This window comes from Psychrobacter coccoides (assembly GCF_017498085.1).
Classification (GTDB): Bacteria; Pseudomonadota; Gammaproteobacteria; order Pseudomonadales; family Moraxellaceae; genus Psychrobacter; species Psychrobacter coccoides.
Window position 1 is genome coordinate 1 of the sequence record NZ_JAGBKM010000015.1, and the last position, 57,671, is coordinate 57,671.

The 57,671-nt window shown below is 45.3% G+C and carries 53 protein-coding genes and 1 pseudogene (1 of these 54 running past the window's edge); 22 read left to right on the forward strand and 32 right to left on the reverse strand.

Features of this window, described 5'->3' with window-relative positions; genetic code table 11:
- Positions 1 to 73 precede the first annotated feature (73 nt).
- The 5 genes from tuf to J3492_RS08715 form a co-directional block, all read right to left on the reverse strand.
- Positions 74 to 1,264 (reverse strand): elongation factor Tu, encoded by a 1,191-nt coding sequence (gene tuf, locus J3492_RS08695; protein WP_207991668.1) that lies wholly within the window; start codon positions 1,262 to 1,264, stop codon positions 74 to 76.
- A 220-nt stretch (positions 1,265 to 1,484) separates the two neighbouring features.
- Positions 1,485 to 3,611: an elongation factor G gene (gene fusA, locus J3492_RS08700; RefSeq protein ID WP_207991669.1), complete on the reverse strand. Its 2,127-nt coding sequence runs from the start codon at positions 3,609 to 3,611 to the stop codon at positions 1,485 to 1,487.
- Between the two features lie 357 nt (positions 3,612 to 3,968).
- Positions 3,969 to 4,442 carry a 30S ribosomal protein S7 gene (rpsG, locus tag J3492_RS08705; protein ID WP_207991670.1) on the reverse strand — a complete coding sequence of 158 codons (474 nt, stop codon included), beginning with the start codon at positions 4,440 to 4,442 and terminating at the stop codon, positions 3,969 to 3,971.
- A gap of 171 nt (positions 4,443 to 4,613) precedes the next feature.
- The gene (gene rpsL, locus J3492_RS08710; protein ID WP_207991671.1) at positions 4,614 to 4,988 is read right to left on the reverse strand and encodes a 30S ribosomal protein S12; all 375 of its coding nucleotides are present in this window, start codon (positions 4,986 to 4,988) and stop codon (positions 4,614 to 4,616) included.
- A gap of 354 nt (positions 4,989 to 5,342) precedes the next feature.
- The gene (locus tag J3492_RS08715) at positions 5,343 to 6,536 is read right to left on the reverse strand and encodes an EcsC family protein (protein ID WP_207991672.1); all 1,194 of its coding nucleotides are present in this window, start codon (positions 6,534 to 6,536) and stop codon (positions 5,343 to 5,345) included.
- Positions 6,537 to 7,126: 590 nt separating this feature from the next.
- On the opposite strand from J3492_RS08715, the gene J3492_RS08720 reads away from it, so the two are divergent.
- On the forward strand, positions 7,127 to 8,377 hold the full coding sequence (locus J3492_RS08720; protein WP_207991673.1) for a beta-ketoacyl synthase N-terminal-like domain-containing protein: 1,251 nt from the start codon (positions 7,127 to 7,129) through the stop codon (positions 8,375 to 8,377).
- Positions 8,378 to 8,380: 3 nt separating this feature from the next.
- Positions 8,381 to 9,988 carry an anthranilate synthase component I family protein gene (locus J3492_RS08725; protein WP_207991674.1) on the forward strand — a complete coding sequence of 536 codons (1,608 nt, stop codon included), beginning with the start codon at positions 8,381 to 8,383 and terminating at the stop codon, positions 9,986 to 9,988.
- Here J3492_RS08725 and J3492_RS08730 read toward each other — a convergent pair.
- From J3492_RS08730 to J3492_RS08770, 9 genes are all read right to left on the reverse strand, one after another.
- Positions 9,934 to 10,521, reverse strand: a complete 588-nt coding sequence (locus J3492_RS08730) for a 2-thiouracil desulfurase family protein (RefSeq protein WP_207991675.1) — start codon at positions 10,519 to 10,521, stop codon at positions 9,934 to 9,936. The two genes, J3492_RS08725 and J3492_RS08730, sit on opposite strands and share 55 nt — an antisense overlap.
- An 8-nt stretch (positions 10,522 to 10,529) precedes the next feature.
- Positions 10,530 to 11,642: a histidinol-phosphate transaminase gene (hisC, locus tag J3492_RS08735; protein WP_207991676.1), complete on the reverse strand. Its 1,113-nt coding sequence runs from the start codon at positions 11,640 to 11,642 to the stop codon at positions 10,530 to 10,532.
- A gap of 94 nt (positions 11,643 to 11,736) precedes the next feature.
- Positions 11,737 to 13,032 carry a histidinol dehydrogenase gene (gene hisD / locus J3492_RS08740; RefSeq protein ID WP_207991677.1) on the reverse strand — a complete coding sequence of 432 codons (1,296 nt, stop codon included), beginning with the start codon at positions 13,030 to 13,032 and terminating at the stop codon, positions 11,737 to 11,739.
- Positions 13,033 to 13,187: 155 nt separating this feature from the next.
- Positions 13,188 to 13,883 (reverse strand): ATP phosphoribosyltransferase, encoded by a 696-nt coding sequence (gene hisG, locus J3492_RS08745; protein ID WP_207991678.1) that lies wholly within the window; start codon positions 13,881 to 13,883, stop codon positions 13,188 to 13,190.
- Positions 13,884 to 14,011: 128 nt separating this feature from the next.
- Positions 14,012 to 15,280, reverse strand: a complete 1,269-nt coding sequence (murA, locus tag J3492_RS08750; RefSeq protein WP_207991679.1) for a UDP-N-acetylglucosamine 1-carboxyvinyltransferase — start codon at positions 15,278 to 15,280, stop codon at positions 14,012 to 14,014.
- A 93-nt stretch (positions 15,281 to 15,373) separates the two neighbouring features.
- Positions 15,374 to 15,625: a BolA family protein gene (locus J3492_RS08755; RefSeq protein WP_279381162.1), complete on the reverse strand. Its 252-nt coding sequence runs from the start codon at positions 15,623 to 15,625 to the stop codon at positions 15,374 to 15,376.
- Between the two features lie 225 nt (positions 15,626 to 15,850).
- Positions 15,851 to 16,816 carry an alpha/beta hydrolase gene (locus J3492_RS08760; RefSeq protein WP_207991680.1) on the reverse strand — a complete coding sequence of 322 codons (966 nt, stop codon included), beginning with the start codon at positions 16,814 to 16,816 and terminating at the stop codon, positions 15,851 to 15,853.
- A 53-nt stretch (positions 16,817 to 16,869) separates the two neighbouring features.
- The gene (locus tag J3492_RS08765; RefSeq protein ID WP_207991681.1) at positions 16,870 to 17,712 is read right to left on the reverse strand and encodes a BON domain-containing protein; all 843 of its coding nucleotides are present in this window, start codon (positions 17,710 to 17,712) and stop codon (positions 16,870 to 16,872) included.
- A gap of 163 nt (positions 17,713 to 17,875) precedes the next feature.
- A complete protein-coding gene (locus J3492_RS08770) occupies positions 17,876 to 18,283 on the reverse strand; it encodes a YraN family protein (RefSeq protein ID WP_207991682.1) in 408 nt (135 codons plus the stop codon).
- Between the two features lie 145 nt (positions 18,284 to 18,428).
- Here J3492_RS08770 and rsmI point away from each other — a divergent pair, with 145 nt between their 5' ends.
- Both rsmI and J3492_RS08780 read left to right on the forward strand, forming a co-directional pair.
- Positions 18,429 to 19,340 (forward strand): 16S rRNA (cytidine(1402)-2'-O)-methyltransferase, encoded by a 912-nt coding sequence (rsmI, locus tag J3492_RS08775; RefSeq protein ID WP_207991683.1) that lies wholly within the window; start codon positions 18,429 to 18,431, stop codon positions 19,338 to 19,340.
- Between the two features lie 71 nt (positions 19,341 to 19,411).
- Positions 19,412 to 20,431: an adenosine kinase gene (locus tag J3492_RS08780; protein WP_207991684.1), complete on the forward strand. Its 1,020-nt coding sequence runs from the start codon at positions 19,412 to 19,414 to the stop codon at positions 20,429 to 20,431.
- A gap of 101 nt (positions 20,432 to 20,532) precedes the next feature.
- Here J3492_RS08780 and J3492_RS08785 read toward each other — a convergent pair whose 3' ends face one another.
- Together J3492_RS08785 and nfuA are read right to left on the reverse strand one after the other, a co-directional pair.
- The gene (locus J3492_RS08785) at positions 20,533 to 21,828 is read right to left on the reverse strand and encodes an O-acetylhomoserine aminocarboxypropyltransferase/cysteine synthase family protein (protein WP_207991685.1); all 1,296 of its coding nucleotides are present in this window, start codon (positions 21,826 to 21,828) and stop codon (positions 20,533 to 20,535) included.
- A 191-nt stretch (positions 21,829 to 22,019) separates the two neighbouring features.
- The gene (gene nfuA, locus J3492_RS08790) at positions 22,020 to 22,703 is read right to left on the reverse strand and encodes a Fe-S biogenesis protein NfuA (protein ID WP_207991686.1); all 684 of its coding nucleotides are present in this window, start codon (positions 22,701 to 22,703) and stop codon (positions 22,020 to 22,022) included.
- 354 nt (positions 22,704 to 23,057) lie between these two features.
- On the opposite strand from nfuA, the gene J3492_RS08795 reads away from it, so the two are divergent.
- A complete protein-coding gene (locus J3492_RS08795) occupies positions 23,058 to 23,360 on the forward strand; it encodes a carboxymuconolactone decarboxylase family protein (protein WP_424108394.1) in 303 nt (100 codons plus the stop codon).
- Positions 23,361 to 23,458: 98 nt separating this feature from the next.
- On the opposite strand, the gene J3492_RS08800 is transcribed toward J3492_RS08795, so the two are convergent.
- Positions 23,459 to 23,926 carry a CinA family protein gene (locus J3492_RS08800; RefSeq protein WP_207991688.1) on the reverse strand — a complete coding sequence of 156 codons (468 nt, stop codon included), beginning with the start codon at positions 23,924 to 23,926 and terminating at the stop codon, positions 23,459 to 23,461.
- A 173-nt stretch (positions 23,927 to 24,099) separates the two neighbouring features.
- Here J3492_RS08800 and J3492_RS08805 point away from each other — a divergent pair, with 173 nt between their 5' ends.
- From J3492_RS08805 to J3492_RS08820, 4 genes are all read left to right on the forward strand, one after another.
- Positions 24,100 to 25,059, forward strand: a complete 960-nt coding sequence (locus J3492_RS08805) for an alpha/beta fold hydrolase (RefSeq protein WP_207991689.1) — start codon at positions 24,100 to 24,102, stop codon at positions 25,057 to 25,059.
- 124 nt (positions 25,060 to 25,183) lie between these two features.
- Positions 25,184 to 26,221, forward strand: coding sequence for a bifunctional nicotinamide-nucleotide adenylyltransferase/Nudix hydroxylase (locus J3492_RS08810; protein WP_207991690.1), 1,038 nt, complete (start codon positions 25,184 to 25,186; stop codon positions 26,219 to 26,221).
- 34 nt (positions 26,222 to 26,255) lie between these two features.
- Complete coding sequence (locus J3492_RS08815; RefSeq protein ID WP_207991691.1) at positions 26,256 to 27,653, forward strand: nicotinate phosphoribosyltransferase; 1,398 nt, start codon at positions 26,256 to 26,258, stop codon at positions 27,651 to 27,653.
- On the forward strand, positions 27,647 to 28,477 hold the full coding sequence (locus J3492_RS08820; RefSeq protein WP_207991692.1) for an SGNH/GDSL hydrolase family protein: 831 nt from the start codon (positions 27,647 to 27,649) through the stop codon (positions 28,475 to 28,477). Before J3492_RS08815 ends, J3492_RS08820 begins: the two co-directional genes overlap by 7 nt.
- Positions 28,478 to 28,599: 122 nt before the next feature.
- Here the strand turns inward: J3492_RS08820 and J3492_RS08825 are convergent, their stop codons facing one another.
- Positions 28,600 to 28,869 carry a type B 50S ribosomal protein L31 gene (locus J3492_RS08825; RefSeq protein WP_207991693.1) on the reverse strand — a complete coding sequence of 90 codons (270 nt, stop codon included), beginning with the start codon at positions 28,867 to 28,869 and terminating at the stop codon, positions 28,600 to 28,602.
- 555 nt (positions 28,870 to 29,424) lie between these two features.
- Here J3492_RS08825 and J3492_RS08830 point away from each other — a divergent pair.
- Both J3492_RS08830 and J3492_RS08835 read left to right on the forward strand, forming a co-directional pair.
- Positions 29,425 to 30,492 carry a GNAT family N-acetyltransferase gene (locus tag J3492_RS08830; protein ID WP_207991694.1) on the forward strand — a complete coding sequence of 356 codons (1,068 nt, stop codon included), beginning with the start codon at positions 29,425 to 29,427 and terminating at the stop codon, positions 30,490 to 30,492.
- 95 nt (positions 30,493 to 30,587) lie between these two features.
- Positions 30,588 to 32,183: an FAD-dependent oxidoreductase gene (locus tag J3492_RS08835; RefSeq protein ID WP_243453188.1), complete on the forward strand. Its 1,596-nt coding sequence runs from the start codon at positions 30,588 to 30,590 to the stop codon at positions 32,181 to 32,183.
- 58 nt (positions 32,184 to 32,241) lie between these two features.
- Here the strand turns inward: J3492_RS08835 and J3492_RS08840 are convergent, their stop codons facing one another.
- The 3 genes and pseudogenes from J3492_RS08840 to J3492_RS13440 form a co-directional block, all read right to left on the reverse strand.
- Positions 32,242 to 32,919, reverse strand: a complete 678-nt coding sequence (locus tag J3492_RS08840; RefSeq protein WP_207991695.1) for an LOG family protein — start codon at positions 32,917 to 32,919, stop codon at positions 32,242 to 32,244.
- Positions 32,920 to 33,216: 297 nt separating this feature from the next.
- A complete protein-coding gene (locus J3492_RS13435) occupies positions 33,217 to 33,477 on the reverse strand; it encodes a putative quorum-sensing-regulated virulence factor (RefSeq protein ID WP_341534104.1) in 261 nt (86 codons plus the stop codon).
- Between the two features lie 212 nt (positions 33,478 to 33,689).
- Positions 33,690 to 33,893, reverse strand: a pseudogene (locus J3492_RS13440) (putative quorum-sensing-regulated virulence factor); the annotation flags it as partial.
- Positions 33,894 to 34,145: 252 nt separating this feature from the next.
- On the opposite strand from J3492_RS13440, the gene J3492_RS08850 reads away from it, so the two are divergent.
- Positions 34,146 to 34,736, forward strand: a complete 591-nt coding sequence (locus J3492_RS08850; RefSeq protein ID WP_243453190.1) for a M23 family metallopeptidase — start codon at positions 34,146 to 34,148, stop codon at positions 34,734 to 34,736.
- A 3-nt stretch (positions 34,737 to 34,739) separates the two neighbouring features.
- Here J3492_RS08850 and phoR read toward each other — a convergent pair whose 3' ends face one another.
- From phoR to dtd, 3 genes are all read right to left on the reverse strand, one after another.
- Positions 34,740 to 35,822, reverse strand: a complete 1,083-nt coding sequence (gene phoR, locus J3492_RS08855) for a phosphate regulon sensor histidine kinase PhoR (protein WP_207991696.1) — start codon at positions 35,820 to 35,822, stop codon at positions 34,740 to 34,742.
- Between the two features lie 377 nt (positions 35,823 to 36,199).
- On the reverse strand, positions 36,200 to 36,904 hold the full coding sequence (gene phoB / locus J3492_RS08860; protein WP_207991697.1) for a phosphate regulon transcriptional regulator PhoB: 705 nt from the start codon (positions 36,902 to 36,904) through the stop codon (positions 36,200 to 36,202).
- Positions 36,905 to 37,132: 228 nt separating this feature from the next.
- Positions 37,133 to 37,588 carry a D-aminoacyl-tRNA deacylase gene (gene dtd / locus J3492_RS08865; RefSeq protein WP_207991698.1) on the reverse strand — a complete coding sequence of 152 codons (456 nt, stop codon included), beginning with the start codon at positions 37,586 to 37,588 and terminating at the stop codon, positions 37,133 to 37,135.
- Positions 37,589 to 37,706: 118 nt separating this feature from the next.
- On the opposite strand from dtd, the gene asd reads away from it, so the two are divergent.
- Positions 37,707 to 38,546 carry an archaetidylserine decarboxylase gene (asd, locus tag J3492_RS08870; protein WP_207991699.1) on the forward strand — a complete coding sequence of 280 codons (840 nt, stop codon included), beginning with the start codon at positions 37,707 to 37,709 and terminating at the stop codon, positions 38,544 to 38,546.
- A 144-nt stretch (positions 38,547 to 38,690) separates the two neighbouring features.
- Here asd and J3492_RS08875 read toward each other — a convergent pair whose 3' ends face one another.
- The 3 genes from J3492_RS08875 to fadB all read right to left on the reverse strand — a co-directional run bounded on the left by J3492_RS08875 (position 38,691) and on the right by fadB (position 42,989).
- Positions 38,691 to 39,269 (reverse strand): hydrolase, encoded by a 579-nt coding sequence (locus tag J3492_RS08875; RefSeq protein ID WP_207991700.1) that lies wholly within the window; start codon positions 39,267 to 39,269, stop codon positions 38,691 to 38,693.
- 271 nt (positions 39,270 to 39,540) lie between these two features.
- Positions 39,541 to 40,713 carry an acetyl-CoA C-acyltransferase FadA gene (fadA, locus tag J3492_RS08880; protein ID WP_207991701.1) on the reverse strand — a complete coding sequence of 391 codons (1,173 nt, stop codon included), beginning with the start codon at positions 40,711 to 40,713 and terminating at the stop codon, positions 39,541 to 39,543.
- A 116-nt stretch (positions 40,714 to 40,829) separates the two neighbouring features.
- A complete protein-coding gene (fadB, locus tag J3492_RS08885) occupies positions 40,830 to 42,989 on the reverse strand; it encodes a fatty acid oxidation complex subunit alpha FadB (RefSeq protein ID WP_207991702.1) in 2,160 nt (719 codons plus the stop codon).
- Positions 42,990 to 43,437: 448 nt separating this feature from the next.
- Between fadB and J3492_RS08890 the strand changes: the two genes are divergently transcribed.
- From J3492_RS08890 to J3492_RS08900, 3 genes are all read left to right on the forward strand, one after another.
- The gene (locus J3492_RS08890) at positions 43,438 to 44,484 is read left to right on the forward strand and encodes a polyprenyl synthetase family protein (protein ID WP_207991703.1); all 1,047 of its coding nucleotides are present in this window, start codon (positions 43,438 to 43,440) and stop codon (positions 44,482 to 44,484) included.
- Between the two features lie 30 nt (positions 44,485 to 44,514).
- A complete protein-coding gene (locus tag J3492_RS08895) occupies positions 44,515 to 45,333 on the forward strand; it encodes a DUF72 domain-containing protein (RefSeq protein WP_207991704.1) in 819 nt (272 codons plus the stop codon).
- Positions 45,334 to 45,498: 165 nt separating this feature from the next.
- A complete protein-coding gene (locus J3492_RS08900) occupies positions 45,499 to 46,287 on the forward strand; it encodes a tetratricopeptide repeat protein (protein ID WP_207991705.1) in 789 nt (262 codons plus the stop codon).
- Positions 46,288 to 46,324: 37 nt separating this feature from the next.
- Here the strand turns inward: J3492_RS08900 and J3492_RS08905 are convergent, their stop codons facing one another.
- Both J3492_RS08905 and J3492_RS08910 read right to left on the reverse strand, forming a co-directional pair.
- Complete coding sequence (locus tag J3492_RS08905) at positions 46,325 to 46,816, reverse strand: hypothetical protein (RefSeq protein WP_207991706.1); 492 nt, start codon at positions 46,814 to 46,816, stop codon at positions 46,325 to 46,327.
- A 143-nt stretch (positions 46,817 to 46,959) separates the two neighbouring features.
- Entirely contained in the window at positions 46,960 to 47,589 is a 630-nt protein-coding gene (locus J3492_RS08910) for a superoxide dismutase (protein WP_207991707.1), read from the reverse strand.
- Positions 47,590 to 48,126: 537 nt separating this feature from the next.
- Between J3492_RS08910 and rdgB the strand changes: the two genes are divergently transcribed.
- The 6 genes from rdgB to J3492_RS08940 all read left to right on the forward strand — a co-directional run bounded on the left by rdgB (position 48,127) and on the right by J3492_RS08940 (position 55,302).
- The gene (rdgB, locus tag J3492_RS08915; RefSeq protein ID WP_207991708.1) at positions 48,127 to 48,768 is read left to right on the forward strand and encodes an RdgB/HAM1 family non-canonical purine NTP pyrophosphatase; all 642 of its coding nucleotides are present in this window, start codon (positions 48,127 to 48,129) and stop codon (positions 48,766 to 48,768) included.
- 297 nt (positions 48,769 to 49,065) lie between these two features.
- Positions 49,066 to 50,409 carry a trigger factor gene (gene tig / locus J3492_RS08920; RefSeq protein ID WP_207991709.1) on the forward strand — a complete coding sequence of 448 codons (1,344 nt, stop codon included), beginning with the start codon at positions 49,066 to 49,068 and terminating at the stop codon, positions 50,407 to 50,409.
- 335 nt (positions 50,410 to 50,744) lie between these two features.
- A complete protein-coding gene (gene clpP, locus J3492_RS08925; RefSeq protein ID WP_207991741.1) occupies positions 50,745 to 51,368 on the forward strand; it encodes an ATP-dependent Clp endopeptidase proteolytic subunit ClpP in 624 nt (207 codons plus the stop codon).
- Positions 51,369 to 51,505: 137 nt separating this feature from the next.
- Positions 51,506 to 52,780, forward strand: a complete 1,275-nt coding sequence (gene clpX, locus J3492_RS08930; RefSeq protein WP_207991710.1) for an ATP-dependent protease ATP-binding subunit ClpX — start codon at positions 51,506 to 51,508, stop codon at positions 52,778 to 52,780.
- A 240-nt stretch (positions 52,781 to 53,020) separates the two neighbouring features.
- On the forward strand, positions 53,021 to 54,052 hold the full coding sequence (locus J3492_RS08935; protein ID WP_207991711.1) for an SDR family NAD(P)-dependent oxidoreductase: 1,032 nt from the start codon (positions 53,021 to 53,023) through the stop codon (positions 54,050 to 54,052).
- Positions 54,053 to 54,351: 299 nt separating this feature from the next.
- The gene (locus J3492_RS08940; protein WP_207991712.1) at positions 54,352 to 55,302 is read left to right on the forward strand and encodes a c-type cytochrome; all 951 of its coding nucleotides are present in this window, start codon (positions 54,352 to 54,354) and stop codon (positions 55,300 to 55,302) included.
- Between the two features lie 142 nt (positions 55,303 to 55,444).
- On the opposite strand, the gene J3492_RS08945 is transcribed toward J3492_RS08940, so the two are convergent.
- From J3492_RS08945 to argS, 3 genes are all read right to left on the reverse strand, one after another.
- On the reverse strand, positions 55,445 to 56,539 hold the full coding sequence (locus tag J3492_RS08945) for a PTS sugar transporter subunit IIC (RefSeq protein WP_207991713.1): 1,095 nt from the start codon (positions 56,537 to 56,539) through the stop codon (positions 55,445 to 55,447).
- Positions 56,540 to 56,626: 87 nt separating this feature from the next.
- Positions 56,627 to 57,430 (reverse strand): SPOR domain-containing protein, encoded by an 804-nt coding sequence (locus J3492_RS08950; protein WP_207991714.1) that lies wholly within the window; start codon positions 57,428 to 57,430, stop codon positions 56,627 to 56,629.
- A gap of 39 nt (positions 57,431 to 57,469) precedes the next feature.
- Positions 57,470 to 57,671, reverse strand: partial view of an arginine--tRNA ligase gene (argS, locus tag J3492_RS08955; protein ID WP_207991715.1) — the final stretch only. It continues 1,628 nt past the right edge of the window; the window shows 202 of its 1,830 coding nt (coding positions 1,629-1,830); its start codon lies beyond the right edge, outside the window; its stop codon occupies positions 57,470 to 57,472.

A 57,671-nucleotide genomic window follows, 5' to 3' on the forward strand; every position in this document is an offset into this window, starting at 1 on the left:
CCAAAAAAAAGCCACCCTATAAAGGATGGCTTTTCACTAATCAATACCTTCATCAGCTTACGCTGAGTATCATTTAGTTTTTAACGTTAGCTACCACACCAGCACCTACAGTACGGCCACCTTCACGGATAGCGAAACGTAGGCCTTTATCCATAGCGATTGGGTGGATAAGCTCTACGCTCATCTCAACGTTGTCGCCTGGCATAACCATTTCAGTACCGTCTTGTAGCTGGATTGCGCCAGTCACGTCAGTGGTACGGAAGTAGAACTGTGGACGATAGCCGTTTAGGAATGGCGTGTGACGACCACCTTCTTCTTTCGATAGTACGTATACTTCGGCGTCGAAGTTGGTGTGCGGGGTGATTGAACCTGGCTTCGCTAGTACTTGGCCACGTTGGACGTCTTCACGCTTGGTACCACGTAGTAGTACGCCACAGTTTTCACCAGCACGACCTTCGTCTAGAAGCTTACGGAACATCTCAACACCAGTACAGGTGGTTTTTTGGGTGTCACGGATACCGACGATTTCGATTTCGTCGCCAACGCGTACGATACCTGATTCAACACGGCCGGTAACAACGGTACCACGACCTGAGATTGAGAAGACGTCTTCGATTGGCATTAGGAATGCTTTGTCGACGTCACGCTCTGGCTCTGGGATGTAGGTGTCTAGGGTTTCTAGTAGTTCTAGAACTGCTGGTTCGCCGTATTTGCCGTCGTCGCCTTTTAGGGCTTGGGTGGCACTACCTTTCATGATTGGGGTGTCGTCACCTGGGAAGTCGTAGTCGTTTAGAAGTTCACGTACTTCCATTTCTACGAGCTCTAGCAACTCTTCGTCGTCTACTAGGTCACATTTGTTCATGAAGACGATGATGTAGGGTACGCCAACCTGACGTGATAGCAGGATGTGCTCACGGGTTTGTGGCATTGGGCCGTCAGTGGCTGATACGACTAAGATTGCGCCGTCCATCTGAGCGGCACCAGTGATCATGTTTTTGACGTAGTCGGCGTGACCTGGGCAGTCAACGTGGGCGTAGTGACGGGTTTCGGTGTCATACTCTACGTGTGAGGTGTTGATGGTGATGCCACGTGCTTTTTCTTCAGGCGCTGAGTCAATGGCTGCGTAGTCTTTGGCTTCGCCGCCTGAGGCTTTGGCTGCTACGGTTGCGATAGCGGCTGTTAGGGTGGTTTTACCGTGGTCAACGTGTCCGATGGTGCCGACGTTGACGTGGGGCTTGTTGCGTTCAAACTTGGCCTTTGCCATGGGTATTTCCTCTTTATTTGGATCAGTGCTTGGATTATATAGTGACAACAACCAAGACAACTCTGACCACTTTAAGATAATTGTTAAAAGGTTGCACATGCAGTGTGCAGATATTATAAGAAATTCATGACCAATAACAAGTCTTTTAACACGTTATTGGCCATTCAGTGAAGGCAGTACAAGAATAACCCTTGCCTCGCCCTCACCGATCAACTTCTATTTACTCTTCTTCATCTGTACCAGTGAATTTCTTCATGATTTCTTCAGCAACAGACTTAGGCGTTTCAGCATACTTTTGGAACTCCATTGAGTATGTCGCACGGCCTTGAGACTGTGAGCGAAGGTTGGTTGCATAACCAAACATTTCTGCTAAAGGTACTTCAGCACGAATCTGTTTCGTACCACCTGGTAGATCATCCATACCTTGAACCATACCACGACGGCGGTTTAGATCGCCCATGATATCACCCATGTACTCTTCTGGCGTCTCTACTTCAACTTTCATGATAGGCTCAAGAAGCGCTGGGTTTGCATTCATAAAGCCTTTCTTAAACGCAATTGAACCAGCCATCTTAAATGACAACTCATCCGAGTCAACGTCATGATATGAACCATCGTACAAGGTCGCTTTTACGCCAACAATTGGGTAGCCTGCTAGGATACCGTTTTGCATACGCTCTTGAATACCTTTGTCGACAGCGTTGTGATACTCTTTTGGTACCACACCACCAACAATCTCTTCTTCGAACTCATACTCAACTTCGCCTGCTGGATCAAGTGGCTCAAGACGTAACCAAACGTGACCGAATTTACCACGACCACCTGTCTGGCGTACGAACTTACCTTCTTGCTCAACTGCGTTACGAATCGTTTCACGATAAGCAACTTGCGGTGCACCGATGTTTGCTTCCACTTTGAATTCACGCTTCATACGATCCACGAGAATTTCTAAGTGCAGTTCACCCATACCACTGATGATAGTCTGACCAGACTCTTCGTCGGTATGGACACGGAACGACGGATCTTCTTTAGCAAGACGACCCAATGCCATTGACATTTTTTCTTGGTCAGCTTTGGTTTTCGGCTCAACCGCTAGAGAGATAACTGGATCTGGGAATTCCATACGCTCAAGTGTAATGACATCGTTTTCATCACATAGCGTATCACCAGTACCAACATCTTTCATACCGACTAGCGCAGCGATATCACCAGCACGAATTTCTTCAAGCGTTTCTTGACTCTCAGCATGCATCTCAACGATACGGCCGATACGCTCACGCTTCATTTTTACTGGGTTATAAACACTATCGCCCTGCTTGATCACACCTGAATAAACACGTACGAAAGTTAGGTTACCAACGAATTTATCGTTCATTACCTTAAACGCAAGTGCAGAAAACGGTGCATCGTCAGAAGCTGGACGAGTGGCCTCAGTTTCATCTTTATCATTTAAGATACCAGCGATTTCAGGTACATCCATTGGTGCAGGCATGTACTGAATGACTGAGTCCAACATCTTTTGTACACCTTTGTTTTTAAAGGCAGTACCACAAAGCATTGGAATGATTTCGTTAGCAATAGTACGCTCACGGATAGCAGCATGAATCTCTTCTGGAGACAGCTCTTCACCCTCAAGGTACTTGTCCATCAACTCTTCATTCACTTCAGCAGCGTTTTCAACCAAGTTGTTACGCCATTCTGTGGCTTTTTCTAAAAGCTCAGCTGGCACTTCACGCTCTTCGAACTTCATGCCTTGAGAGTCTGTATCCCAGTAAATGGCTTTCATAGTGACTAGGTCAACCACACCTTCGAAGTCATCTTCTTTACCGATTGGAATAACAACAGGTACTGGGTTACCACCTAGACGGGTCTTCACTTGTTCTATCACACGATAGAAGTCTGCACCAACACGGTCCATTTTGTTTACAAAAGCCAAACGTGGTACTTGGTACTTGTTTGCTTGACGCCATACGGTTTCAGACTGCGGCTGTACGCCACCAACTGCACAGTAAACCATGCATGCACCATCAAGAACACGCATTGAACGCTCTACTTCAATAGTAAAGTCAACGTGGCCTGGGGTGTCGATGATATTAATACGGTGCTCTGGAAATTGTTGATCCATACCAGACCAGAAACAAGTTGTCGCAGCCGAAGTAATGGTAATACCACGCTCCTGCTCTTGCTCCATCCAGTCCATTGTTGCTCCACCGTCATGAGTTTCGCCAAGTTGGTGGTTTTTACCAGTATAAAACAAGATACGCTCTGTCGTCGTTGTTTTACCAGCATCAATGTGCGCTGAAATACCAATATTGCGATAGCGCTTTAGGGGAGTTTTACGAGCCATAGTTTTTTCCTAGGGAAATTCGTGTGTTTATTAATGCCGTTAGCTTCTCAATCACATAGTCTTATGCAAAAGCAGTCAGCTTTATATACTTGCTGATTGATGAACCTAATACGGCCAAAATAAAAGCAAGCAATAAGAATATAGTGGCATCTAGTTTGGGACACTTTCTTTTTAGAACAGCATCATAGTAGACGACCGCCATCTCAGTGTATTAATGGGCTAGACCATTTAAACGTGAGTATGTGATGACGGCAATCAATAAAGCATATAAAACAATAAAAGTCATTACTTACTATATCTCAAAGCTTATCAGTTACTTCTTTATCACTGATAAGCTAGAGTTTTCAGCAACATACTTTAGAAGCGATAGTGTGAGAACGCTTTGTTGGCATCTGCCATACGGTGAACTTCGTCACGCTTTTTCACAGCATTACCTTTACCATCTGCTGCATCACTCAATTCGCCCGCAAGACGCAGCGCCATTGATTTTTCAGAACGCTTTGCAGCAGCGTCAGCTAACCAACGCATAGCCAAGGCAGTACGACGGGAGGGACGTACTTCCATTGGCACTTGATAGGTAGCACCACCAACGCGGCGAGCTTTTACTTCGACCATTGGGCGTACGTTTTCTAAAAGGTCTTCAAAGAAAGATACTGGATCTTCGATGCTACGCTTTTGGCTAACGGCATCTAATGCACCGTAAACGATACGTTCAGCAGTAGATTTTTTTCCATCTCTCATGACATGGTTAATGAACTTAGCGATGGTTTGGCTACCGAACTTAGGATCAGGTAGGATCTCACGGGTAGCTACGACGCGACGTCTTGGCATAATAATTTTCCTTTTCTTCAGGAGTGTCTGACATTCACAATACGCTTTAGTGGCGATTTGTCAGTCAGCCTTACTGCATGGTGGTATATCAAGCGCCTATTTATTAGGTTTACAGGTCTCAACACCAATCCCATGCACAGTTAATGGGGTGTACTAATCAGCTTTGCATTATTACGCTTTAGGCTTCTTGGCACCATACTTAGAGCGACCTTGTTTACGGTCTTTTACGCCGGCACAGTCAAGTGCACCACGGACGGTGTGATAACGTACACCTGGTAGATCTTTTACACGACCACCACGAATAAGCACCACGCTGTGCTCTTGTAGGTTGTGACCTTCACCACCGATGTAGCTTGATACTTCATAGCCTGATGTCAAACGTACACGACACACTTTACGCATGGCTGAGTTTGGTTTTTTTGGCGTAGTAGTATATACACGAGTACATACACCACGGCGCTGTGGACACGCTTCCAACGCAGGAACTCTTGACTTTTCCTTGATGGTTTTGCGACCTTTACGAATCAATTGGTTAGTTGTTGCCATAAGGCATCCTTCTCCCGTTTGGTATAAAACAAAAAAATGGGCCAATCCTCCAATTATCTCACGTCATACGTGGATTTTTGGGGAACCCATTTTTAGGACAGTGTATTATAAAGATATGTTGCTGCTATTTCAACTACTTATCAGCGATTTCACTTTACAACTATTCTTTAATGTGCAATAAGTCTTTAACCTGTAATAAGCTAAATCAACTTGTCCATACTAAATGGCGATACTGAACTATTTTTCAAGAGTGGTAGCGATATTGTCAACTATACCCTACCTTTATCCCTTCTATTTATCAGTGTTGCCTTTTAGTCTAGTACCTGTTTTAGCACTTATATCACGCAGCTAAAGCTACTTTTCAGCTTTAGCTTGTTGCTTATTTTGCTTGATGTTATCACTCTTGACACTATTATCAGCATCGCTTTTATCATCAGTTTGTTTGTTATCATCAGTTTGTTTGTTATCATCAGTTTGTTTGTTATCATCAGTTTGTTTGTTATCATCTGACGTCTTAGCAGATTTTTTGCCGCTTTGCTTATCTTGCTCGGTCTTATCTTCTTTATCGCTATCAGAGGTTTCAACTTTTGCTTCGCTGCTACTATCATCAGTGATGGCTTTATTAGCAAGCTTAGGCTCAGGTGCAAAAGTCGCTTGTGCCACCCCAATCACTTCATCAATCAGATGACTATTATAGTGCATGCCGACACCGACAGCCGTCATTGGCAGTAGCTTGCGAACCCAAGCCAGATTGATTTGGTCAAGATCGACACCGACCTGTCCTGCTACTTTATCTACTTGCTCAGCATAAAAGTTGACGTTTTGGTTTTTTAGGCCTAAGTTTTTCAGCTCACTGTGTAAGCCACGGTTCTGGGCATTATCAAGTAACCCCTTACCCACACCGATACCAGCCAGTAATGCTTGTTTTTCTTGCATCTTGCTAAGATCTGCACTACCGAGCAACTCATAAGCCATTTTTACGCCTTGCTTACCCGTTAGTGGACGATCATATACAGCAGCCAGTTGATAGACAGTGCGCAGCGATACTAGTAACAACCATAAGGTATCAGCCAATAGCCCTGGTAGACCTGCCAACCCAGTGATACCGCCTAAGGTGGCCAGTGCTCGGTTTTGATTGGCGATATCAGTCGCTAGGGCATAACGTTGTTCGTCATCTAAACTGCTAACATCAGCAAAACGATGTTCATTTGGAAGATCAAGCTGACTCCATCTGGCCGCTAACATCGCAATTTGGGCAAAAGCGCCATCAAGGGTGGTTTGGAAAATACTATTGGGAACGACTTTCTTGGCGTATTTGCCATAGGTCGCAAAGCGGTCTCCTAAGAGCTGCTGAGTCGCTTTTAAGGTTTGCTCACGAAACAAGTCTTGCTGATAGTCATTATCCCCTAAGTCAACTGCTTTATAGTGACGGGCTTTACCTGTCTTGGCATTGGCGCTATCAATAAACGAACCCATACGCTCGAGATTATTACGAGTAAAACGACCTACTGTACTGAGACCTGCTGATAAAGTGCTGCGCTTTGCCATTGTTATATCCTTAAAATGGTGACGTTTTTAGGTGATTATTGGTATTTGATATTTTCTATAAAAGCACTTGCAATAAAAGTGCAAAGTTTTGACGAAGTTATGCCTTCGAAGTGGGTATATAGAGGACTTTAATAAAACCACTATCAAGAAGCAGGCTTCATTTTTAGTGCTATCAAGTCTAGAATCCAAAGCTTGATAACATCACGCCTTTACATTATTAAATAAAGTATTATCATACCTAAAAAACACCTTTTATGTCAGTGCTAAGAATGTTATCAGAAACGCAAACTTTGTATCTAAAAAGTAGGACTTAAGAATAAGTATTTGTAGCCTTTATACATTATTAGCGACCGAACTCAACTGAATTAAGGTATCATAAGCGCAATGGCTAGACAAATGCCAACAGAATTGATTATATATTCATAATCGGTATCAGCGATAATATGCGCTATAGCCCTAAGCTATGTCGCACGTATTGGTAGACGATATCTCACGTTGGTATTGATATTTATGCCTCTCATGGTTGTATCACACTGATAGCTATAATCAAGTCCCCATCATCACATAGCACTTAAAAAAAGGAATAGAGTATGCGCCGAGTTGTCATTACTGGAGCAGGGATTGTCTCTTGTATCGGACATGATTTAGACACTGTCACCTCAGCTCTCAAACAAGGAAAGTCTGGCATTACCTTTAATGACAGTTATGCTGAGCATGGGTTTAAATCACAAATCAGCGGTAGTATCGATAAGTCTGAGCTTGATACCACTGCGATCGATCGTAAGTTAAAACGTTTTTTTAGTGATGCCAGCCTATATGCCTATGTAAGCGCTTTGAATGCCATCGAACATGCCGGCCTCTCGCTTGAATCTATCCACCATAACCCACGTGTGGCTTTAGTCGCAAGCTCGGGCGGTGCGTCCACCGAAAACATCGTGAATGCTGTAGAAGCTATGCAGGAAAAAGGTCTCCGCGGTGTCGGTGCGATGGCGGTGCCCAAGACCATGGGCAGCTCGGTCTCAGCAGCGTTGGCAACAGGGCTTAAGATCCAAGGGGTCTCTTACTCTTTGACTTCGGCTTGTGCTACCTCAACCCATTGCATCGGTCATGCTGCTGAACTGATTCAATTAGGCAAAGCAGATGTCGTACTTGCAGGTGGTAGTGAAGCTGAGCACTGGACACAGTCTTGTATGTTTGACGCCATGGGCGCAGTGAGCACTCAATACAATGATACACCCAAACAAGCCTCAAGAGCGTATGATAAAGATCGTGATGGGTTTGTCATTGCTGCTGGTGGCGCTATGGTGGTGGTCGAAAGCTTAGAGCATGCCAAGGCGCGTGGTGCCAATATATTGGCTGAAATCGTCGGCTATGGTGCCAGCTCGGATGGTGCTCAGATGGTAGCACCAAGTGGGGAAGGTGCGGTGCGTTGTATGCAGCTGGCGTTGGCTGAGGCTGGACTAGATACTGTAGATTATATCAATAGCCACGGCACCAGCACGCCACTGGGTGATATCACTGAATTAAAAGCCATCGCTCAAGTGTTTGCTGCTGACGATGAGACTGATACTAAGCGTAGTGTACCGCCGATCAGCTCGACAAAGTCAATGACAGGTCATAGTCTCGGTGCTGTTGGCGCACAAGAGCTGATCTACTGCTTACTGATGCTGCAAGAAGGCTTTATTGCCCCTAGTATCAATGTTGAGCAGCTTGATGCCGCCGCAGAGTCTTTTGACATCGTTACTGAACGACGTGATACTCAGCTTAATACGTTGATGAGCAATAGCTTCGGCTTCGGTGGTACTAATGCAACCTTAATCATAAAAAAGTTTGATGCCTAAGCCATGCTAACCGCTAGACCCTCTCTACATACAACTGAGCAAACCAACACCACACAAACGCCAGCTGAATCATACAGCTGGCGTTTTGGCGACTTGCTTGCAGCCGAGCTTTTACCGAAGCTTCAGCAACACCTAATCACCCAAGACCCCAAAGCAAATTGGCAAGTGATTTGGCTACAAAATGATGGCCGACCTGTGATTGGCTTGTTACCTAAAACAGCCTGGCGTGTCTATGTCCATGATACAAACGAGCAAGCGGTACGTTATCAGGTCATCAGAACCAATCGAGATGATCTCCATAAACGCCATCAACTGACTACAGATATCATGAGCTATAGCAGCTGGCAAGAGGCGCTGATTGCCTATAGCCGATCTTACGACCAAGACGATAGCCGGCCCTCTGCTCTAAAAACAGAGGATAACAACGACAGTCAGCCTAGCTATCATCATGGTCTTATGGGTTTTATTGGTTACGATATGGCAGCTCACGAGCTAAGCCCTGCTGCTAAAATTGAGTACGCCGCACAGCCATGTGCCGTACTGGGACACTACGATATATATCTCACTCCTTCGAATAAAACAATGGGATGGACACTAAACACGATTGATCCAAATCCTGATAGTGAGGCTTCACTTGCAGCGCTGGTATCGTATTTAGAAACCCTAGACAATGATTTATCCAACCCAAAAAACAAAGCTGACGCTCAACCCGCACCCTTATTGCTAAAAGCACGCTGGCATCAAAGTGATTATCAACAAGCCTTTGCACAAACTCAGCGTTATCTACAGCAAGGCGACTGCTATCAAATAAACCTGACCCAAGCGTGGCAAGGTCGACTGAACAATAAGAGCTCCTGCAATGATCACGCCCTTATTGATCACCTACCTGCTCTGCATCAAAGCACCCAAGCGCCATTTGCAGGCTATTTGGGCGTAAATCACGCTCAAGGCTCATCCTTGTCTTTTGAACTGTTAAGCTGCTCTCCTGAGCTGTTTTTTACTTTTCTTAAAAAAGGGTCAAACGTCCATCATATTCGCACCAAACCCATTAAAGGAACGCGGCCAAGAGGCAGTGATCCTGAGCAAGACTTTGCCTTAAGACAGCAACTGATAGACAGCGATAAGGATCAGGCTGAAAACGTCATGATTGTCGACTTGCTGCGTAATGATTTGGGCAAATATGCCAAAACGGGGAGCGTAAAAGTACCGCAGCTGTTTGCCATTGAGAGCTTTAGTAATGTCCATCATATGGTCAGTACGATTACTGCTGAGCTAAAGTCAGAGGCGCATCCGTTGACGGTATTGTTTGGTAGCTTGCCGGCAGGCTCTATCACTGGCACGCCCAAAAAACGTGCCGTCGAAATCATCTCTGAATTAGAGGCCGGCGCTCGGGGTGCTTATTGTGGCACTATGGGCTATATGAACTTTGATGGTAGTGGACAATGGAATGTGCTGATTCGGTCGCTACAAGCAAACCACTCGGCAGATGACGATAATCAGGTCAGACTGTGGGCCGGTGGCGGTATCACGGTCGCTTCTGACTGTGAGGATGAGTATCAAGAATGTCTGGACAAAGTGGGCAATCTGCTAGCAGTACTGAAACAAGAATAGCTGATTGGATATTTGATAGCGCTACGTACTAGCCCCGTTAGCAATGCTTCAATCTCATGTTCATTAAACACTTGCACACCTAGGCCTTGAATATATTGGGCTGTGACACCATCACCTGCACGCAATCGCCCAGTAAAACTGCCATCATAGACTGAGCCTCGCCCGCAAGAAGGACTTTTGGACTTTAGTAAAGCCCACTTGATGCCATGATGCAAGACTAAGTCCCCTGCTCGACGTGCACCTGTATCAAATGCTTTAGTTAGGTTTGTTCCTGTAATGCTAATCACTTCAATCTTATCTTTTTGCTGAGAGATCTCAGCAGGTGGCCGCGGTGTGGACAAACCGCCTAGCAGCTCCGGGCAAATGGGTATTAATATAAAACTGGCTTGTAGCTGAGCCATTAAGTCTGTATTTGCTAATTGTGCATGATTGCCATCGTAACGGACGCGCTGACCCAATAGACAAGCGCTGACTAAGAGCGCCTGTCTATCAGTTGTCTTGGAATCAGCCCTATCTGCGGTATCGATAGACATCAGCCCTATTATGCCTGCATGGCCGTCAGCGCACTGATCAAGCGCTCATTCTGCTCGGCTGTACCCACCGTAATGCGTAAGTACTCATTGACACGTGGCTTGTCAAAATAACGCACAATGATGCCTTGCTCATGCAATGCCTCAGCCACGGCGCTGGCATTGCCATCGGCAGGACGTGCAAAAACAAAGTTGGCCTGTGACGGTAGTACTTGATAGTCCAAATCAGTCAGCTTGGCTATCAGAGATTGACGTAAATCAATGACCTGCTGACAAGTGGTTGTAAAATAATCGACGTCTAATACACTGGCGGTAGCACCTGCTTGCGCCAGCTTATCTAAAGGATAACTGTTGAAGCTGTTTTTCATACGAGTCAGCGCTTCAATTAAAGAAGCATTACCAAAGGCCATGCCGACACGCAGCCCTGCAAGGGAACGTGATTTAGAAAAGGTTTGTGTCACTAAGATGTTTTCAAACTCATTAATCAAACTCACGGCCGATACTGCGGACTCATCACTATCTGCATCTGCTTGCGCAAAATCAATATAGGCTTCATCGATGACAATCACTGAGTTTGAGTGTTCGCTGGCAAGCTTACGGATAGCAGATAGCGGCAGTAGCAAGCCTGTCGGTGCATTGGGGTTGGCAATGATGATACCACTGCAAGGCTGACGATACGTATCAGGGTCGATACTAAAATCCTCGGTGAGCGCAATCTGTACCAGCTCTATACCAAAAGTCTGCGCATAAACCGGATAAAAGCTATAACCAATATCTGGTGTGAGTACTGGGCGCTCTTTGAGGAAAAAACTGGCAAACACTAATGCCAACACCTCATCTGAGCCATTGCCAACAAACACCTGATTGTTATCTAAATGGTATAAATCAGCTAATGCCGTACGTAACTCATCTGACTCAGGGGCTGGGTATAAACGCAGAGCATCCGCTTGATCAGCCAAAGTATTTGATATCGCCTCTGCCACCTTAGGAGACGGTGGAAATGGGTTTTCATTGGTGTTTAGTTTGCATAAATTGTCGTGCTGAGGCTGCTCACCAGGTACATATGGCGACAAGTTACGGGCGGTATTTGACCAAAGTCTGTTATCTATTTTTTGTTCACTCATAAGTCATCCTAATGTTGGCCGCTTTAACCATTCTAAATATAGCTTATTCATTGATACTCAATAATGCCACATCACTTATTCATTCTATAGCATATCACTGATAACGGTAGCGAGCTGAGCGGGCGTGTGCCTCTAAATCCTCATGCTGCGCTAATATATCTGCTGTTTTTGCCAGTGGTTTACTGCCACTTTCACTACAATAAATGATTGATGATTTCTTTTGAAAGTCGTACACGCCTAGTGGCGATGAGAAGCGTGCTGTGCCTGAGGTAGGCAAGACATGGTTGGGCCCTGCACAGTAGTCTCCAATCGCCTCGGGCGTGTGACGTCCCATAAAGATGGCACCAGCATGTCGAATACCACTCAATAAATCATCAGGATCATCTACAGACAGCTCTAAATGCTCTGGTGCCACACGGTTAATAACCGCCATGCCTTCTGCTCTGTCCTTGACTAAAATCAGTGCCCCACGGTTTTGCAGTGCATCACGGGCAATGTCAGCTTTTGGTAACGCTGCCAATGCTTTTTCGATCTCGAGGGCAACCGCATCCAGCTGCTCTCGACTGGTCGTGACAAAGATGGCCTGAGCAACACGGTCATGCTCTGCTTGTGATAATAAGTCCATCGCCAGCCAGTCGGCTCGATCGTTGTTGGACCCCTCAGCGTATACCAATACTTCTGAGGGCCCGGCAATCATATCGATACCGACTTGACCAAATACAGCACGCTTGGCGGCAGCGACATACTTATTACCAGGGCCTGTAATCTTATCAACCGCTGGAATACTCTGCGTCCCGTAAGCCAAGGCGGCTACCGCTTGAGCGCCACCGATGGTAAAGACACGATCAACCTTTGCTAAGTGCGCTGCTGCCAATACTAATGGGTTGAGCACACCTTTAGGCGCAGGTACTACCATAATGACCTCGCCTACCCCAGCAACCTTTGCTGGAATGGCGTTCATCAGCACAGATGAAGGGTAAGACGCCAGCCCACCTGGCACATAGATCCCCACTCGATCAAGGGGGGTCACTTTTTGACCTAAGCGATTACCCAACTCATCCTCATACTGCCAGCTCTCTTGTGCCTGCCGCTCATGAAACCTCTGTACCCGTGTCGCCGCTGTCGTTAAGGCTGTTTTGACGTCGTCATCTAACGCCTCAAAAGCATCTACAAGCGACTCTTGCGACAGCTCTAGCTCTTGCATAGTAGTCGCTGGATGCTGATCAAACTTCTGAGTCAATCTCAGCACCACCTCATCACCATCACGGCGTACTTGGGCAATGATATCATCAACCGTTTTTAATAAATCGATATCATTGACGGTTTCAAAGGCAAGTAACGATGTGAGTTGTTGTTCAAAGCTGGCATCTTGAGTACTTAACTGGCGCATGAGCTGATCCTATGTTTGAGCATAAAACACGATTATAAATATAAAACCAATTTAGCATACGAAACCCATGTCGTAGCGCTACACTGGTTTAAAAATACAAATTACCATACTTGATATTATTAATAATGACAATATATGATCAATGACAAAACGACTTAAGAAGCAGCGGCAATGCTAGCTTTGAAACTCTCAAGGATCGGCTCAAGCAACGCAAACTTACGCTTGTAGCTGACTTGATTGACGATCAGACGAGAGGAGACATCACAGATATGTTCACGAGGCTCTAAACCATTTGCTCTTAAGGTGTTCCCTGTATCCACCACATCAACGATCAAGTCACCTAACCCCACTAGTGGCGCCAGCTCCATCGATCCATAAAGCTTGATAACATCAACTTGCTGCCCCTGACTGGCAAAATAAGCCCGGGCCACATTAACGTATTTGGTAGCGATACGCAGACGGCGTTTGGGTAAAGGAGCATCCTTTACACCAGCAGTCATCAGCTTGCACTGAGCAATCTGTAAGTCCAATAGCTCATAAACGTGATTGGCACCATGCTCAAGTAATACATCTTTGCCTGCGACACCAAAGTCAGCAGCGCCATGCTCTACATAAGTTGGCACGTCGCTTGCTCGTAAAATAAGCACACGTACGTCTGGGTGAGAAGTCGGGAAAATAAGCTTACGAGACGCTTCAGGATCTTCGAGCAAGTCAACACCTGCTGCCTGTAATAAGGGCATGGTCTCTTCTAAGATACGGCCTTTAGATAACGCTAGGGTTAAGCCGTTAAATTCACTGTCTACTTCATTCAATAAGCTGCTGCTCTGTAAGTCTTCAGTTTGCTCAGTCATGGTGCTTGGTGTCCGTATACGATTGCTGTCCTAAATAGAGGACTTATTAAATTTAAAAACATGTTGGAATAGTGCAAGTGAACGCCAAAACAAGCTTCACATACTATCACTAAGCGTATCTTTGGTGATTAGTCTTTACTATTCACTCGCTCAATATTTACCCCTAAGGCCCGCAGTTTGTTTTCGACATCTTCATAACCACGGTCGATATGATAAATACGGTCGATGAGACTCTCACCTTCAGCAGCGGCAGCCGCCATGACCAATGACATCGAAGCACGCAGATCCGTCGCCATGACAGGCGCAGCAGTAAAACGCTCTACGCCTTTGACGATAGCCATATGGCCATCCACTCTAATTGACGCCCCTAAACGCTTCAACTCAGGCACATGCATATAACGGTTTTCAAAGATATTTTCGATAATGGTGCTGGTGCCATCAGCCAGACAGCAGACAGCCATCAGCTGCGCTTGCATATCAGTGGGAAACCCTGGATGTGGCTGCGTACGAATATCAACAGGTTTTGGCCGCCCTGTCATCTGTGCACGAATCCAGTCGTCACCCGTCGTGATCGTCGCTCCCATGGCTTCAAACTTTTCCAGTACTGGACTGAGTAAAGCAGCATTGGTTTTTTTGGTCAGCACATCGCCACGAGTCATGAGCGCACCAGCCAAGTAAGAACCCGTCTCGATACGGTCTGCGACCACTGAGTATTCACAGCCTTGTAGACGCTCAACCCCCTCGATAGTCATGGTTGACGTACCGATACCGCTGATCTTTGCCCCCATTGCTACCAGCATGTTTGCCAAGTCAACGACTTCCGGCTCAAGTGCACAGTTACCTAAGACGGTCGTGCCCTCTGCCAACGCTGCTGCCATAATGACGTTTTCAGTACCACCTACCGTCACCATATCAAATGAGTAATGACAACCAAGCAAGCGCCCGCCTTTTGGGGCACGAGCTTTAACATAGCCGTTTTCGACACTGATCTCTGCGCCCATCGCTATAAAAGCTTTGAGGTGCTGATCTACAGGACGTGATCCAATGGCACACCCACCTGGCAAAGACACTTCAGCTTCGCCAAAGCGTGCTAATAGTGGGCCCAAAACTAAGATAGAAGCGCGCATGGTCTTGACCAAATCATACGGCGCATAATAGTTGTCGATATCTTTGGTATCACAAGTGACGGTGTCATCTTGTTTTTGAATATTGATACCCATACCCGAAATCAGCTCAACCAATGTGCGCACATCTTGTAGTGAAGGCACATTATGTAGTGTCGTTGGGGTTTCGGCCAATATCATCGCCGCAAGTAAGGGCAAGGCGGCGTTTTTTGCGCCAGAGATGGTAACTTCCCCTGCGATCCGACTGCTACCTGTGATTAAGAACTGATCCATAAAGGTAATAACCTATCTGTAAGTGTGAAAATATAGATTGTAAGTAAGAGAATATAAGTAATTAAAGACGTCTAAAACCAATGCAAAGATGGTTTAGCCTTGTTGCTGAACTTCCCATTCGCTTGGCGTCAAAGCTTGAATATTAAGTGCATGGATATCACCACTAGCAATCTTGTCATTCACCAGTGCATAGACCGCTTGCTGACGCTGAACCGCACGCTTGCCTTCAAAGCTGGCATCGACCACGCGTACATCAAACTTATTGCCCTGGTTGGCCGCTTGGATAAAAGCATCCGGATAGTGCTGTTGTAAAAATGCAATCAAATCATCAGCATTCATGCTCATAAAAAATCCTATTATTGTGTTAAAAGTAATGTCGATACAGCGGGTTGTCATAAATATCGCTATACCTTGTTAGGCGCTATTATAACAAGAGTTTGACTATCTTACAGTATTGTCTACAGATAAGCATTTGTAGCCCGCCTTAGGCCATCTATGTGACTCTACTGCACTTTTTGAGAAACGTATTAGCTTCGAGACCCGTATCAGCTTTGAGGCTCGCATCAGCATTTAGTTTAGCGTTTTTTCTAAGTACGTTAAGACTTGTGCACGCACCTCATTTACCCAACGCAGTGGCGGGGCCATAGCACCAATACTGGTCGCATGACTGGCACCCTTAATGACACCTGTTTCCACGGTTGCGCCATAGTTCTTTAAAGCTTGGGTCATTTTAATGGTGTTTGTATCATGCACGATCTGATCATTTTCGGCAGTCAACAACAGATATGACGGTTGTCGCCCTTTAAGCTGTCTATCTGGCATCACCTCATCAGGAGTAGCATCAACGGGGAAGGCTCTGGCATTGCTAAACTGTCGAAAATCATAACTATAAGGCCCTGCGATGCCAACTACGGCCTTAATATCGCTTGGCTTAATGCCATAAGGTGCTAAAAAATCTGCATTGGATACAGCAGCTACCGTGTTAAAAGCGCCTGAAGAATGGCCAATAACAGCGATACGCTGCGGGTCAGCATGCAGCATGGCGGCATTTTCATAACTCCAAGCGATCGCTTTTGCCGTATCTTCGACATATTTGGGGTATACGTATTTGGGCGCTTTACGATGATTCATGACTACCGTAACATAACCTGCCTGTGCAAAGCTTTGACCAACAAAGGCATAGTCTTCTTTATTGCCGTTCTCCCATGAGCCACCGTGTGCAAACACAACCATAGGATAAGTGTCGTCAATACTACTCTGAGCCTGCATGGCGTGCGCTAAAGATTTTGGATAATACACATCCAAATCCTGCAGGGACTCATCACCGTATAATATGTCTTTGCTTACCGCAACGCCGCCATTAGAAGTGATGCCATTAACGATATTAAGCGCTGATAGTGCTCGGGCCTGCTGCGCACCCAATGCGATGGCTGACAATATCATCACGCCCACACCTGCTCTCTTTAATGTCCGTGGTATCAGCAACTGTCCATTTGTAGGCTGCGGTCGCACACCGTACAAGTGTGAATCCTTCATAGCCATTATCCTTATTTTTATTGCCGTGCTACATGTGCATGCTCAGACAATTTCTAGTCACTGTACAAGTCAACATAAGGACTCGGGTTGCTTTGGCTTGGACGCTCTTGCTCAGCGTCTAGGGTTTCTTCTTGGCTTGGCAGTGTCGCTACTTCTGGTGCTGCGGCAGAGGACAAGTCAGTTGGTGCTACATTTCTGACCACGGGTGCTGGCGTGGTCGCTGCTTCGGCAGCATTGTTCTCAAACATAATATCGTCATCACTGAGTGGCACACCCGCATCATTCACCAAGGTCGTCAGTAGTACCAACTCTGTCACCCCCGCCGTATTATTAGCGATGTCAATCAGATGGCTTTGCTGTGTCGGTGTCATCCGTCCCATAATGTAGACTACGCCATTGTCAGTGACTGTCTTTATCTGTGAGGTTTTTACACCACTATTTGCCAAAGACTTGGCCAGCAGCTTTGAGGTGATATACCCCTCCTGCACTGTCGAGCTATAGCCCTTCGCCACACCGACATTGAGCTCATTATAAACACGGCGCACATCTGGCATTGAGCTGACGACTTTTTCTGCTTGCTCTTTTAGGGCTTTGGTTGGAATCTCACCTGTGAGCAGTACCTCACTATAAAAGCTGTGCACCCCCATACGGCTGTTGGCCTGTAGGTTTTCTTGCAGACCATAGATATTGATTTTGGCAGTATGCTCTATACTTCGATCCAACAAGCGCTGTGGAATCGTACGCTCCGTCACTGGCACACCATAGGTTCCTTGAGTACTGTTGGTTAGATAATTGGTGGTGCAACCTGTACTTACCAAACTCGCTATCACCATAGCGCCGACCGCAATAGAGCGTGGGGGTTTTAAAACTGTTGTAAGTGCATGCAACCTTGTCATTGTTTACCTCATTGAGCACAGTCATTAATTAGGGCGTATTGAATATTATCTGTCAGTTAAGAACAGCAAACCTGATAACCAGCTACTTTACTGAATTTTTATCTTTAACGGTTAGGTTTTTGGTAACGATAACTTATTGAACGCCCTCAATACCTTTACACTACTACCACGCTGTGGCAATAAAAGCCGCTGGTAGCCATTCGGGTTGATACACTGTCTGTAAGTTAGGGCTTTTCTGACCATCATAAGCAACGACATCAAACCGACAGTCGTAATCCATATACTGTGTATGCTGCTGCAAAAAACATCTCGCTGTTTTGATAATTTTTCGCTGTTTGGCTGTCGTCACGCTCAGCGCAGCATCACCAAAGCTTGAGCGGCGGCGTTGACGCACTTCGACAAACACTAGGGTTGACCATGTCTGGCCCGGCTCTAGCATGATCAAATCAATTTCACCTACTTTTGGTTGTTGCCAGTTTTTGGCAATCAGCACTAAGCCTTGCTGCTGTAAAAACTGACAGGCTTGCTGCTCAAAATGACTGCCTTGGCGCTGGGTCGGAGACGACATCATCAAAGAACGGTGTTTAGGCTTGTGATTGGCGATAGTAATGGCTTCCAGTTATCAACATTTCAAAATTATCATAGCACAACATGCTAAACTAGGGACGGTTTGATCCTTTATAATAACGAACACTGGTAACGCCTAAGAGGTCTTCATGCATACTCCCACCACGATGCCGGCTTGTCTATATATCGTTGCAACTCCGATTGGCAATCTAAATGACATGACCCCACGTGCGCTTGACATCCTAAAGCAGGTTGACATCATTGCCTGTGAGGACACCCGCACCTCAGGTAAGCTGCTGGCACATTTTGGGATTGATACCAAAAGTAGGGCTGTCAGTAATGAGCCTATAGAGGGTATTGATAATAAGAAATCTCACAATAAACTATGGGCCTATCATGAGCACAACAGCGCCATTCAGACCCCCAAAATCATTGAGATGATTCAGCAAGGACACTCAGTAGCGCTCATTAGTGATGCCGGTACGCCTTTGGTCAGTGACCCAGGTTATCAGCTGGTGCAAGCAGCGCACATGGCAGATGTTCGAGTGTCGCCTATCGTTGGCGCTTCTGCTGCTATTGCCGCTTTGTCAGTCGCAGGCTTGCCATCGGATCGTTTTAGCTTTATCGGGTTTTTACCTGCCAAATCTCATGGACGCCAAAAACAGTTGGCTGCTTTACAGTCGCGCACCGAGACCTTAATATTTTATGAAGCGCCGCATCGTATCGTCGCAAGCCTAGAGGATATGGCTGAAGTGTTTGGTGCTGATCGCAGTGTGGCCTATTGTCGTGAGTTGACGAAAACTTTTGAGACCGTACACCAGTCCACGCTCGGTGCTCTGGTGCAGTTTGTCAAAGCCGATGACAACCAGCAACGTGGCGAGATCGTAGTGGTCGTGGCAGGCAAAGATACCGTACAACATGAAGACATCAGTATTCACGATAAATTACTGCAGCGCTTATTAGAAGATTTGTCGGTTAAAAAATCAGCCGCTTTAGCAGCAGATATTACAGGTGTCAAAAAAAACGCACTATATCAACGCTTACTTGAGCTACAGGCCTAAGCAATAAGTCTAAAGGACGACTAGAGTATACACACCATTTGGTTTTAAGATGCAAACAGGAGAAATAAATTATGTACGATGTCATGGCAATAGGCAATGCGTTGGTTGATCACGAGTATGTGCTGAGTGATGCAGCGTTAGAAGAGACGGAGCTGACCAAGGGCAATATGACGCTAGCGGCCATTGAAGAGCAGCAGCAGTTACTTGCCTACTTTCAGCTGGCCAATATCGCACCATCAAAACAAGCCGGTGGTGGTTCTGCTGCTAATACCATGTATACCTTTGCCAGCTTAGGCGGCAAGCCGTTTTATGCCTGCCGTGTCGGCGATGATGAGCAAGGAAAGTTTTATCTAAAAGACCTCAATGCAGCAGGTGTCGCTACTTCCGAAAAATCAGTGCACAAGGGCGGGGTTACCGGCTCATGCGTGGTAGCGGTTACTGAAGATGGCGAGCGCACCATGCAAACCTATCTGGGCACCTCAAGCGACATCACAGCCGACAATGTAGACTTCGATGCACTTATGCATGCAGACTGGCTCTACCTAGAAGGCTACTTGGCCATGTCTGAGGGCATCCAGCCTGCCATGACGCAGTTGCGCCAACAAGCGGGTATTCATGGCGCCAAAATTGTGGTGGGTTTTGCCGATCCTGCAGTGGTGAAGTTTGCCAAAGACGGCCTGCTCAATATGTTGGGCAACAAGGTCGAAGTGATATTTTGTAATGTAGAAGAAGCGCGCCTATTTACCGATAAAAAACAAATTAAAGCGGCCGCTCGTGCCTTGCTCGATTATTGCCGAATTGCGGTCGTGACCGATAGCGCCAATGATACAATTATCGCTCACAAGCCAGATGACAGCTCAGAGATTGATATCCATCAGGTATCGACACCTACCGTGGCAAACGTTATCGATACCAATGGTGCTGGCGACAACTATGCAGGCGCTTTCTTATATGCGCTCTCACAGCAGTATACTTTGCCAGAATGTGGTCGTCTTGCCAGTGAGGTCGCTTCACAAGTGGTGCAACAATTTGGCCCACGACTGGCATCCAAAGAATATCAAGACATTGCGCAACGGGTATTAATGACTTAAATGCTTTGAACTAAGCTTGTTTATGAGCGAAAATGGTCACAAAAAAACCTGCATCAAATGATACAGGTTTTTTGTTTTGCGCTTACTTTATCTCATACACTCTAAGCAGCGGCCAAAGCTTGCTCCAAATCCGCCTTGATGTCGTCAATGTGCTCAATACCAATAGACAGGCGTACCATATCTTCACTAACCCCTGCATTCTCAAGCTCTTGCTCATTAAGCTGGCGGTGAGTCGTTGTTGCTGGATGACTGGCTAGTGATTTGGCATCACCAATATTGACCAAGCGAGTGATGAGCTGTAGCGCATCGATAAAGCGGGCACCTGCCTCTCGTCCACCTTTGACGCCAAAAGTCAAAATCGCAGATGGTGTACCTTTCATGTATTTTTGTGCAAGATTGTGATCGGGATGATCGGCCAGACCGGCATATTTAATCCAAGCCACTTTATCATGACTCTTTAGATACTCAGCTACGGCTTGGGCGTTTTGTACATGACGCTCCATACGTAGGCTCAATGTCTCAATGCCTTGTAAAATCCCAAAAGCATTCAGTGGGCTGAGTGCAGCACCCATATTGCGTAATGGCGCAACACGAGCACGGGCAATAAAGGCTGCGGCGCCGACGTCTTTGACAAAGTTGACGCCGTGATAGCTGACATCTGGCTCATTTAACAGTGGGAAACGCTTAGGGTGCTCTCCCCAATTAAACTGCCCACTATCGACGATAGCACCACCAATTGACGTCCCTGTCCCACTCATATACTTGGTTAGTGAATGAACAACGATATCTGCACCAAACTCAAACGGACGACACAACGCTGGCGTGGCCACAGTGTTGTCGATAACGACCGGTACGCCATACTCATGTGCGATGTCGCTTAGCGCTTGAATATCTACGATATTGCCCAATGGGTTGCCGATGCTCTCCGCAAATACCATTTTGGTCTTATCATCGATTAAATCACGGATCGACTCAGGGTTATTATGATCAAAGAAGCGTACTTCGATACCTTGACGTGGCAGCGCATGGGCAAATAAGTTATACGTACCACCGTACAAGGTGGAGACTGCCACGATATTATCGCCCGCCTCACAGATGGTCTGCACCGTATAAGTGATCGCTGCCATGCCAGACGCTACGGCCAGCCCGCCAATACCACCTTCAAGCGCTGTTACCCGCTCTTCTAATACCGCATTGGTCGGGTTCATAATACGGGTATAAATATTACCTGCCACTTTTAGGTCGAACAAATCTGCACCGTGCTGAGTATCATCAAACGCATAAGAGCTGGTGTGATAAATAGGTACAGCAACCGCTTTGGTGGTGGGCTCAACACTATATCCGGCGTGAATGGCTAGGGTTTCTAAGCGTTGATTATTTGCTTGGTCATCACTCATTATACGTTCCTTATAAGCTAAAGAGATAAACTAAAAACACAGTTAAACTTGCTACTAACCACAAGTTAGCAACAAAAAAGCTGGGTTAATCATAACCCAGCTTCTATATGAATAAAACAGCAATTTTTTCATCAGCTCATGACGATTATTCATAAACAAGAAAAATCGTGCTGTCTGCTAGCCGTCACGCATTATTTATAATAAGCGTTTTCAGCATAAGTATGATCCGTATCATCAATCACTTGCGTCAGCTCTGGGATCTGCTGCTTAAGCTGCACTTCGACACCTTGACGCAAAGTCATTTCTACCGCTGAGCAGCCTTGGCAACCACCACCAAATTTAAGTACTGCCGTCAGACCTACCCCATCCTCTTCGATAAGCTCAAGCAAGTCCACCATACCACCATGAGCGGCTAGACTTGGGTTGATCTCAGCTTGCAATACGTAGTTGATACGCTCTTCGACACTGGCATCAGCGCCGACTTTAGGCACTTTAGAGTTGGGTGCACGGAAAGTAAGCTGACCACCAAAGCGATCTTTATTATAGTCAATGACAGCATCCTCTAGATACGGTACAGAAGCCGCATCAATAAAGGCATCAAAATCATCATAGCTAAACTTTACATCAGCGCTGTCTTCTTCGCCTGGCTGATTATACGCCATACAACACTCAGCACGTGGCGTACCTGGATGCTCAACGAAGATACGCACACCAATACCATCAGTATCTTGCTTAGACAGCAGCTCAGCCAAATACCCTTGGGCTGACTCGGTAATGGTTATATTGCTCTTTATCTCGGTTTGTTCAGTGTCTAATGCTGACTCATAGTCAGCAGACGGCTCTGATTGTCTGTCAGTTTGGTTCAATTCACTCATAATATTTCCTGTTTGTTATGACATGATACATGGGTTTGTCGGGGCTATCGTGTCGTCAATGTGAGGTGGTATGAAAACAATTATTCATCCAAGATTATAATTATATTGGTCTGATGCTGCTGGCTATCAAGTGATGATACTTATTATAACGTAATTGTGCCGCAATTCCGACTGCGCCACTGTGATTTAACAGTGATTAAAAAAGACCTGTAGTATAACTATTTGCCAGAATCCTTTTACTCTAACCCTTGACTTAATATGTATTTTTATATATTATTTTTATAAATATTAACTATTGAGACAATTTTTATGAGTAAGTCATTTAATGATATCACCAAGCATGTTTCAAGCAATATGATGAAACTACATAAGAACATACCTGAAACCACTAAAGCTTTTTCACAGCTTAGCCAAGTGGGTACAGCGGACGGGATACTAGACGCAAAGACCAAAGAGCTGATCGCACTGGCACTCGCTGTCGGCGCACGCTGCGATGCTTGTATTGGTTTTCATACTAAGGCATTGGTTAAGCTTGGTGCTACTGAGCAAGAAGTGGCCGAAACGCTAGGAGTCTGTGTGGTGATGGGTGGCGGACCTTCGATGATGTATGCTGCCGAAGCTGTGGCGTCGTTTAAAGAGTTTAGCAAAGAGAGTTAAGCCCTCGTTTAATAGCTATTAAAAAGCACAATGACCAACACTTGCCACTAGAGCATGTTGGTCATTTTTTATTGCGCTTATGCAGTAGCGCTCTCGCCTCACCCATCAATAACCTCGATAATACTGTTACAAATACGGCGACTCAAGTCACGCATCTTTTCATGTGGAGGACCTGCACAAAAGCTATGAAAGTCGTAAATCTCACCTTGATAACCAATGCAATAAAAAAACGTACCAATGGGTTTTTGTTCAGTTTCAGACCCGCCTGCCTTTACAAGCCCAGTGCAAGCAACATAGACATCAGACTCAAAAATAGCTTTGGATTTCTTTACCAGCTCACGGGTGACCTCTAGCGATTCGGAGGTATAGTCAGCCATTATTTGGCTAGAGACCTTTAATACATTCTTTTTGACCCAGTCATCATAACAGACCAGTCCACCTATCAAGATATCACCTGATTGTTCTGTAAGTGAGAATTGATGGGACAAGTACCCTGCCGTTGCACTCTCAATAAAGGTAATCGTCAATTGGTTATCTGCCAATAATTTGGCGCATTTATCAAACATGATAGGCTCCGTAATCAATTAATGAATGTGGTTATAATATAAACACAGCCTTACTTACAGCTTAACTGAGGTGAATGACTTGTTCTTAACCCTATTCTAACTGGTCAATCATTAAGCGTCTGTATAAGTGTTAATATCGTGCATGAACACCCTCACCCAAATAGGTCTATCTTATGATCCAGAGCTTAAAGTTTGTGAGCACCAAAGATGGTGAGCAAGTTGCCATTTGGAAAGTTGAAAGTGCCACCAATGACAGCACTACAATGAAAAGGCAAAATATACTCCTAACCCATGGTACGTTTTCAGACAAAAAAGTATGTTTAGGTATTGCTAACTATCTCGCCAAGCTTGGCCATGTTTGCTATATCATGGAATGGCGCGGTCATGGAGATAGTCCGAAACCAACAGCAAAGTTTAATTTTGAAACCATCGCTACTTATGATTTTGCTGCAACTTTTCAGTATCTATTTGATGATTTAGAGCTAGACAACTTGCACTGTGTCACTCACAGCGGCGGCGGTATTTGCTTGACGATGTTTTTGATTCAAAACCCTTGCTATATCGATAAAATAAATAGCATCATTTTGTTTGCCTGCCAAGCCTATGGTGCTGCCCTAGATCCAAGCAGCTATGCCAAAGTTTTTGCCATCAAGACCTTTAATCGCTTGCTTGGGTTTATCCCTGCCAAGCTGCTAAAGCTTGGGACAGTCAATGAAAGCTATGACACTATGGCGCAGTGGTTTGATTGGAACCTACATAAAAACTTTAATAGCAGCTTTGTTAAAGCAATTGATATTACTGATAGTGGCACCGGCGATATTGATAACATACATACGAATAAGACGCCTAAAGATACGAGTAATGATAAGTGTCTTGACTATCGACAGTATATGGCAATGATTACCACGCCCATCTATGCTATCAGCGGTAGTGGCGATCACCTTATCGCTCCATCTCACGGGTGTCAGCTGTTTTTCGATGAGTTTAATCATTCTGCCAACATATTTTATGAGTTTTCCAAAAGTAATGGCCACTTAGAGGATTACAATCATAGCCGTATTATGGCGAGTAGAAACGCTGCCAAAGAAGTCTGGCCAACTGTAGCGACCTGGATTGACAAGCATACCATCTAGCGTCGGTAATCTTAGGGCAAAACATCTTTATACTTGTCAGTCGCTAAGTGCTTATGTCAGTATGAGCAACAATAAACGGTGATAGATGCACACACAATCAGCTTAAAGTAGGAACTTGACGCATATGAATGACGCAGCAACAGATAATAAAAACAACCGGTTTAAATATTTAGTCTTTATCGGCCGCTTTCAACCCTTTCACTTCGGTCATAAGGCTGTGATCGACCAAGCGTTAGCATGTGCCGACGAGGTCATTATGCTCATCGGCTCTGCTAACTTACCACGCAGCTTGCGCAATCCTTTTTCGGTCACTGAACGTACGACAATGATCAAAGGTGCTTTTTCAGCTGATGAGGCCGCTCGTATTCATTGTGTCGGGTTAGATGATGCGCTATATAACGACACCCGCTGGCTACAATATGTACAAGCAGGGGTTAAGTCAGTCACCGGTGATCTAGATGCTGATATCGGTTTAATCGGACACTCTAAAGACAACTCCTCCTATTATTTATCCTTATTTCCAAACTGGAGGTCTCTGTCTGTACCCAACTATAAGAACCTCTCCTCTACGCCCATTCGTGACGGGTACCTGATGGGCGTATCCCCTTGGCTATATACCCCTGAGTCCACTCACCAAGTATTAAGCGACTTTAAAAATACTGCCGAATATGAGCGTCTGCACGAAGAAGCCTGCTTTATTTATGACTACAAAAAACAATGGGAGTCGGCACCGTTTCCACCAGTGTTTATGACTACGGATGCAGTGGTCGTACAGTCAGGGCATATCCTACTTGTTGAGCGGCGCAATCTACCTGGGCATGGACTGTGGGCTCTGCCAGGCGGGTTTGTTGATCAAAAAGAAACCTTGTTTGATGCCTGTATTCGAGAGCTACGTGAAGAAACCAATCTACAGGTCTCTGACTTAGCATTACATCGCTCTCGCCACAGTCAACATACCTTTGATGACCCTTACCGATCTGCTCGTGGTCGTACCATTACCCAAACGTATTTTTTCCGTCTAGAAAATGACCCAAAAGGGCTGCCGAAGGTCGAAGGCGGTGATGACGCAGTGCGGGCATTTTGGTTGCCGCTGGCAGAGCTTGATGCCAAGATGATGTTTGAGGACCACTATGCCATCATCATCAAAATGGTTGGGCTATAGACTTATTCCATTTAAAAAATAAAAGGCTGATGCAATGTACACAGGTAACTTAAATAATCTGATTCTCAATTCAGACAGCTATAAGACCTCACACTGGCTACAGTACCCCCCGGGTAGCGAGTATATGTCAAGCTATGTCGAGGCTCGCAAAGGGAGTCACGATGTGCTGTTTTTTGGCTTGCAAGCCTTTATCAAAGAATACCTACAAGCGCCGATTACCATGGCACATATCGATGAGGCTGAAGCGGTCATAACCGCCCATGGCCTGCCATTTAATCGCACCGGTTGGCAGCGTTTGGTTGAGAAGCATGATGGGTTTTTACCTGTGCGTATCCAAGCAGTGCCCGAAGGCAGTATCGTGCCTGTGTCCAATGTCGTCTGCCAGATCGTCAATACTGACCCTGAGTTTTATTGGCTACCAAGCTATCTTGAGACGGCCTTATTACGTGCGATTTGGTATCCTTCTACCGTTGCCAGCTTGTCTTATTTTTGCAAAAACGTCATCAAAGCAGCGCTACAAAAGTCTGCTGATAGTGTTGATGCCCTACCCTTTAAGTTGCATGATTTTGGTGCCCGTGGTGGGTCAAGCATGGAGACCATTGCACTGGGTAGTCTTGCCAATTTGGTGAACTTTTCCGGCACAGACAGTATGACGGCTTTGGTTGCTGCCAGCCGCTGGTATGATATGGATAAAGACATGCCAGCATTCTCCATTCCGGCTGCTGAACACAGCACCATGACCGCTTGGGGGCGACAGCGTGAAACGCAGGCCTATGACAATATGCTCGAACAATTTGGCGGTGCAGGCAATACTGTCGCTGTCGTATCAGACAGCTATGACTTGTGGAATGCCATTGACAATATCTGGGGTGATGCACTTAAGAATAAGGTCGAGACCATGGGCGGCACCTTGGTCATACGCCCTGACAGCGGCAACCCTGCCGAGGTTGTCTGTGAGGCCTTACAGCGATTGACAGCAAGGTTTGGTGCAACCACTAATAGTAAAGGCTATAAGATCCTACCTGACTATGTACGTCTCATTCAAGGCGATGGTATTAATCCGCAAAGCATCGGTAAAATACTAGATACTGTCATGGCAGCTGGCTTTAGCGCTGACAACGTCACTTTTGGGATGGGCGGCGGTCTGCTACAACAAGTGAACCGAGACACCATGAGCTGGGCGATGAAGGCCAGTGCCATTTGTATCGATGGTGAATGGAGCGATATCTTTAAAGACCCTATTACCAGTCAAGCCAAACGCTCCAAAAAAGGACGGTTGGCATTGATTAAACGTGCAGACGACAGTCTAGAAACCATCAAAGAAGACGCCTTAAAAGACCCAGCAGAAAATCTACTACAGGACGTGTTTGTCGATGGTAAGTTGCTCGTTGATGAGAGTCTTACCACGATTCGGGAGCGTACAGGATGGTAGCTTCTACTAAGATAAGAGCCGTGCCAAAAGCCGTCATGATTGCCAAAGATGTGTTACTCGTGCCTATATACCTCTATCAAGGTCACAAGGTGAAGCGTGATACCGTGCGCTTGTCAGAACCAAAAGGCGAGCGCCACGGTAGCGTTGGGTTAAATACGACAAACGACTACTTGCCTATATTAAAAGTTATGATTGTTGGCGACTCTGCCGCTGCAGGTGTTGGTACTTTGACGCAGCAAGAGGCACTGGCGGGCAAGCTGATACCTGCGCTACAACAACACGCTATTATCACACAAAACTATTCAGCGCTTAACTGGTCACTGCAGGCCACCACTGGGCATACCAGTTTTGATATCTTGCGCCGATTATACGTCTTGCCAGTACCGAGCACACCCATTAACGTCATGGTTCTGAGTGTGGGTGTCAACGACGCTACGAGCAACGTCTCAACGACTACATGGCGACAACAGCTAAAAGACATTATTACTATTGCGAGGCGTAAATTTGGTGTACAACATTTAATATTTTCAAGTTTACCACCGATGGCAAAAATGCCGGCGCTACCCACGCCCTTAAATGACTTTATGGGGGCAAAATCTGACAAGCTTGATAAAGTATTGCAGCACGTTTGTCATGAACATACAGACGTTCATTATATGGCAGCGGACTTTGCACATATGGCGCAGCAGCATGGTAATGGTGCATCTATAGACAGTCAGGTTATGTTTGCCAGCGATGGCTTTCATCCAAGCTCTATCACTTATGGCTATTGGGCGCAGCAACTTGCTGAGCTGATAAACGACATATTGAGCACAGAGTGTTAACTGTATTACCAAGTATATTAAACCCAAAAAACCGCTGACTGATCAGCGGTTTTTTGGGTTTTCTGCTACTACTACAGTTATAGCAGCACTCAAGCAAAATAAGCTTAAGGGCTGGATATAAATTATTCTGCAGATTTTTTCTTACGGCCACCAAAAGCACCAAAGCGCTTGTTAAAGCTAGCAACACGGCCTTCAGTAGACGTTTTACGCTGCTCGCCCGTGTAGAATGGATGTGACGCACTTGAGATATCAAGTGGATAGTATGGGTACTCAACGCCTTCATACTCACGAGTAGATTTGGTATTGACTGTTGAACGAGTTAGGAAGTACACGTCAGCATTCGTGTCATGAAACAGTACTTCTTTATAGTTAGGATGGATATCTTTACGCATAATATGCTCTCTATGTCCGATGTATGCATCTGTTATATCGTTAACTGCATACGTAACTGAGGCACTAAGGGCACCTACAAGTCTGGCAATTGCATCACTGGCTTATTCCAGCATCCAACACCACACTTTTACTCTCTTAGCCTTCCCCAGCGGGAAAATTAAAGAGCGATTTTAACGGTTTTTAGGGATTGGTGCAAGTCAATATGCGTGAATAAAACACCGTTAATACCCCTGCCACATCGAAAATAAACGAACGCTAAAAGCAGGATTGCAGTCTTAGTGTTGAATACTCTAAAGCAACTTATATTACTTTTAAGGCCCATATTTTGTTCTATATTATCACGTCACATCCATATTGACACAACTGTAAATAAAAATTCAGTTACGATACAGGACTGCTTGATTATGTTAACTTTTGTTGATATCTTATATATTCATTATAACAAATTATCCATAAAAACAAACATTTCCATAGTTGTTACGAAGCAATAATTTCAGTAAAGGCGATTCTAACAACAACACAACAACAATCTAAATAGCGCAGAAGCTCTAAAAATGCATAGAACACATGTCGAGCTAATCGATATTGATGAGAACTGGGATAAACAAGCGCTGGATTATAAATGTGACATATATCATTTATCTAAATGGCTTCATGCTTCCATCATTATAGATGGTGGAACTCCAAAAGGCATCATGGCGCAGTATAATAATAAGAAAATACTGATTCCAATCATCGTCAGAACCATCGATGATGAGTATTGGGATGCCACATCCACTTATGGCTACGGCGGCCCATTAATTGACAGTACTTTAACCAATCAAGACATAGACACCATATTAGAAGAGATACGCCACTTTCTTTATCATAAGGGCTGTGTTTCTTTGTTTATGAGGCTACATCCAATCATTAATAAAGACTGGTTACCCACTGTCGGTACAGCTCTCACACATGGGCTAACCTTATATTCTGACTTAAGTAAATCTGAAGATGAGCACTGGAAGGAAACACAAAACCAACACCGCAGAGGAATCAAAAAAGCGCTGAAGACGGATGTGACGGTAGAAGCAGAAACGCTCACTGTAGAGCGTGCGATGATGTTTTCAAACATCTACAAAGAGACCATGCAAAACGTTAAAGCCGACCAGTACTACTTCTTCGACGACAGCTACTTCTGTGATCTGGCTAAAAACCTACAAGACAGAATCCTATTGCTCACAGCTTATAAAGACGATATTGCGATTGCTTCTTCTATTTACACCCTATGTAAAGAATCAGGAATCATGCAGTTTCATCTGGGCGGTACACTTAGTGACTATAGAAAACTGCAAGCTTCTAAGCTGATTACTCATGTTGCTAGAGACTGGGGAAGACAAAACGCATATGACACCCTCCATCTAGGCGGCGGAGTTGGTGCCAAGTTAGATGCTCTATATGAGTATAAAAAAGGGTTTAGCTCTGGAGAGCTGGTGTTCAAAACCTACAGGCTGGTGGTTAATACAGCTAAATATGAGCAGCTGGTAGCAGATATCGGGCTGCCTGAAGAAGACCTAACCTCAGAGTACTTTCCATTGTATAGAAAGAGAGTGACCGAAACACAGGATTTAGAGGAGGCTTTATAACCAAACAGCCCTCTTGAACTCAAGCACAATCAGTCGCATATCAAGACCATAAGCACACACTCAAAAACAGTGACAAATGCACTTTTGGTAAGGATATGGCAAACACAATGACTCAAACTTTCACAGCAAACGACACTGAGTTTGCTAAAAGCGACTCTGTGCCTGATAAAAAAACGAATAACCAATCAAAAAAACGGGTGGGTATTTTGGGCGGTGGAACAGCAGGCGCAACGATAGCCATTCGTCTTGCAGCATTGGGTCTCGATACTTATCTCTTTGAAAAAAAGCACTCACTAATCGATGGGCCGCCCATGTGTCATCTACATGCAGGCGGCAATCTTTATCGTGAAATTCCTGATGAGGACTGCGTGGCATTACTCGAGCAATGTATCGATATCTTGCGCCTATACCCTTATACCATAGACGTACGTCCTACCGTGTTTGCTGTGCCCACTCGCGATAAAGGGTCGCCAGAGGACCTGCTGCCTCGTCTTGATGTTTTGACAGATGCCTATCGCAAACTGATCACCAAAGACCCCGACAATGAAGTCCTGGGTAAGCCTGAGCATTATTATCAGCTCTATAGTCATGAACAGTTGATTGCACTCTCTGAACGTGAGCAAGTCGCCACGCCGAGCAGTGTTGACGAGTGGATGATACCGGTTGCTAAATACTTAGACCTCAACAAAGTTAAATTTCCCCTGATTGTGGTACAAGAGTATGGTTGGAATATATTTCGTTTGGCCGCCTCCGCTCAGTTGGCGTTAGAAGAATATGACAATGCTCATGTTTTCACTGATACCAAAGTCCAGCAAGTGATGCCGGTGGACTGTGAGAACTGTACCAATGCCGACCACCATGTTACTAGGTGGCGTATTGATTATCAGCAAACACATCAGCCTGATGCTGAGTCTATAGAAGTTGACTATTTAATCAATGCTTGTGGTTTTCGTACCGGTGTCATAGATGATATGGTCGGTGTCGATGTCAAACGCATGGTAGAGTTTAAGTCTTCTTATATCACCCATTGGGATGATGCTGGCGGGCAGATACCAGAGATTATCGTGTATGGTGAGCGAGGCACGCCAGATGGTATGGCACAGCTGACCCCTTATCCAGGGGGTTACTTTCAGATTCATGGTATGAGTAAAGCCATCACTTTGTTCGATGATGGTCTGGTAGCTTCTAACAAGTACAGCGCTCAACCTAAACTGCCCAATCAGTATGTGCACTACATTGAAGATGGCTGGGACAAAACCCCGCTACAAGCTCGTAGCCAAAAATCTATTGATTACATCGCTGAGTTTGTGCCCACCTTTAATAGTGCACGTAGCGTTGGCAATGCACTGTATGGCGGACAACAAATCCCGGGGACAGATGACACGCTGCGGGTAGCTGATGTCAGCTTATACCCCAATATACGTTATGCACGTGCAGAAAACGTCAAAGCCTCATCGACCTTGATGGCCGCTGATGAGATCGTTGAGCAGCTTATGGAGGTTGATTTAATAGACCACGACACGCCAGCCAATCGTCAGCGTTACGCCCATCAATGGCAATATCTTGCTCATAACAATAGCATGACTGTCGACAAGCTGGCACATACTTTGGCTGCAGCACGTGGATTTCCAGTGGCGATGGCCAAGGTCAATAACAGTATTGACCAAACCACAATCAAGCGCTCCGCATAACTTGGGCGCTTAATAGTCGTCTTTACTATGGGTTGATTGCAGAGTTTTGGGTAGGGTCTTATTTCCCTACCATTTTTTCTGTATCGACCTCATCGTCAATCTTGACCACCACATGTAACAAGTCGATGGCTTCATCAATGCTGTTACAGACTACCAAACGATCAAGATCCTGCTGCTTCATAAAGCCTTGCTCAGTGGTATATTTTAGATGCTCGATCAGCGTGTCGTAAAAGCCATTGATATTAAGAATGATCATGGGTTTTTCGTGTTGGTATAGCTGACGCCAAGTTGCAATTTCCATGATTTCTTCTAGGGTACCAAGCCCACCTGGCAAGGTAATAAAGGCGTCCGCATATTCTGCCATGACGGTCTTGCGTGTGTGCATGGTGTCTGTCAGATGCAAACGTGTCAGCTTTTGATGAGCAATCTCATGTTTGAGCATAAAGGTTGGAATCACCCCTACTGCCTGTGCCCCTGAGTTAATGACCTCGTCAGCCACCGCACCCATAAGCCCAATGCTTGCACCACCGTATACCAAACCCAAACCATTTTTTGCCAAAGCCTGACCCAACTCACGGGCAGCTTTTTCATAGACTTCATCATTGCCCGAGCGTGAACCACAATAGACAGCGACCAATGGCATGGCTAGCGTGGACTTGTCTACCGCTTTTTCGATATGGGTAATATCTTGACTGGTTAATACTTCATAATTGGTATTGTTGATGTTCATTTGCATAGGGTTTCCTTAAGTTTTTATGTCGATTGTTATTTTTTAGAGTGTCTTATTATTTATTGTTGATAAATATCTATATTAGAGTTGACCCACTTGAAAGCCAATACCGTACTCCTAGGAAAATGAGTGTTGCGCAGTATCAACAAAATACAGCACGTAAATAAAACCTCTACCAGTCGTACGGTGACATTAGCGTATCCGTTTATTGCAAACTCACTATAACACACGTCATCTGATCTCACGGCAATAAAGACGCTTTGACATGGTTTCAATGATGGCCAGTTATCAAGGATGATAAGCTCAGTCCTTAATTTTATTAGACGCCTCTGCTTCGACACATTTAGTCAAAGCCGAATACAATGACGGCTGCAGGTTATGGATACTAGCCAGCATCCATTTTGCATAGCTGATGGGCACGTCTTTAATGAGCTTGCCCTTATGCTTACCGAAAGGCATCTTGCGCATAGGCTGAGCGGTATTGGAAATCTTATGCGCCTCAGCAAAATCAGTCGGTGCAATATCAAGGCGCTCGCAGCAAGCTTGATAGAGCAGATAGCACATGCGTGCGCATCATGGGCGGCTGCCGTCATCTGACGGGCTGCAGACTGGCCGATTAACTGCTCAATACACTTTGACTGACCGTAATAACGCCATTCTGGAAAAGCCTCTCGTGCTAGACGTACCGTACATATCAGCTTGGTAGAAGGACGGCCAATGACTCGCCAATCAAAGCGTACATTATGACCAATCAAATACTCTGATAATTCAAATTTCTCTAGCTTAAAACACTCCAGACCAGCCACATCCTCATCGGTAATACCATGTACTTTGATGACCACTGGTGAGATGGATCTGCCACTATTAAAATACTTCATCCACTCAAAACCCGTCGCTACATTAATAGTTGCCACCTGAATCGGCCTTGGATCACTGCCTTGGTCTGTTTCCGTATCGATAATCAGTGCGGTATGAGTCATAGCAGTTTAACCATATGTAGCAGCATTTATTTTGGCATAATATTTTATCTAGGTGAGGTTTTGTGTAAAGTGTGACAAGAAACGTTATATTTATGGGGATAAAAGCTCGATAAAACAATACCATACCAGTGCTACAAAATAAGGCCCTTAGACTGTCATTAGGGCGTACCCTTGAGTCAATCGATAAACATTTAGATGAGGATATGTTCTAATAACTCTATAATAAACCATCAAACCGATAAAGAGAGCTCAATGATAGCTGATGACGATAAGCACCCACCAAAACCCACCCTGTTTAGCCGTCTGCTCCGCTTACTGATCAGAGCGGCGATGCTGCTTGTATTGCTGTTTGTATTGGACAAACTCCTTCCAAGCATCAGCCAACAAACCCAGTCTTTTGTCGTCGCTAAGTGGCAACAGCTCAGCCTACTACAGCAAGAGTTGCCAACAGAAAACAGCCTGCCCAGCCCATTACCAGGACAGCATCTAACTGATACTTGGGGCGCAGCACGTAGCCAAGGACGCTCTCACGAAGGCATCGATATCTTTGCCCCTAGAGGTACACCAATACAGTCAACAACGCAAGGCATCGTCAGCAAGGTTGGAGAGAATACTTTAGGCGGGCGTGTGGTGGTCGTCGTTGGGCCTGGCGGTGCAGGACATTATTATGCGCATTTAGAAGACTATGCGGATATCAGTCCAAACGATTGGGTAAATGCCGGCGATATCATCGGTTATGTCGGCGACAGTGGCAACGCTAAAGGCACACCGCCACATGTACATTACGGCGTATATATCAATGGTAGTGCTGTCAATCCTTATCCACTTTTGCAAAAAGACTAAATATCAGAGCGGAGCAGCTGTGCGCACATGACTGATTGGAAACACGGCGCTAAAAGTCGAGCCCTTGCCTTCTGTAGATTCAATTTGTAAGTTTGCGTCATATTGATACAAGACGTGCTTTACAATCGCCAGCCCTAGTCCTGTACCACCTGTGGCACGGCTGCGACCTTTATCGATACGATAAAAGCGCTCGGTCAAACGGGCGATATGTTGCGGCTCAATACCGATACCGTCATCCTCAACAGAAAACTGGCAGCCATCAGAGGTTCTTGCCCAGCTGATCGTTATGTTGCCGCCTTTTGGCGTGTATTTAATCGCATTGATGACCAAGTTCGACAAGGCGCTATTTAAGTACATCTCTGAGCCATATAAGCCGTCGTAGGTATCTATTTGCAAATGAATACTATGATTGTATTCCGTGTTGTAGGCTTGCGCATCATCGTAAATATGCGTAAGCAGTTTGGTCATATCTATATAGTGTAGCTCATGCGTCTCTTCTATCTCAATTCGAGACAGCAGCAATAAGTCGTTGACAATCCTATTCATACGCGCTGTCTGCTGGGTCATCAGCTCAAACCCACGTTGCCAGTGCGGCGGCATATCGGGTTGACCTGAGAAGTTCTCAAGGTAGCCCATCATGACTGTCAATGGGGTGCGCAGCTCATGCGAGACATTTGCTACAAAGTCACGGCGCATTTGCTCTAAATGATGCAGGCGCGTCACATCATAGATAATCAATAGCTTTTCGTCACCAAACGGGGTGAGCTCGCATTTAAGATAACGCTTAGGATCTCGCCAAGATGCCATGTGGACACCATCGTTGGGTTTCGTCATGCTCTGATAGTACTGACGAAATTCAGGCACAGTAATAAAATCAAAAATGCACTTGCCTTTATCGTTTGATTGTAACAACAATAAGTCTTCAGCCGCCTGATTCCACCACTCCAAGCTATCATCGTCATTTAGCAATATCACCGCATCTTGCAGTGCCCGTAATGAGCTTCTGATCTTTTTAAGCTGACCCATTACGTCTTGCTGAGCGACTTGATCTTGCTGCATACCCTGCTGTTCATTTTCCATAGTCATCTATCATCCTTACCATTAGTCGCTATAGTCAGTACTGGGGCGTGTCCTCAATTCAATCAATCGTCATTTAAATGGGCTAAAAATGGTTAAATGTTGCCAAACAGCGGCAAATAGCGAGTTAATATCTCGATATTATCAGCGCTATTTTTCTTGTTTGTCTGCCATTTATCTCATTTTTATCACCATTTTTAAAATGAGGACACGCCCTAAATAAAATCGATACATTATTAATAGTCACGTGCTCCTGGTATAAATTTTACTTGCTTGCTGTGCCTACGCCGACAGAGGCTGCGCAAAATTTATCTCAGGAGCACTGTATCGTTTTTATAATGAATCAACTATACGCTGCAAGCCATATACCATTCTGCCAAGCTGCTTTATACGTTTTCAACCAGACTAGAGAAACGATAGCCGGTACCACGCACGGTTTGAATTAAAGTATCGCAGCCATGAGGCTTTAAAAGCTTACGTAAGCGTCTGATATGGACATCTATGGTCCGATCTTCGATGTAGACATTGCCACCCCATACCTGATCAAGCAGCTGTGTGCGGGTATAAGCACGCTCCGGATGACTCATAAAAAACGCCAAGAGACGATATTCTGTTGGGCCAACTTCAATGCTTTTGCCACTTACAGTGACCCGCTGGCTTTTGGGATCGAGGCTCAACTTCCCCACGTCGATGGACTTATCAGCACTCAGTGCACTACTGCGACGCAAGACGGCTTTGATTCTCGAAATCAGCTCACGTGTTGAAAAAGGCTTGGTCATATAGTCATCAGCGCCAGCATCAAGGCCATGAACCTTGCTGTCCTCTTCACTTTTGGCCGTCAGCATGATGACAGGTATCTCAGCGAGCAACTCATCGTTTTTGAGCATGCGACAAAAATCAATGCCGCTTTTGTCTCCAGGGAGCATCCAGTCTAGTAAGATAAGCGCAGGACGGTGATCAACCACTTGCTGATGCGCTTCTGAGACATCAGTCGCCTGCAAGCTATCAAACCCCGCCATCTCTAAGGTCATGACCACCATCTCACGAATCGCAGGCTCATCTTCAACGATTAAAATCTGCTCATTATACATACAACAACCTTGTTATTACGCACTCTTAAAAGGGTTAAAGGCAAAAAACACCACAGCAATTGCCAATCTGAGTCTATTAAACGTCTTAATTATGACAGTTTGATGACAATTAGAATCTAATCCATTTTTAGTGATTTATGCCAATCTGAGTCTATTAAACGTCTTAATTATGACAGTTTGATGACAATTAGAATCTAAACCATTTTTAGTGATTTAAGTCCTAACGATTCACGACACCTCTAGTAAGAAGTTTAGCGGTCCATCATTGACACTCTCAACTTGCATATTGGCACCGAATTGACCGTTAGCAACTTTGGCATACTGTGTGTCGGCATAAGCGACCAGCTGCTCAAACAGCACTTGTGCCGCATCAGGTGTCATTGCTGGACCAAAGTCAGGGCGACGGCCTTTGTCTGTCTTTGCCATCAAGGTAAACTGCGGCACCAGCAATAACCCGCCAGCAACTTGCTGCACATTTAAATCCAGCTTGCCATACTTCGCTGGGTCGCTCTCATTCTCAAAAATACGATAAGTCAGAATTTTATCGATCATCCGCTGTGCATTCTCTAAGCTATCGTCATGCCCCAAACCAATATATGCCAATATACCCTGATCAATTGAGCCGACACAGCTTTCATCAACGGTGACGCTGGCACGATTGACCCGCTGGATAAGTGCTCTCATTGATTACCTCCTTTAACGATTATGGTCATACCCTCAGATGCTGACCATGATAAAATATAAAGATGAATGATTCCCTGATGCTACTTTCTAATTTTAATAACGATATTGGTCACCTATCATGAATTTATTTACCACCATTCAACAGTTTGTGCCACAACAAAAAATCAGCAAAGCTGCTGGCCGTTTGGCCGCCAGTCGTCACCCTATGGTGAAACGTGCTTTTATCCGTAGCTTTGCCAAGGCCTATGATATCAGCTTAGATGATTATGAGCGTCAAAGCCTGAATGCTTATGAGAGCTTTAATGACTTTTTTACTCGTGAGCTCAAAGATGACGCCCGTACTATCGATACCCGCACAGATGGCATCGTCAGCCCTGCTGATGGAATGATCTCTCAGTTGGGACAAATAAAAAAGCATAAGCTACTTCAAGCCAAAGGCAAGCATTACGATATCGGTCAGCTGCTTGCTGATAATAAAGATGGCGACTACTTCGCTGATGGCAGCTTTGCTACAGTCTATCTCGCCCCTAGCAACTATCACCGTGTACACATGCCATTTGCAGGCACTTTGACTACCACCCGTTATGTACCTGGCACTCTGTTTTCGGTGAATAATACTACGGCGGCTAATGTGCCTGATTTGTTTGCCCGCAACGAGCGTTTGGTTTGTCTGTTTGATACCGAGTATGGCAAAGCTGCTGTTGTCTTGGTTGGGGCGATGATTGTCGCTGGTATCGAAACCGTAGCCACAGGCAAGATCACCCGTACTGATGATATTCAAGAAGCGAATCACAACATGAAGCTTGAAAAAGGCGATGAGCTTGGTCGCTTTTATCTCGGCTCCACGGCGATTGTGGTATTGCCAAAAGATGCAGGTATGGCTTGGCAAGATACGATGGCACATGGCACTACTGTACAAATGGGACAACTGCTGGGTATGGTAAACCGCACCAAATAAACCCTAAATGTCAATAAAGGCCAGTGCTGTGCTGCATATTACACTGACCTCCTACCCTTAAACTGCTCCAATCAATCAAGAACTGAGCGCTGTATGGTACAGAGCTCAGTCTTTTTTATGACCAGACCATGACAACTGATGTGACTATTTTATCAGGTTGCTAATGGTTTTAAATGCAGGGTCTTTACTGCTACGACACAGCTCAAACAAGATGGATTCAACCGTCGTTATGACCGCGCCGGCACGGCGGATACGGCGAATGGCTTGCTTTTTATCATAAGGGAACCTTGAGCCCACCGCATCAGCCACAATCACAGGCTGCATACCATTATCGAGCAAGTCCAACGCTGTTTGCATGACACAGACATGCGCCTCTACGCCAAACAGTAATATGGTGCTGCGGTTTTGTTGCGCCAGATAATTCCATGAATCATCATTATCACAGGCACTAAACGTGACTTTTTCAAAGCTTTTGGCATTATCGCCTTCTAAGACTTCAAGAATCTCGGGCAAAGTATCGCCTAGACCTTTTTTATATTGCTCATTGAGCATGACAGGAATATCGAGCGCTTGCAGCCCTTTAATCAAAGTAATGATCTTTTTGACGATGTTTTCATTGTCAAAGATATGCGGCGCCAAACGCTCTTGCACGTCTATCAGCATGGCTTGTGTGTTTTCACGGGCGATACGATAGGTGCGGTCGGTAATTATAGTAGATGACATAGTACATACACTCCTTGTACGCTTGCAGCAACTGGCTGCAGACCAAATAACAGGGTTATTTATAGTTATAAGATACGCTCTTATTTAGTCATATTTTGTTCAGTCCGTCAATGAACATCCTCTGCAGTAACAACTTATGCACACTGTGCCATCAATAACACACTGGGCTGTGGCCAATAAAAAAGCTCTCAGCCAATAACTGAGAGCTTTTACTAATACAACTATCTATCTTTTATTAAATCACTGTAAATTGCGTTGTGACCCTAAAAGCTTACACCCGCTCAATGATAGTCGAGATACCTTGACCCAGACCGATACACATGGTCGCAAGGCCGATTTCAGTATCCATCTGCTCCATCGCATTTAGCAAAGTCACGGTGATACGCGCACCAGAACAGCCAAGCGGATGACCTAATGCAATAGCGCCACCATTGATGTTGACGATGTCTTGCTTGTCCGTCAAGTTCAGTGCTTTTAGGACGGATAAGCCTTGCGCTGCAAACGCTTCGTTGAGCTCGATGGTCTGCATGTCATCAAGACTCATGCCAGCACGCTTCAGCGCTTTTTGCGTGGCAGGGACCGGACCGTAACCCATGATCGCCGCATCACAACCAGCGACTGCCATGCTACGGATACGAGCACGAGGCTTAAGACCTAAGTCTTGAGCTTTTTGAGCGCTCATGACCAACATGGCTGCTGCACCATCAGAAAGCGCAGAAGATGTCGCTGCTGTCACCGTACCACCTTTTGGATCAAAGGCGGGACGCAGCTTTTGCATTTGCTCTAAGGTAGCATCTGGACGAATCACTTCATCGACGGTACACAGCTGCAAGCGACCTTCACTATCATGGCCTTCGATACCGACGATCTCATTGTCAAAACGGCCTTCGGTAGTCGCTGCCCAAGCGCGGCGATGCGACTCCAGACCAAAGGCGTCTTGCTCTTCGCGGCTGATGTTATTCATACGACCAAGCATCTCGGCCGTCAAGCCCATCATGTTTGAAGCTTTGGCATAGTGCTTAGAGGCTGCTGGGTTGAGATCGATGCCATGCATCATCCCCACGTGACCCATGTGCTCGACACCGCCAATGATGAAGGTATCGCCTTGATTGGTCATGATTTGTGCAGCGGCAGTGTGTAGCGCTTGCATAGACGAGCCGCACAGACGGTTAACCGTTTGCCCGCCTGTGGTCTTTGGAATACCAGCCAGCAGACCGATGTTACGACCGATGTTCATGCCCTGCTCTAGGGTTTGGTTGACACAGCCCCAAATGATATCTTCGACATCATTGGTATCAAAGTCATTACGCTCAACCAACGCACGTACCAGTTCAGCTGATAAATTGTCTGCACGTACATGACGGAACATACCGTTTTTGGTTTTGCCCATCGCTGAACGCACACCGTCTACGATGACCACATCTTTTGGACTTAAAGTTGTCATACTATCTTCCTTTTCAATTTTTATTGTCAGTAACCGTAAGCACTTTTTTATGTTGATTATGAATAGTCATCTAAAACGCCTACGGATACGGCACTTATCCTATTTTGGTATATTCATTAAGCGGTTGGGTAAAACGTCTCGCCTGCTGCTGCCATGTCACGAATCTTTTGCGGGGCTTCATAAGCTTTACCAAGGTGCGCATATTTCTCGCACAGTGCTAGATAATTATCTAGACCCATCTGGTCGATATAGCGGCAAGGACCACCACGGAATGGTGGGAAGCCAACGCCCATAATCATCGCCATATCTGCCTCGCTTGGCGTGTCAACGATGTTGTCTTCTAGGCAGCGTACCGTTTCGTTACAAAACGCCAGCATGGTGCGATCGATAATGGTCTGATCATCAAACGCTTGCTTGTCGCTATCAGTGGTTTCTTGTAGCAAGGCATAAGTGGCATCATCAGCGACTTTCTTTGGCTTACCACGCTTATCCGTTTCGTACTTATAGAAACCAACGCCGTTTTTCTGACCCAAACGCTCGTTCTCGTATAGATGTTTGATAGCACCTTTGTAGTCAGGCTTCATGCGATCTGGGAAGCCTTCGGCCATGACTTCTGCGCCATGTACACCTGTATCTAGACCGACAACGTCGATGAGATACGCAGGGCCCATTGGCCAGCCAAATTTTTCCATGACTTTATCGACATGGACGAAGTCAGCGCCTTCTTTAAGCAGCAAATCAAAGGCACCAAAGTACGGGAACAGCACACGGTTGACTAAGAAGCCTGGGCAGTCATTGACGACGACAGGGACTTTGCCCATTTTCGAGGCCAGCGCCACGGTCGTCGCAATGGCTTCTTCAGAAGACTTCTCGCCACGGATAACCTCTACCAGTGGCATACGGTGAACTGGGTTAAAGAAGTGCATACCGACGAAGTTTTCTGGACGCTCAAGTACTGTCGCCAGATGGGTGATAGAAATCGTTGACGTGTTCGAAGCCAAAATCGCATCTTCTTTTACCAAGCCTTCGACTTCTTTGAGTACGGCATGCTTCACTTTGGGGTTCTCTACCACCGCTTCGATGACGATGTCAGTCTCCGCAAAGTCGCCATAATTCAGCGTTGGACGAATACGGCTTAGAGTTTCACCCATTTTCGCTGGCGTCATCTTTTTGCGATCGACCATTTTGCTTAGTATCTTACTGGCCTCACCCATACCCAAATCTAATTGCTCAGACTTGATGTCCTTCATGATGATTGGCAAGCCTTTGCTTGCAGCCTGATACGCAATACCGCCGCCCATGATACCTGCACCCAGTACGGCAGCTTCATTGATATCGTGTGCTTGCTTGCTGTGTTTTTTCGCTAGTTTTTTGACCAGCTGATCGTTTAAGAATAGGCCAACCAAGCTCTCGGCTTGTGGCGTTTTCGCCGCTTTGGCAAAGTAAGTCGCTTCCACTTCAATCGCTTTGTCACGTGGCAGATTGACATGCTTTTCGATCGCTTCGATAGCGAGTGCTGGCGCAGGGTACTGTTTTGGATTGGCTTTAGAGAAAATCATGCCTTTGGCGCTATTAAACGCCATCGCTTGCTCAAGCTGATTGAGTTTAACAGGATTGAGCTTTTCTTCACGCTTGGCCTGCCAATCAATCTCACCTGAGATGCATTTTTTGACCAAGTCTACTGCCGCATCTTGCAAATCATCAGCAGCGACAGAGGCGTCGACCAGGCCTAACTCTAGCGCTTCTAATGCTTTTTTGGGCTTGCCAGTAGCGATAAGCTCAAGCGCATTGTCGATGCCGATTACACGGGTACTACGCACCGTACCACCAAAGCCTGGGAAAATACCCAATTGCGTCTCTGGTAAGCCGATAATGGCTTTGTCACTCATAACACGGTATTCACATACTAATGCCATTTCACAACCGCCGCCAAGCGCTGCACCATTGATAGCCGCTACTTTCGGGAATGGCAAGTCTTCGAAGCGATTAAAGGTATCATTAATACCGACCACCCAGTCTTTAATCTCGCTTTCTGGGTTTTTAAACGAGCCGACAAACTCAGTAATATCAGCACCAGCGATAAACACGCCTTTACTTGAGGTCACGATCAGACCTTTTACCTCATCAGACTGCTCCAGTGCATTGACTGCCTCGGTAAACTGCTTATTGGTCTCAGCATCGAACTTGTTGACGCTCTCGTTTTCGGCGTTGTACTGCATGTTGGCGATGCCATCTTCTAGCATTGTCACCGTGATGCGATTTCCTTGATATACCATTTGAAACTCCTTGCTATGTTATAAAAGCGATGTGTTAATTATGATGACAGCCAGCTTTAACATGAAAAAATAGCTGACTGTTAGTATGTGTTGTTATTATCCTGATGGCTTTTAATCAGATTCAAACTTAACGGCCCAAACAAACTTGCACATCATTAGACCGTTTTTGACGTCAATTAGTGTAGGGGATTATGCCCCTGACTGTCACAGTATAATGCCAGACTCATAAGTCACTATAAATCATTGGCAAATACATCTGAGGCAGACTGTGGTTTTTATTAGCCAGACTCATAACCTACTCCCTCATCAAACCATATGCAACCGACAAGTTAAATCATTAATACGTAACTGATATCGGCTATCAGTCAAGTAGTCATGTCAGCGCTATCAGCTATCGTGATACACTAGCACCATTTCTACCTTTATTCATCTTGTGGTTGGTTGAGTTATGTCCGTTTCTTCTGTCCCTCGCTTTGTCCCTTTCACTGACTTCAAGTCGTTTCATAGTGCTCTACGTGTGCAGTTGGCACAAGATATCGAGCTGTTGTTTGACTATGCCAAACTACCCAGCCCATTAGCAGATGCCTGCCGTTATGTCATGACAGGTCAGGGCAAGTTGGTACGTCCATTATTGGTCGCCAGTAGCTTTGCGACGGTCGATACCAGCATCTGTACTTCTCACTATAGCAGTGTCCTAGCCGACGATAGAAGCAGCGATCATACAGCAGCACCGCCTAACCTAGAGACGCAACTAGAGAGTGACTCACGCTATGATATGTGCCGCCGTGCAGCGCTAGCGGTGGAGTTACTACATACCTACTCTCTGGTACATGATGACTTGCCCTGTATGGACGATGACGACCTACGCCGTGGTCAACCCACCGCTCATATCGTTTTTGAGGAGTCAACGGCCATGCTGGCAGGTGATGTGCTGCAGACACTGGCCTTTGAAGTCCTGACAGCGGAGCTGCCAAGCTTTGCGCCTTTTGATAGCCATATCGCCAGTCAGCTGTTGGCGATATTTGCCCCTCGTGCTCGGCGGATGGTGTCAGGTCAGATGCTTGATCTCAATGCTGAGGCCACTGCAGATATTACCCAAGCAGACCTAGAGGCCATTCACCGTGACAAAACAGGGGCACTCATCGAGGCGGCGATGCTCATGGGCGGGGTGTGTGCTGGCGCCACTGCCCAAGAGCGTATAGCGCTACAAGACTGTGCGCAGCACATTGGTCTCGCCTTTCAAGTGCAAGATGACATCTTGGATGTCACTACCACGACTGATGATTTGGGCAAACCTGCCGGCAGCGATGAAAAGCTAGACAAGTCTACTTATGCCAAGCTCATGGGCGTCGAGGCGGCGAAAGACTACGCCCAATCACTATTTGATGACGGCCGCACGGCCATCAACCGTGAGCTTGGTAGCCATGAAGTTGCCCGTAATAATGACTTGGCACTATTGGCGGTCATTGAATGGCTATGGAACAGAAAAAAATAATCACGCTCACATCTTCAGCAGTTTCTAATCATGAATAACTCTCCTACCCCGCGTATCTACCTTGGCACAGGCGGCTATAGCGATACCGACCTACTCGGTACGCTGTATCCAACTGGCACTAAGAAGACAGACTTTTTGCGTGAATATGCTCGTCAATACGGTGCCGTAGAGATCAACAGCACCTTTTATGCCCCAATCGGGCAAAAAGCCTTTGCTGGTATGATCAATAAGGCCTATGTGCAAGCAGACAGTCAGCTGAAGTTTGCCGTCAAGCTGCATCAAGACTTTACTCATGCACGTAAAGGCACAAGTGAGCATGCGCAAGCGTTTCTAAATGCCCTCACGCCACTTATCGAAGCGGATGCGCTAGCGCCATTACTGCTGCAATTCCCGCACGGCTTTGATCGTACCCGTGAGCATCGGCTGTATCTGGCAAGTCTCGTCAGTTGGTTTAAGGACTACCCGTTAGCCGTTGAGTTTCGTCATAATGGCTGGCATACCCCGCAGGTGGTCGATAGCTTTATCGAGCAAGGTCTGATTTGGTGTAGCGTGGATTATCCCAAAGTCAGCGGCCTACCACCGTCACGGTTGATATTTACCGAGCGTACTGGTTACCTGCGTATGCATGGTAATAATCTAAACTGGTGGGATGCGATGAGCGCAGCCGACCGTCATGATTATCGCTATAGCGAGGCGGAAATGCAGGACTGGGCACAAGCGATTGCCAATCAACGTCAGCACTTTGATACGCTGTATATCTTTTTTCAAAATACCACCAAGGCGCATGCTTATTATAATATTGCCATGCTGAGGGAAGCGTTAGCGGCGCATAACTTTGAGGTGCTTTGAGTTTGATAAAACTGTTAAGCAATAGGGGGCGTCCAGTACCCCAAAAAAATTTATTCAAAAAAAATTGATGTGTAGAACGCGCCCTGATTTTCAATTTATTGCAATCATGACTTTTTGTTTTATTTATTTTTTTAAAATATAGCTGTTCTATTTAGGAGTATATACATGCTTATCTGGTTTATAGTCGGAGCGATAGTCTTATCTATAATAGTATTTAACTATTATGGGAGCAGTAGAGAATCTGATTTTTTTAAGCTAATTAAAAACTTAGCCTATCAAGGTAACCCGCGCGATCAAGTAAATCTTGCAATGATGTATTATCAAGGTAACGGTGTGCGTAAAGACTTTACTAAAGCGATTGAGTGGGCAGAAAAAGCTGCTATGCAAGGTAGTTCTGATGCGTTATTTGCTATTGGTATAATGTATACCAATAAGAATGACCTCAAGGCGTTTGAATCGTACTTACAATCAGCTATACAGGGTAATATAAACGCTAAAGAGATGACAGGTCTCATGTATAAGGAAGGCAGAGGCGTAAAGCAAGATCACACTAAGGCGTTTGAATGGATGCAAAAAGCTGCTATGCAAGATCACATTAATGCTCAGAATGAGCTTGGTCTCATGTATAAGGAAGGCAGAGGCGTAAAACAAGATCACACCAAGGCATTTGAATGGATACAAAAAGCTGCTATGCAAGATCACGCTAATGCTCAGAATCAGCTTGGTGCGATATATGATGAAGGAAGAATTGTACAACAAGACTATACCAAGGCATTTACTTGGTATTTAAAAGCGGCAATGCAAGGTAATGTACAAGCTCAATTTAATCTTAGTGGAATGTACTATCAAGGCAAAGGCATACAGCAAAATAAGGCTGAAGCACTTCGTTGGTTAGATAAATCTTGTCAGAATGGATACAAGGATGCCTGTAGAGCTTATCGAGCCTTGAACTAAGAATAGGTCACTACATGCAAAACCAAACTATATGAACTCAATCCCATGGCTGTTGTTCTTTGTCAGTAGCATACCTAGCCATAGCCATTAAAGCATTTTTACCCTTATAAAGATTGCCTTCGGAATAAAAACCCTCGAAATACAATCTAGAAAAACAGTTATAAAAGTAAATTCTAACCTGATGAGATTCGTTCAAGGGAAATTCGCTAGAGTCTGAAAAGCGATCCTGAATATGAGTTGTTATCAAGGTTAAGATTATAACGTCTGAAGCATAAATTCTAGAGCCTGAGAATATTTTTTTGAACTCACTCTGTGAAATTATATTTGCTCTCTCTAACAAACTTCCAGTTTCAAGTAAGATGGTATGACTCATTACTTCTCGTTCTTTTTTACTTCCTCCTTTAGCTAGTACTATCCATTCATTAAAGGGTCTAAGCGTTAACTGGGTAGCATTTTTAAAAGAAAAAAGCCCTCTCATAAAAAGAAATAAAACTATTGTTATCACAGCAATTATTAAAAAAGTTTCCACTATTACCTCTAAAAAGTATATTAGAAAACTTAAATACAGCAAGTGTCGTTCCAACATTAGCACAAACTAGCTATAGTTCATTAAACCAAAAAAGGACGCCTCGCAGCGTCCTTTTTTCAAATCAAATACTTAGTGTTTAATACTTACTCTTCAACACCAGCATCTTGACCTTTATATTTTGCGTTGGCGTAGTCCCAGTTCACTAGCTTGTCTAGGAACGTATCAACATAGTCAGGACGACGGTTACGATAGTCGACATAGTACGCATGTTCCCATACGTCACACGTCAATACCGCTACTTGACCGTCAGCCAATGGTGTACCAGCATTGCCTGTCTTAGTGATAGACAGCTTGCCACCTACCTTGTCAGCGACCAACCATGCCCAACCTGAACCAAACTGTGAGGTTGCAGCATTTTTGAACTCTTCACGGAACTTATCATAGCTACCGAAATCTTCTTCGATTTTGGCTTTTAGATCACCCGTTGGCTCACCGCCACCATTGTCTGGCGTCATGCAGTTCCAGTAGAAAGTGTGGTTCCACACTTGTGCTGCTTGGTTAAACATGCCTTGCTTGCTGTCATCTTTTGCTGTGGCTTCGATGATCTCTGGCAATGTTTTGTCTTCTAGACCAGAACCAGGTAGCAACTCATTTAATTTATTCACATAAGCGGCGTGGTGCTTATCATGATGGTATTCTAGAGTTTCGGCACTGATATGTGGCTCAAGCGCATCTTTTGCATACGGTAGATCTGGTAGAGTAATCTTTGACATAATTATTTTATCCTTGCTTATTAAGCCACTCATATTTTGCTGAAGTCAGCATCTGAGCGCTGATATACAAAATATCGAGCTAAATTGGCTGAGTTTATTGTTAAGGTATGAATATATTGCTTGATGCGCAATGACGCATCACAATGAATTTAACCAACACTATATCGCCAGTCACTTACTGCCAAATATACTGTTAACTTTAAATTCACAAGCGATAAGCTATAATTCACTGTAGCTTGATAACCATTATAGCAAGAGTAACTGACAATATCAGTTACCGAATGTTATAGACAGCGGTTACTGGTGCTCACCTGTCAAAATCTGGCGAAAACTTGCAAAAATCAAGTTTTTTTGACCAAAATTGACCATAATGGCGCTAAAGCACAAGCTGCTTTAGAAAGTGCTATTCTAACCAGTCGCCTGCTGACTATGAGCAGTGACAATCCTATACTAGGTATTGGGTAAAATACAACCTCTGTACCCGGCTATCTATAGTCGTTTTAATTATATTCATCTATATATTTACGGACATATCCTATGAGCACTGCTGTATCGTCTTCCACCTCTAGTCACAACCAATGGGTACTCGCCAGTAACAACAAAGGCAAACTTGCAGAGCTGCAAAGGCTGTTCGCTGAAGCGAATCTTGGTGTTAGCATCGTACCCCAAGGACAGCTGGATATCGAAGATGCGGTAGAAGACGGGCTTAGCTTTGTCGAAAACGCCATTATAAAGGCACGTCATGCCAGTCGTATCAGCGGTCTACCTGCCATCGCCGATGATTCAGGTCTGTGCGTGCCTGTACTCGGTAACGCACCTGGCATCTACTCAGCTCGCTATGCAGGCGTGCATGGCAACGATGCAATGAACAATGCCAAACTCATCGAAGATTTACAGCCTATTCGTGACGCACGGCCAGATATGCCCATCGAAGGGATATTTGTATGTGTCTTAGCACTGGTGCGTCATGCCGAAGATCCATTACCGATTATTGCACAAGGTTTATGGCAAGGTGAAATCTTAGAGGCACCACAAGGCGATGGTGGCTTTGGTTATGACCCACTGTTTTGGTTGCCAGATCGGCAAGCGACGGCAGCAAGCTTAAATGCTGCAGACAAAAACAGCATCAGTCATCGGGGGCAAGCGATCAGTAAACTACTGACGCAGCTGTCGATATAAAGCAAACCGACCGTAAACAGATATTTTTTACTTTAATTAACAGATAGATTATACTGTTCTACTTTTAAAATTTTATTGTAAGAAGTCGATTGTATTAACCGCCTAAGATAGCGCATGATTATTGAGATGCATTAGGTGTCATAGCTGACGACTTATTATTGATATTCGATGCCAGATAGTGCCATTTGCATTATCTGGTTATTAATCTCCCCTATTCAATCCAATGGCAATCAGCCTAACCTGCATGTCTTTGAGGACTGATTGTTTGTTATTCTAACCATTAAAGGTGTAATCAACATGGCTACAGATTTACAGATCACAACCAACAAGTTGTCTGAAAAAGAAACTCAGCTGACTGTTAAAGTTCCCGTTGAAAAAATCCAAAACAAAGTTGAAGGACGTATTCGCCAAGTGGCCAAAACTGCCAAAATTGACGGTTTCCGTAAAGGCAAAGTACCTATGTCACATATCCGCTCACAGTACGGCGCTGGTATTCAGCAAGAAGTCATCAACGATGTGATCCGTGACACAGTGTTTGAAGCGATTAAAGCTGAAGATGTGCGCGCTGTTGGTATGCCAAATATTGATGACGTCAAACTAGAAGACGACTTCTTGGTCTACCAAGCGACCGTTGAAATCTTCCCTGAAATCGACGTACAGGGTATTGATGAGATCGAAGTTGAGCGTCATACTGCCACTGTGAGCGACGAAGACGTTGACACCATGATCGAAAACTTGCAAAAACAGCGTGCCGAATTTGTTGAGAAAAAAGGCATGGCCGCTAAGGACAATCAGGTCACTTTCGACTTTGAAGGCTCTATCGATGGCGAAAAATTCGAAGGTGGGTCTGCTGAGGACTTTAAACTCACTATCGGTAGTGGCCAGATGATTCCAGGCTTTGAAGCAGGTATCAAAGGCATGAAAGCCGGCGAAGAAAAAGTCATCGATGTGACTTTCCCAGAAGACTATCAAGCTGAAGACCTAGCAGGTAAAGAAGCACAGTTCAAAATCAATGTAAAATTGGTTGAAAGATCAAAACTGCCAGAGATTGATGATGAGTTTCTTGAGCTGTTTGGTGTGACTGAAGGCGGCGTTGAAAAATTAAAAGAAGACGTGCGCAAAAACATGGAGCGTGAAATCAAAAACGCTGCACGTAGCCAAGTTAAGCAAGCGACTTTTGATGCATTATTAGAAAAGAACGAATTTGATGTACCAAACGCCATGCTCGAGCAAGAAATTGATCGTCAGCGCAATATGATGATGCAGCGCTTCTCACAGCAGTTTGGTGCCAGTGCAGACAGCTTTGACAAAGACATGCTGCCTAATGAGCTGTTTGAAGAGCAAGCATTACGTGCGGCCCGTCTTGGTATCATCGTCGCCCGTGTGATCGACACCCAAAAGCTAGAAGTAGACCAAGATCGTGTCGAAGCCTTCATCAAAGAAGCGGCTGAAAACTACGAAGATCCAGCAGAGGTCATCGAGTACTACACCAATGACAAGCAGCAACGTGCCAACATTGAGTCTGTCGTGCTAGAAGACCAAGTCGTCGACTATCTGATTGATCAAGGCAAGGTAACGGATAAAGAAGTCAGCTATCAAGACCTACTGGCCACTCAACAACAGCAGCAGCAAGGCATGTAATCTAGCGTCATTGCACCACTGACTGCCTATTTATGATAAATGCCCTGACAATTCGTTGGGGCATTTTTATTGGTAGATTATGGATTAACCCCTTGATAAAGGTGTACAGACCCCTTATTAATAAGGGATAATTATCTACATGGCCCTGCTGCTTACGGTAATACTGACTATTATAATCATGACCGTTTCAGCTAGATACTCGGGCTTTATGTCATCAGTATGTTCAATACTTTGCGTATTATTCATTCAAAACACCGCAATACACTGCCTCATTTATAGGATATTTTATGACAGATTATGATCGCATTATCTCTAACCCTCACTTTGATACGCTCATGAGCGCACACCAAGCTCAAGACGCACAGAATGCATTAGTGCCAATGGTCGTTGAGCAGTCATCACGTGGTGAGCGCTCTTTTGATATTTTCTCACGCCTACTGCGTGAGCGGGTTATCTTTTTGACAGGTCAGGTCGAAGACAATATGGCCAACCTTATCGTCGCCCAACTACTGTTTTTGGAAGCGGAAAACCCTGACAAAGACATTCACTTGTATATCAACTCACCAGGTGGCGTCGTCACAGCAGGTATGGCTATTTATGACACCATGAATTTCATCAAGCCTGACGTGTCGACCATTTGTCTAGGTCAAGCTGCATCCATGGGTTCATTCCTATTATCTGCTGGTGCAAAGGGCAAACGCTATGCGCTCGCCAACTCACGTGTCATGATTCACCAGCCATTGGGCGGTTTCCGTGGTCAAGCGTCAGATATCGAGATTCATGCCCGTGAAATTATTGAGCTAAAAGCCAAGCTTAACCGCTTGCTTGCAGAGCATACCGGGCAGCCCGTTGAGCGCTTGGACAAAGATACTGACCGTGATAACTTTATGAGTGCTGAAGCGGCCAAAGAATACGGCTTGGTAGATGAAGTATTGGAGCGCCGCCCTGCTGCTTTATAATGCTGACCGGCTGAACTTTTGCCGTTAGCAGATACTTATCGTCTACTTATCGCCAGTGCATTCACAGCGAGACTGACCAAAGCGTCGTCTCGTGGTGAGCAGATAACAAAAGATTCAAACTTTAGGAGTGCCTTTATATGGCAGAAGATAATAACCCGCAGTGCTCGTTTTGCGGTAAAGCCAAAAGCGAAGTCAAACAACTGATCGCTGCTGACGATGCCAATATTTGTAATGAGTGTATTGAGCTATGTACTGACTTGATCGCTGATAGCGACGAAGACAGTAGTGATGATAGCGAAATCGATACCTCTTGGGTCAACAAAAAACTGCCAACCCCAAAGGAGCTGCGTGCCAAACTTGATGAGTACGTCATCGGGCAAGACGCTGCCAAAAAAGCCCTGGCGGTGGCGGTCTACAACCACTATAAACGCTTAAAAGTTAGCCAAACATTGGCAAAAGACAGTAAAAAAGCCAAGATTGGTGCCGATGATGCCATGGTTGAGCTGGCAAAAAGCAATATTTTGCTCATCGGTCCGACAGGATCTGGTAAAACCTTACTGGCACAAACTTTAGCACGTCTGCTTGATGTGCCGTTTGCAATGGCTGATGCCACCACCTTGACCGAAGCGGGTTATGTCGGTGAAGATGTCGAAAACATCGTCCAAAAACTATTGCAAGCTTCTGACTATGATGTAGAAAAAGCGGAACAAGGCATCATTTACATCGATGAGATTGACAAAATCAGCAAAAAAGGTGACAACCCTTCTATCACCCGTGATGTATCAGGTGAAGGGGTGCAACAAGCCTTGCTCAAGCTCATTGAAGGGACAGTGGCAGCTATTCCGCCACATGGTGGCCGTAAGCATCCGCAGCAAGAGCTGATCCAAGTCGATACCAGCAATATCTTAATTATCGTTGGTGGTGCATTTGCCGGTCTTGATAAAGTCATTCAGCAACGTACTGAAAAAACCGGTATTGGCTTCAATGCCGATGTCAGCTCAAAAGATGACAGCCGCCGTAGTTCAGACTTGTTACAACAAGTAGAGCCTGAGGACTTGATTAAGTTTGGTCTGATTCCTGAGCTTATCGGCCGTCTGCCTGTACTGTCTGCCCTCGAAGAGCTTGATGAAGCGGCCTTGGTACAGATTCTCACAGAGCCCAAGAACGCATTGGTCAAACAGTACAAATATCTGTTTGATATGGAAGGCGCTGAAATCGAGTTTACCGATGACGCCTTAGATGCTATCGCTAAAAAAGCGATGGAGCGCAAAACAGGGGCTCGTGGACTGCGCTCTATCTTAGAAAACGCACTGCTTGAGACCATGTACGAACTGCCCTCGATGGAAAACGCAAAGCTGGTAACTGTCGATGAAGCGGTGATTAACGACGGTAAAACGCCTAAAGTGGCCTAATCTAAAAGCCTTTTTGAGATTGGTCTAAGATTTGGCGCTTATTGCGCAGTGAGTGTCTTTTATAACAAAAGCGTTTGGCATCAGCCAAGCGCTTTTTTTGTGCTAAAAAGTGACAGTAGCGTTTATTAAACCCTATCAGGCGCTGTGACAAAGTGTGCTAAGGTAACTCATTATTTTTTTATTCTGTCATTCATTGGATGTTTGAATAACGACCATCAACCAAACAAAGGACTGTTTGTTATGCTTAATAACCTCACCACTGTAGCGACCTCATTGCGTCAGCACCTTCCTTTCTCATCACCTGAAGACCAAGATATCGCTCCTTATTATCGCAATCATGTCGCTGCGATTACGGGTGCAGGCTCTGGTATAGGGCGGGCGTTGGCCATACATTTGGCTAAAATGGGCTGTCATCTGGCGTTATCAGATATCCATGCCGAACCGCTTGCAGAAACCCAAGCGCTGCTCGTTGGTTATGATATTAAGAGCACCACTACCACCTTAGATGTTTCAGATCACAAGGCAGTAGAAGCTTGGGCCGACAGTGTCATGAACGAGCATGGTAAAGTGAACTTTATCTTTAATAATGCAGGTGTAGCGCTATACTCTACTGTCGAAGGCAGTAGCATTAGTGAGCTTGAGTGGGTGATGGACATTAACTTTTGGGGTGTGGTCTATGGCACCAAAGCGTTTTTGCCATTGATTAAAAACAGCGTCAAACAAAGTGCCATTGATAGCAGTGGTCATGATGCTGATACTGATGATGAAAACGAGACATCCCGTCAGTTCACTGAGCATGGTCACATTGTCAATATTTCCAGTCTGTTTGGTTTGACTGCGCAGCCTTCACAGTCTGCCTATAATGCCAGCAAATTTGCTGTACGCGGCTTTACTGAAAGCCTGCGTCAAGAGTTAGACATTCAGTGCAGCGGGGTGTCAGCGACCTGTATCCATCCTGGTGGCATCAAAACCAATATTGCCAATAGCGCCCGTGGCAACAGTAGTATCAATGATATCGGTATGCGTGCCGGTCCCAAAGCCATTAAAAGCTTTAACAAACTGCTCAAATTTGATGCCAATCAGGCGGCTTGGATTATCTTACAAGCCGCAGCGAATAATCGGCCACGCTGCTTAATTGGCAACGATGCCAAAATGATAGATGCTGTACAACGCCTATTTCCATCACGTTATAGCAAAGTGCTCAATGATATCAACAAACTGTCTCGTAAGTTAAAACCACGCCACCATAAAAAAGCCAACGTCATGACATAGCCTGTATCAATAGTAATAAGCAGTAAAAAAAGCGCTCAATCACAGATGGTGGTTGAGCGCTTTTTTATGAATAAGATATGAGCGTCTGCCTTGTATTTAATAACGAAAATCCGTAGTCGGCTCAAAGTTAAAAACACTTTACGTATTTGTATTTGGTACAATAGCGGCGCTAACCATTTGCAGATTGATTACCCAGTTAATTCAACTCATAAAATACAGGCTTAGTAATACAACTATGACTAGTAATTTAGCACAAAACGATATATTTACATATTATTTTTTATTATAAGGTTATTCCAATGAAGATTTTTTTACGGGCTAAGCCTTCTTACTCTATAGTTATGACTGCCATACTCACTATGGGTGCAGTCAGCTTGAGCGCTTGTAGCGAATCAAACACCAAGGCTGTGGACCGTGTCGAAGAAGCGGAGGCACTAGCACGAGTAAAGTCACTCGAAGCACGTGCCACAGCGATTAAAGAAGAAATGGCAGCAAACCCAGGTGCTAAGCTAAACATTAGCATGCCAGATGAGTCTACCATTCCAGATGACGAATATGGCGCAGCGGTACGCCGAGGTTTGGAGCTTGCCAACCATACTTATCGGGAGCTGCCTAATAATGTTGGTAATCAGCTCAACTGCACCAGCTGTCACTTAAATAATGGCTCAGAAGCTTATGCTGCCCCTTGGAACGGCCTACCCGGTATCTTTCCCATCTATCGTGGACGAGACGCACGGGTTAACTCATTACAAGAGCGCATTAATGGCTGTTTTCAGCGCTCGATGAATGGCACACCACTAGATATGAATTCAGACGAGATGAACGCCTTTATGTCATACATGACATGGCTGTCACAAGATATGCCGATTGGTATCTCTCCAGAAGGTCGTGGTTTTGTAGCCATTGACAACACGCTAACACCAGATCCTGAAAATGGTAAAAAGCTATTTGTCGAAACTTGTGTTTCTTGTCATGGTGATGATGGTGAAGGCCAATATAACGACGATGGCACTTATATATATCCAGCAATTGCAGGAAGCAACTCATTTAACGATGGCGCTGGTATGGCACGCACCTACAAGGCCGCTGCCTTTGTAAAAGGTAAAATGCCATTTGGTCAAGGCAATACCTTAACGGATCAAGAAGCGATTGACATCTCTAGCTACTTCACTCAATTGCCACGCCCTGTCAAAGCCAATAAAGATAAGGATTGGCCAAAAGGCGGCGCCCCAGTAGACGTACGTCGTTAATAGCATATACATATAATAAGCTATTTGTAAGTAGCAAAAACACCAATAAAAAAAGCCCAGCTCAAGTTTGAACTGGGCTTTTCGTACTAAGGACCAGACTCTGATCTCATCGAAAAACATTATAATCCATAAAAAACGTACCTTAAGGCAGCTTCATATCGCCAGCCACAAGCCAGCCCATACGCCGCATCACATACGCAACACCCCAAGCGATTATCGCCGGTAATACAAACATTAAGAGAATGATTGCCGTCCACATCTGAGTACTGCTCATTAGTCCCTGCGATGCCTCAAGTACGCCAAACACCCCGACCAATCCAGCCGTCCCCATACCGGCTCCTGTCGCCGTACAGGCCAGCCCAAAGCCGACCGTCGCAATAGGACCGACGATAGCACTAGCAATCACTGCTGGTAATAAAATCAATGGCTTTTTGAGTACGTTAGGTATTTGTAGCATACTGGTGCCGAGACCTTGCGAGACCACCCCGCTCATGCCATTGTCTTTAAAGCTGGCTACTGCAAAACCAATCATATGCGCCGCACAGCCTACCACTGCCGCACCGCCTGCCAACCCGCCAAGGCCAATAGCGATACAAATAGCAGCGCTGGAGGTGGGTAGTGTCAGCAAAACACCCACGACTACAGCGATGACTATACCCATCAATAACGGCTGTAGCTCTGTGGCCGCTTGAATACCTTGACCGATCGCATCAACAGCTGCCACAACAGGAGGGTTGAGCACAGCACAAACGATTAATGCCACCGTGCATACCAATAGTGGCACCAATAAAATATCCAGTTTGGTCTTTCCTGCAACCCAAGTACCTGCACGATAGGCAAATACAGAAGCCAAGTAAGCACCAATAGGATTACCAGGTATCGCCAAAAATGTAGCAGGTCCTGCCTCCTGCGGTATAAATAACGTCCCCGCCATCAACGCTTCAGAGTGTGCCCCTAGCATACCAGCGACCAAACAACTGAGCATCACCAGTGTTGGCGCTTTAAGATAATAAGCGATGCCAACCCCGATTCCTGCCCCCATCAGTATGGATGCCAGTTTACCAACAGCTACCAATGCGGGTATATTTATCCAACCACCAATTTGCGAGATGATAAGTCCTGCAATAAGGGTAACAAACAACCCCAATGCCATACCTGTAAAAGCATCGATAAAATATTTTTGAAAAAACGCCTTTACTCTACTCACAGAAGGCTTTACTGAGTCTGTTTGAGTCATAGGTTTGCTCTTTGTATAGATGATAAGAAACGTAGCAAAAAAAGCACCTAAAAAAAGCGCCAAAATGACGCTTTTTATTTATTGAGATTAACGACGTTGTTCCACGATAATAGAGTCGATACCGTTATTTTGTAGACGCTGCTGAGCACTGGTCACTGCTTGGCGATTGTCCATGGGTCTTGAGATGACCTGATAAATAGGTAAGCCATTAGCTGTGGTGTTTTTGACGACCTTGGCATCGACACCCGCCATCAGTACTTGTGCCCGGCGACGATCCGCTTCATCAGCGTTACCAAAGCTATTGATTTGCAAGATATAAGTCGTCGCAGGAGCGGCTGGCTGGGCTGTTGCTGCTCCAGCACCTGCATTGTTTGGCGTGTTGCTGCTCGGCGGCGTACCATCATAAGTGGCGTTTTCTTCAACAACCACAATCTCATCGTCAGCTGCCTCATTAACATTGTTACCACTACTCGGCTCAATGACCGTGTTTTCAGATATACCTAGATTCTCTGTACTCTCGTCACGAGTGCGTGAAGCGTCTTCAGGCTGCGTCACCACAACATCTGGCTCAAAAGCACTGATACTTCCTCCACGATCATTACTCATGTCACCGATATCCTCATCAGGAATCGTGGCCATTTCTTGATTGGGTAAAATCTCATAAAACTCATAATCACTGTTGTCAGTATCGGTATCGACACGAGGCTGCACTTGCCGATCCGCATCCGTGCCAGCGTCACTCCCTGTAGGACTAAAGTCAAAAAGCGGTGATAAGTATAAAAACACACCTATCATCAGCGTCAATATCGACCCGACAAACATCCAAAGTAAGCCTGAGACACTACTTGACTTACGCTTTTGGGTGGCTCCTTTGGGTTTTTTGGCTAGCATGGCCTACTTTCTCCTAACAAAATTATGAATACGCCCGTACTACATACTAGACGGTGCTGATAAACCTAATAAACCAAGCCCATTAGCCAATACTTGTCGTACTGCTTTGGACAACCGCAGACGAGCTTGCATCAGATCCATCTCCTCTGTGCTTGGCGTCTCGCCCGACGTTAAGCTCACCGGCAAGATACGATTACTGTCATACCAGCCGTGAAACAGGGCTGCTAACTCTTTTAGATAG

What these genes read in the sequence shown, in the direction of transcription:
- J3492_RS08900 (WP_207991705.1), top strand. Translation starts at nt 45,499, where the DNA reads ATGCTTATCTGGTTTATAGTCGGAGCGATAGTCTTATCTATAATAGTA.
- J3492_RS08755 (WP_279381162.1), bottom strand. Translation starts at nt 15,625, where the DNA reads ATGAGCATGAATGCTGATGATTTGATTGCATTTTTACAACAGCACTAT.
- J3492_RS08730 (WP_207991675.1), bottom strand. Translation starts at nt 10,521, where the DNA reads ATGTCTATCGATACCGCAGATAGGGCTGATTCCAAGACAACTGATAGA.
- J3492_RS08770 (WP_207991682.1), bottom strand. Translation starts at nt 18,283, where the DNA reads ATGATGTCGTCTCCGACCCAGCGCCAAGGCAGTCATTTTGAGCAGCAA.
- J3492_RS08890 (WP_207991703.1), top strand. Translation starts at nt 43,438, where the DNA reads ATGTCCGTTTCTTCTGTCCCTCGCTTTGTCCCTTTCACTGACTTCAAG.
- J3492_RS08935 (WP_207991711.1), top strand. Translation starts at nt 53,021, where the DNA reads ATGCTTAATAACCTCACCACTGTAGCGACCTCATTGCGTCAGCACCTT.
- J3492_RS08805 (WP_207991689.1), top strand. Translation starts at nt 24,100, where the DNA reads ATGATCCAGAGCTTAAAGTTTGTGAGCACCAAAGATGGTGAGCAAGTT.
- rsmI (WP_207991683.1), top strand. Translation starts at nt 18,429, where the DNA reads ATGCATACTCCCACCACGATGCCGGCTTGTCTATATATCGTTGCAACT.
- asd (WP_207991699.1), top strand. Translation starts at nt 37,707, where the DNA reads ATGAATTTATTTACCACCATTCAACAGTTTGTGCCACAACAAAAAATC.
- J3492_RS08945 (WP_207991713.1), bottom strand. Translation starts at nt 56,539, where the DNA reads ATGACTCAAACAGACTCAGTAAAGCCTTCTGTGAGTAGAGTAAAGGCG.
- J3492_RS08800 (WP_207991688.1), bottom strand. Translation starts at nt 23,926, where the DNA reads ATGTTTGATAAATGCGCCAAATTATTGGCAGATAACCAATTGACGATT.
- J3492_RS08785 (WP_207991685.1), bottom strand. Translation starts at nt 21,828, where the DNA reads ATGAGTGATGACCAAGCAAATAATCAACGCTTAGAAACCCTAGCCATT.
- J3492_RS13435 (WP_341534104.1), bottom strand. Translation starts at nt 33,477, where the DNA reads ATGTGCTATCTGCTCTATCAAGCTTGCTGCGAGCGCCTTGATATTGCA.
- fadA (WP_207991701.1), bottom strand. Translation starts at nt 40,713, where the DNA reads ATGACAACTTTAAGTCCAAAAGATGTGGTCATCGTAGACGGTGTGCGT.
- J3492_RS08795 (WP_424108394.1), top strand. Translation starts at nt 23,058, where the DNA reads ATGATGAAACTACATAAGAACATACCTGAAACCACTAAAGCTTTTTCA.
- J3492_RS08720 (WP_207991673.1), top strand. Translation starts at nt 7,127, where the DNA reads ATGCGCCGAGTTGTCATTACTGGAGCAGGGATTGTCTCTTGTATCGGA.
- hisG (WP_207991678.1), bottom strand. Translation starts at nt 13,883, where the DNA reads ATGACTGAGCAAACTGAAGACTTACAGAGCAGCAGCTTATTGAATGAA.
- rdgB (WP_207991708.1), top strand. Translation starts at nt 48,127, where the DNA reads ATGAGCACTGCTGTATCGTCTTCCACCTCTAGTCACAACCAATGGGTA.
- clpP (WP_207991741.1), top strand. Translation starts at nt 50,745, where the DNA reads ATGAGCGCACACCAAGCTCAAGACGCACAGAATGCATTAGTGCCAATG.
- rpsG (WP_207991670.1), bottom strand. Translation starts at nt 4,442, where the DNA reads ATGCCAAGACGTCGCGTCGTAGCTACCCGTGAGATCCTACCTGATCCT.
- hisC (WP_207991676.1), bottom strand. Translation starts at nt 11,642, where the DNA reads ATGAGTGAACAAAAAATAGATAACAGACTTTGGTCAAATACCGCCCGT.
- J3492_RS08840 (WP_207991695.1), bottom strand. Translation starts at nt 32,919, where the DNA reads ATGCAAATGAACATCAACAATACCAATTATGAAGTATTAACCAGTCAA.
- J3492_RS08780 (WP_207991684.1), top strand. Translation starts at nt 19,412, where the DNA reads ATGTACGATGTCATGGCAATAGGCAATGCGTTGGTTGATCACGAGTAT.
- J3492_RS08895 (WP_207991704.1), top strand. Translation starts at nt 44,515, where the DNA reads ATGAATAACTCTCCTACCCCGCGTATCTACCTTGGCACAGGCGGCTAT.
- J3492_RS08765 (WP_207991681.1), bottom strand. Translation starts at nt 17,712, where the DNA reads ATGACAAGGTTGCATGCACTTACAACAGTTTTAAAACCCCCACGCTCT.
- murA (WP_207991679.1), bottom strand. Translation starts at nt 15,280, where the DNA reads ATGGATCAGTTCTTAATCACAGGTAGCAGTCGGATCGCAGGGGAAGTT.
- phoR (WP_207991696.1), bottom strand. Translation starts at nt 35,822, where the DNA reads ATGACTATGGAAAATGAACAGCAGGGTATGCAGCAAGATCAAGTCGCT.
- J3492_RS08825 (WP_207991693.1), bottom strand. Translation starts at nt 28,869, where the DNA reads ATGCGTAAAGATATCCATCCTAACTATAAAGAAGTACTGTTTCATGAC.
- J3492_RS08820 (WP_207991692.1), top strand. Translation starts at nt 27,647, where the DNA reads ATGGTAGCTTCTACTAAGATAAGAGCCGTGCCAAAAGCCGTCATGATT.
- J3492_RS08810 (WP_207991690.1), top strand. Translation starts at nt 25,184, where the DNA reads ATGAATGACGCAGCAACAGATAATAAAAACAACCGGTTTAAATATTTA.
- fusA (WP_207991669.1), bottom strand. Translation starts at nt 3,611, where the DNA reads ATGGCTCGTAAAACTCCCCTAAAGCGCTATCGCAATATTGGTATTTCA.
- J3492_RS08725 (WP_207991674.1), top strand. Translation starts at nt 8,381, where the DNA reads ATGCTAACCGCTAGACCCTCTCTACATACAACTGAGCAAACCAACACC.
- J3492_RS08875 (WP_207991700.1), bottom strand. Translation starts at nt 39,269, where the DNA reads ATGTCATCTACTATAATTACCGACCGCACCTATCGTATCGCCCGTGAA.
- J3492_RS08715 (WP_207991672.1), bottom strand. Translation starts at nt 6,536, where the DNA reads ATGGCAAAGCGCAGCACTTTATCAGCAGGTCTCAGTACAGTAGGTCGT.
- J3492_RS08850 (WP_243453190.1), top strand. Translation starts at nt 34,146, where the DNA reads ATGATAGCTGATGACGATAAGCACCCACCAAAACCCACCCTGTTTAGC.
- J3492_RS08830 (WP_207991694.1), top strand. Translation starts at nt 29,425, where the DNA reads ATGCATAGAACACATGTCGAGCTAATCGATATTGATGAGAACTGGGAT.
- tuf (WP_207991668.1), bottom strand. Translation starts at nt 1,264, where the DNA reads ATGGCAAAGGCCAAGTTTGAACGCAACAAGCCCCACGTCAACGTCGGC.
- rpsL (WP_207991671.1), bottom strand. Translation starts at nt 4,988, where the DNA reads ATGGCAACAACTAACCAATTGATTCGTAAAGGTCGCAAAACCATCAAG.
- J3492_RS08835 (WP_243453188.1), top strand. Translation starts at nt 30,588, where the DNA reads ATGGCAAACACAATGACTCAAACTTTCACAGCAAACGACACTGAGTTT.
- dtd (WP_207991698.1), bottom strand. Translation starts at nt 37,588, where the DNA reads ATGAGAGCACTTATCCAGCGGGTCAATCGTGCCAGCGTCACCGTTGAT.
- J3492_RS08815 (WP_207991691.1), top strand. Translation starts at nt 26,256, where the DNA reads ATGTACACAGGTAACTTAAATAATCTGATTCTCAATTCAGACAGCTAT.
- J3492_RS08950 (WP_207991714.1), bottom strand. Translation starts at nt 57,430, where the DNA reads ATGCTAGCCAAAAAACCCAAAGGAGCCACCCAAAAGCGTAAGTCAAGT.
- J3492_RS08940 (WP_207991712.1), top strand. Translation starts at nt 54,352, where the DNA reads ATGAAGATTTTTTTACGGGCTAAGCCTTCTTACTCTATAGTTATGACT.
- clpX (WP_207991710.1), top strand. Translation starts at nt 51,506, where the DNA reads ATGGCAGAAGATAATAACCCGCAGTGCTCGTTTTGCGGTAAAGCCAAA.
- hisD (WP_207991677.1), bottom strand. Translation starts at nt 13,032, where the DNA reads ATGCGCCAGTTAAGTACTCAAGATGCCAGCTTTGAACAACAACTCACA.
- tig (WP_207991709.1), top strand. Translation starts at nt 49,066, where the DNA reads ATGGCTACAGATTTACAGATCACAACCAACAAGTTGTCTGAAAAAGAA.
- J3492_RS08760 (WP_207991680.1), bottom strand. Translation starts at nt 16,816, where the DNA reads ATGAAGGATTCACACTTGTACGGTGTGCGACCGCAGCCTACAAATGGA.
- phoB (WP_207991697.1), bottom strand. Translation starts at nt 36,904, where the DNA reads ATGTATAATGAGCAGATTTTAATCGTTGAAGATGAGCCTGCGATTCGT.
- nfuA (WP_207991686.1), bottom strand. Translation starts at nt 22,703, where the DNA reads ATGAGTGAATTGAACCAAACTGACAGACAATCAGAGCCGTCTGCTGAC.
- J3492_RS08910 (WP_207991707.1), bottom strand. Translation starts at nt 47,589, where the DNA reads ATGTCAAAGATTACTCTACCAGATCTACCGTATGCAAAAGATGCGCTT.
- fadB (WP_207991702.1), bottom strand. Translation starts at nt 42,989, where the DNA reads ATGGTATATCAAGGAAATCGCATCACGGTGACAATGCTAGAAGATGGC.